This window comes from Propioniciclava soli, assembly GCF_014858005.1.
Classification (GTDB): domain Bacteria; phylum Actinomycetota; class Actinomycetes; order Propionibacteriales; family Propionibacteriaceae; genus Propioniciclava; species Propioniciclava soli.
The window spans coordinates 57,150-113,998 of record NZ_JACYOT010000016.1 but is presented as its reverse complement, the minus strand read 5'-3'; the positions used below and the strand labels follow the sequence as shown (position 1 = coordinate 113,998).

At 72.6% G+C, this 56,849-nt stretch carries 56 protein-coding genes (2 of these 56 cut by a window edge); 42 read left to right on the top strand and 14 right to left on the bottom strand.

The annotated features are described in order from the left end of the window. On the bottom strand, positions 1–23 hold the 5' portion of the coding sequence (locus IFY26_RS14750) for an HAD-IIA family hydrolase (RefSeq protein ID WP_232549760.1). 769 nt of this gene lie to the left of the window's left edge; the window shows 23 of its 792 coding nt (coding positions 1–23); the start codon lies at positions 21–23; its stop codon lies off the left edge, out of view. A gap of 109 nt (positions 24–132) precedes the next feature. Here IFY26_RS14750 and dapB point away from each other — a divergent pair, with 109 nt between their 5' ends. Then, positions 133–867: a 4-hydroxy-tetrahydrodipicolinate reductase gene (dapB, locus tag IFY26_RS14745; protein ID WP_232549759.1), complete on the top strand. Its 735-nt coding sequence runs from the start codon at positions 133–135 to the stop codon at positions 865–867. After that, on the top strand, positions 864–1,562 hold the full coding sequence (locus IFY26_RS14740) for an LmeA family phospholipid-binding protein (protein WP_232549758.1): 699 nt from the start codon (positions 864–866) through the stop codon (positions 1,560–1,562). Before dapB ends, IFY26_RS14740 begins: the two co-directional genes overlap by 4 nt. 48 nt (positions 1,563–1,610) lie before the next feature. On the opposite strand, the gene IFY26_RS14735 is transcribed toward IFY26_RS14740, so the two are convergent. Further along, positions 1,611–2,645: a glutathione S-transferase family protein gene (locus IFY26_RS14735; protein WP_232549757.1), complete on the bottom strand. Its 1,035-nt coding sequence runs from the start codon at positions 2,643–2,645 to the stop codon at positions 1,611–1,613. Between the two features lie 95 nt (positions 2,646–2,740). Continuing rightward, positions 2,741–3,691, bottom strand: coding sequence for a sugar-binding transcriptional regulator (locus tag IFY26_RS14730; protein ID WP_232549756.1), 951 nt, complete (start codon positions 3,689–3,691; stop codon positions 2,741–2,743). 114 nt (positions 3,692–3,805) lie between these two features. On the opposite strand from IFY26_RS14730, the gene IFY26_RS14725 reads away from it, so the two are divergent. From IFY26_RS14725 to glpK, 3 genes are all read left to right on the top strand, one after another. After that, the gene (locus IFY26_RS14725) at positions 3,806–5,530 is read left to right on the top strand and encodes a glycerol-3-phosphate dehydrogenase/oxidase (RefSeq protein ID WP_232549755.1); all 1,725 of its coding nucleotides are present in this window, start codon (positions 3,806–3,808) and stop codon (positions 5,528–5,530) included. Between the two features lie 107 nt (positions 5,531–5,637). After that, positions 5,638–6,405, top strand: a complete 768-nt coding sequence (locus IFY26_RS14720; protein WP_332836201.1) for an MIP/aquaporin family protein — start codon at positions 5,638–5,640, stop codon at positions 6,403–6,405. A gap of 123 nt (positions 6,406–6,528) precedes the next feature. Then, on the top strand, positions 6,529–8,043 hold the full coding sequence (gene glpK, locus IFY26_RS14715; protein WP_232549754.1) for a glycerol kinase GlpK: 1,515 nt from the start codon (positions 6,529–6,531) through the stop codon (positions 8,041–8,043). Positions 8,044–8,335: 292 nt separating this feature from the next. Here glpK and IFY26_RS14710 read toward each other — a convergent pair whose 3' ends face one another. After that, positions 8,336–8,890, bottom strand: coding sequence for a GNAT family N-acetyltransferase (locus IFY26_RS14710; protein ID WP_232549753.1), 555 nt, complete (start codon positions 8,888–8,890; stop codon positions 8,336–8,338). A gap of 95 nt (positions 8,891–8,985) precedes the next feature. Then, positions 8,986–9,606: a cytidylate kinase family protein gene (locus IFY26_RS14705; protein WP_232549752.1), complete on the bottom strand. Its 621-nt coding sequence runs from the start codon at positions 9,604–9,606 to the stop codon at positions 8,986–8,988. 95 nt (positions 9,607–9,701) lie between these two features. Here IFY26_RS14705 and IFY26_RS14700 point away from each other — a divergent pair, with 95 nt between their 5' ends. From IFY26_RS14700 to IFY26_RS14690, 3 genes are all read left to right on the top strand, one after another. Next, on the top strand, positions 9,702–11,384 hold the full coding sequence (locus IFY26_RS14700) for a ribonuclease J (RefSeq protein ID WP_232549751.1): 1,683 nt from the start codon (positions 9,702–9,704) through the stop codon (positions 11,382–11,384). 114 nt (positions 11,385–11,498) lie between these two features. Then, positions 11,499–11,684 (top strand): 50S ribosomal protein L28, encoded by a 186-nt coding sequence (gene rpmB / locus IFY26_RS14695; protein WP_232549750.1) that lies wholly within the window; start codon positions 11,499–11,501, stop codon positions 11,682–11,684. 96 nt (positions 11,685–11,780) lie between these two features. Beyond that, positions 11,781–13,985 carry an ATP-dependent DNA helicase RecG gene (locus IFY26_RS14690; protein WP_232549749.1) on the top strand — a complete coding sequence of 735 codons (2,205 nt, stop codon included), beginning with the start codon at positions 11,781–11,783 and terminating at the stop codon, positions 13,983–13,985. Positions 13,986–14,026: 41 nt separating this feature from the next. Here IFY26_RS14690 and IFY26_RS14685 read toward each other — a convergent pair whose 3' ends face one another. Together IFY26_RS14685 and IFY26_RS14680 are read right to left on the bottom strand one after the other, a co-directional pair. Beyond that, positions 14,027–14,560, bottom strand: coding sequence for a helix-turn-helix transcriptional regulator (locus IFY26_RS14685; protein WP_232549748.1), 534 nt, complete (start codon positions 14,558–14,560; stop codon positions 14,027–14,029). A 164-nt stretch (positions 14,561–14,724) separates the two neighbouring features. Then, positions 14,725–15,162, bottom strand: a complete 438-nt coding sequence (locus IFY26_RS14680) for a pyridoxamine 5'-phosphate oxidase family protein (RefSeq protein ID WP_232549747.1) — start codon at positions 15,160–15,162, stop codon at positions 14,725–14,727. A gap of 176 nt (positions 15,163–15,338) precedes the next feature. On the opposite strand from IFY26_RS14680, the gene IFY26_RS14675 reads away from it, so the two are divergent. The 12 genes from IFY26_RS14675 to ffh all read left to right on the top strand — a co-directional run bounded on the left by IFY26_RS14675 (position 15,339) and on the right by ffh (position 26,914). After that, positions 15,339–15,932: an RsmD family RNA methyltransferase gene (locus IFY26_RS14675; RefSeq protein ID WP_232549746.1), complete on the top strand. Its 594-nt coding sequence runs from the start codon at positions 15,339–15,341 to the stop codon at positions 15,930–15,932. Next, positions 15,929–16,402, top strand: a complete 474-nt coding sequence (gene coaD, locus IFY26_RS14670; RefSeq protein ID WP_232549745.1) for a pantetheine-phosphate adenylyltransferase — start codon at positions 15,929–15,931, stop codon at positions 16,400–16,402. The genes IFY26_RS14675 and coaD overlap by 4 nt, the downstream gene beginning before the upstream one ends. Positions 16,403–16,522: 120 nt before the next feature. Then, complete coding sequence (locus tag IFY26_RS14665; protein ID WP_232549744.1) at positions 16,523–17,068, top strand: YceD family protein; 546 nt, start codon at positions 16,523–16,525, stop codon at positions 17,066–17,068. A gap of 33 nt (positions 17,069–17,101) precedes the next feature. Further along, on the top strand, positions 17,102–17,293 hold the full coding sequence (gene rpmF / locus IFY26_RS14660) for a 50S ribosomal protein L32 (protein ID WP_232549743.1): 192 nt from the start codon (positions 17,102–17,104) through the stop codon (positions 17,291–17,293). Next, positions 17,290–18,006 carry a ribonuclease III gene (gene rnc / locus IFY26_RS14655; RefSeq protein ID WP_232549742.1) on the top strand — a complete coding sequence of 239 codons (717 nt, stop codon included), beginning with the start codon at positions 17,290–17,292 and terminating at the stop codon, positions 18,004–18,006. Before rpmF ends, rnc begins: the two co-directional genes overlap by 4 nt. Positions 18,007–18,024: 18 nt before the next feature. Next, complete coding sequence (gene mutM / locus IFY26_RS14650; RefSeq protein ID WP_232549741.1) at positions 18,025–18,882, top strand: bifunctional DNA-formamidopyrimidine glycosylase/DNA-(apurinic or apyrimidinic site) lyase; 858 nt, start codon at positions 18,025–18,027, stop codon at positions 18,880–18,882. Then, entirely contained in the window at positions 18,879–19,445 is a 567-nt protein-coding gene (locus IFY26_RS14645) for a GtrA family protein (RefSeq protein ID WP_232549740.1), read from the top strand. Before mutM ends, IFY26_RS14645 begins: the two co-directional genes overlap by 4 nt. Before the next feature lie 32 nt (positions 19,446–19,477). After that, positions 19,478–23,068 carry a chromosome segregation protein SMC gene (gene smc / locus IFY26_RS14640; protein ID WP_232549739.1) on the top strand — a complete coding sequence of 1,197 codons (3,591 nt, stop codon included), beginning with the start codon at positions 19,478–19,480 and terminating at the stop codon, positions 23,066–23,068. Positions 23,069–23,149: 81 nt separating this feature from the next. Beyond that, on the top strand, positions 23,150–23,551 hold the full coding sequence (locus IFY26_RS14635; protein WP_232549738.1) for a hypothetical protein: 402 nt from the start codon (positions 23,150–23,152) through the stop codon (positions 23,549–23,551). A gap of 30 nt (positions 23,552–23,581) precedes the next feature. Next, a complete protein-coding gene (gene ftsY / locus IFY26_RS14630; protein ID WP_416046582.1) occupies positions 23,582–24,733 on the top strand; it encodes a signal recognition particle-docking protein FtsY in 1,152 nt (383 codons plus the stop codon). Positions 24,734–24,743: 10 nt separating this feature from the next. Next, positions 24,744–25,295 (top strand): GNAT family N-acetyltransferase, encoded by a 552-nt coding sequence (locus tag IFY26_RS14625; RefSeq protein WP_232549737.1) that lies wholly within the window; start codon positions 24,744–24,746, stop codon positions 25,293–25,295. 41 nt (positions 25,296–25,336) lie between these two features. After that, on the top strand, positions 25,337–26,914 hold the full coding sequence (gene ffh, locus IFY26_RS14620) for a signal recognition particle protein (protein WP_232549736.1): 1,578 nt from the start codon (positions 25,337–25,339) through the stop codon (positions 26,912–26,914). Between the two features lie 8 nt (positions 26,915–26,922). On the opposite strand, the gene IFY26_RS14615 is transcribed toward ffh, so the two are convergent. Continuing rightward, a complete protein-coding gene (locus tag IFY26_RS14615; protein ID WP_232549735.1) occupies positions 26,923–27,447 on the bottom strand; it encodes a gamma carbonic anhydrase family protein in 525 nt (174 codons plus the stop codon). 280 nt (positions 27,448–27,727) lie between these two features. Between IFY26_RS14615 and rpsP the strand changes: the two genes are divergently transcribed. From rpsP to IFY26_RS14550, 13 genes are all read left to right on the top strand, one after another. Then, positions 27,728–28,192, top strand: a complete 465-nt coding sequence (rpsP, locus tag IFY26_RS14610) for a 30S ribosomal protein S16 (RefSeq protein WP_232549734.1) — start codon at positions 27,728–27,730, stop codon at positions 28,190–28,192. 2 nt (positions 28,193–28,194) lie between these two features. Continuing rightward, the gene (locus tag IFY26_RS14605; RefSeq protein WP_232549733.1) at positions 28,195–28,446 is read left to right on the top strand and encodes an RNA-binding protein; all 252 of its coding nucleotides are present in this window, start codon (positions 28,195–28,197) and stop codon (positions 28,444–28,446) included. Positions 28,447–28,509: 63 nt separating this feature from the next. After that, a complete protein-coding gene (gene rimM, locus IFY26_RS14600; RefSeq protein WP_232549732.1) occupies positions 28,510–29,040 on the top strand; it encodes a ribosome maturation factor RimM in 531 nt (176 codons plus the stop codon). A 2-nt stretch (positions 29,041–29,042) separates the two neighbouring features. After that, the gene (trmD, locus tag IFY26_RS14595; protein WP_232549731.1) at positions 29,043–29,780 is read left to right on the top strand and encodes a tRNA (guanosine(37)-N1)-methyltransferase TrmD; all 738 of its coding nucleotides are present in this window, start codon (positions 29,043–29,045) and stop codon (positions 29,778–29,780) included. Positions 29,781–29,879: 99 nt separating this feature from the next. After that, complete coding sequence (locus IFY26_RS14590; protein WP_232549730.1) at positions 29,880–30,581, top strand: succinate dehydrogenase cytochrome b subunit; 702 nt, start codon at positions 29,880–29,882, stop codon at positions 30,579–30,581. Continuing rightward, positions 30,581–32,605, top strand: coding sequence for a fumarate reductase/succinate dehydrogenase flavoprotein subunit (locus tag IFY26_RS14585; protein WP_232549729.1), 2,025 nt, complete (start codon positions 30,581–30,583; stop codon positions 32,603–32,605). The genes IFY26_RS14590 and IFY26_RS14585 overlap by 1 nt, the downstream gene beginning before the upstream one ends. Continuing rightward, complete coding sequence (locus IFY26_RS14580; RefSeq protein WP_232549728.1) at positions 32,602–33,363, top strand: succinate dehydrogenase/fumarate reductase iron-sulfur subunit; 762 nt, start codon at positions 32,602–32,604, stop codon at positions 33,361–33,363. The genes IFY26_RS14585 and IFY26_RS14580 overlap by 4 nt, the downstream gene beginning before the upstream one ends. 210 nt (positions 33,364–33,573) lie before the next feature. Then, a complete protein-coding gene (gene rplS, locus IFY26_RS14575) occupies positions 33,574–33,924 on the top strand; it encodes a 50S ribosomal protein L19 (RefSeq protein WP_232549727.1) in 351 nt (116 codons plus the stop codon). Positions 33,925–33,948: 24 nt separating this feature from the next. Further along, a complete protein-coding gene (gene lepB / locus IFY26_RS14570; RefSeq protein ID WP_232549726.1) occupies positions 33,949–34,725 on the top strand; it encodes a signal peptidase I in 777 nt (258 codons plus the stop codon). A gap of 4 nt (positions 34,726–34,729) precedes the next feature. After that, positions 34,730–35,368, top strand: a complete 639-nt coding sequence (locus tag IFY26_RS14565) for a ribonuclease HII (RefSeq protein ID WP_232549725.1) — start codon at positions 34,730–34,732, stop codon at positions 35,366–35,368. Continuing rightward, entirely contained in the window at positions 35,365–35,676 is a 312-nt protein-coding gene (locus tag IFY26_RS14560; protein ID WP_182815893.1) for a DUF2469 domain-containing protein, read from the top strand. Before IFY26_RS14565 ends, IFY26_RS14560 begins: the two co-directional genes overlap by 4 nt. Before the next feature lie 5 nt (positions 35,677–35,681). After that, the gene (locus tag IFY26_RS14555; protein ID WP_232549724.1) at positions 35,682–36,839 is read left to right on the top strand and encodes a type III PLP-dependent enzyme domain-containing protein; all 1,158 of its coding nucleotides are present in this window, start codon (positions 35,682–35,684) and stop codon (positions 36,837–36,839) included. Beyond that, positions 36,836–38,125, top strand: coding sequence for a D-arabinono-1,4-lactone oxidase (locus IFY26_RS14550; protein WP_232549723.1), 1,290 nt, complete (start codon positions 36,836–36,838; stop codon positions 38,123–38,125). Before IFY26_RS14555 ends, IFY26_RS14550 begins: the two co-directional genes overlap by 4 nt. 24 nt (positions 38,126–38,149) lie before the next feature. Here the strand turns inward: IFY26_RS14550 and IFY26_RS14545 are convergent, their stop codons facing one another. Next, a complete protein-coding gene (locus IFY26_RS14545) occupies positions 38,150–40,615 on the bottom strand; it encodes a LuxR C-terminal-related transcriptional regulator (RefSeq protein WP_232549722.1) in 2,466 nt (821 codons plus the stop codon). 138 nt (positions 40,616–40,753) lie between these two features. Further along, the gene (locus tag IFY26_RS14540; RefSeq protein WP_232549721.1) at positions 40,754–41,779 is read right to left on the bottom strand and encodes a hypothetical protein; all 1,026 of its coding nucleotides are present in this window, start codon (positions 41,777–41,779) and stop codon (positions 40,754–40,756) included. A gap of 88 nt (positions 41,780–41,867) precedes the next feature. Here IFY26_RS14540 and IFY26_RS18275 point away from each other — a divergent pair, with 88 nt between their 5' ends. From IFY26_RS18275 to IFY26_RS14525, 3 genes are read left to right on the top strand one after another with little or no spacing between them, the layout of a single operon-like run. Further along, positions 41,868–42,233 carry a YraN family protein gene (locus tag IFY26_RS18275; protein ID WP_232549720.1) on the top strand — a complete coding sequence of 122 codons (366 nt, stop codon included), beginning with the start codon at positions 41,868–41,870 and terminating at the stop codon, positions 42,231–42,233. Further along, positions 42,230–43,771: a YifB family Mg chelatase-like AAA ATPase gene (locus IFY26_RS14530; RefSeq protein WP_463366325.1), complete on the top strand. Its 1,542-nt coding sequence runs from the start codon at positions 42,230–42,232 to the stop codon at positions 43,769–43,771. Before IFY26_RS18275 ends, IFY26_RS14530 begins: the two co-directional genes overlap by 4 nt. Further along, positions 43,764–44,957: a DNA-processing protein DprA gene (locus tag IFY26_RS14525; RefSeq protein ID WP_232549719.1), complete on the top strand. Its 1,194-nt coding sequence runs from the start codon at positions 43,764–43,766 to the stop codon at positions 44,955–44,957. Before IFY26_RS14530 ends, IFY26_RS14525 begins: the two co-directional genes overlap by 8 nt. Here the strand turns inward: IFY26_RS14525 and IFY26_RS14520 are convergent. Then, complete coding sequence (locus IFY26_RS14520; RefSeq protein WP_232549718.1) at positions 44,914–45,672, bottom strand: sulfite exporter TauE/SafE family protein; 759 nt, start codon at positions 45,670–45,672, stop codon at positions 44,914–44,916. The two genes, IFY26_RS14525 and IFY26_RS14520, sit on opposite strands and share 44 nt — an antisense overlap. 209 nt (positions 45,673–45,881) lie before the next feature. Here IFY26_RS14520 and IFY26_RS14515 point away from each other — a divergent pair, with 209 nt between their 5' ends. Then, the gene (locus IFY26_RS14515; RefSeq protein WP_232549717.1) at positions 45,882–47,381 is read left to right on the top strand and encodes a peptidoglycan DD-metalloendopeptidase family protein; all 1,500 of its coding nucleotides are present in this window, start codon (positions 45,882–45,884) and stop codon (positions 47,379–47,381) included. Between the two features lie 88 nt (positions 47,382–47,469). Continuing rightward, positions 47,470–48,867: a glycoside hydrolase family 30 protein gene (locus IFY26_RS14510; protein ID WP_232549716.1), complete on the top strand. Its 1,398-nt coding sequence runs from the start codon at positions 47,470–47,472 to the stop codon at positions 48,865–48,867. Here the strand turns inward: IFY26_RS14510 and IFY26_RS14505 are convergent. Genes IFY26_RS14505 through IFY26_RS14495 form a run of 3 tightly spaced genes read right to left on the bottom strand, consistent with a single transcriptional unit; the run spans position 48,851 to position 52,226 of the window. Further along, positions 48,851–50,407 (bottom strand): AtzH-like domain-containing protein, encoded by a 1,557-nt coding sequence (locus tag IFY26_RS14505; RefSeq protein ID WP_232549715.1) that lies wholly within the window; start codon positions 50,405–50,407, stop codon positions 48,851–48,853. The two genes, IFY26_RS14510 and IFY26_RS14505, sit on opposite strands and share 17 nt — an antisense overlap. Further along, positions 50,404–51,480, bottom strand: a complete 1,077-nt coding sequence (locus IFY26_RS14500; RefSeq protein WP_232549714.1) for an acetamidase/formamidase family protein — start codon at positions 51,478–51,480, stop codon at positions 50,404–50,406. Before IFY26_RS14500 ends, IFY26_RS14505 begins: the two co-directional genes overlap by 4 nt. After that, positions 51,477–52,226, bottom strand: a complete 750-nt coding sequence (locus IFY26_RS14495) for a FadR/GntR family transcriptional regulator (protein WP_232549713.1) — start codon at positions 52,224–52,226, stop codon at positions 51,477–51,479. The genes IFY26_RS14500 and IFY26_RS14495 overlap by 4 nt, the downstream gene beginning before the upstream one ends. Positions 52,227–52,441: 215 nt before the next feature. Between IFY26_RS14495 and IFY26_RS14490 the strand changes: the two genes are divergently transcribed. The 4 genes in view from IFY26_RS14490 to IFY26_RS14475 are tightly spaced (at most 3 nt apart) and all read left to right on the top strand, a layout consistent with a single transcriptional unit that may run on beyond the window. Further along, entirely contained in the window at positions 52,442–53,656 is a 1,215-nt protein-coding gene (locus IFY26_RS14490) for a pyridoxal-phosphate-dependent aminotransferase family protein (protein WP_232549712.1), read from the top strand. Beyond that, positions 53,653–54,972 carry a Zn-dependent hydrolase gene (locus tag IFY26_RS14485; RefSeq protein WP_232549711.1) on the top strand — a complete coding sequence of 440 codons (1,320 nt, stop codon included), beginning with the start codon at positions 53,653–53,655 and terminating at the stop codon, positions 54,970–54,972. Before IFY26_RS14490 ends, IFY26_RS14485 begins: the two co-directional genes overlap by 4 nt. A 3-nt stretch (positions 54,973–54,975) precedes the next feature. Then, a complete protein-coding gene (allB, locus tag IFY26_RS14480; RefSeq protein WP_232549710.1) occupies positions 54,976–56,364 on the top strand; it encodes an allantoinase AllB in 1,389 nt (462 codons plus the stop codon). Further along, a protein-coding gene (locus IFY26_RS14475) for a GntR family transcriptional regulator (protein WP_232549709.1) crosses the window boundary here: on the top strand, positions 56,361–56,849 show its 5' portion. Its footprint extends 213 nt past the window's final position; the window shows 489 of its 702 coding nt (coding positions 1–489); it begins with the start codon at positions 56,361–56,363; the stop codon falls past the right edge of the window. The genes allB and IFY26_RS14475 overlap by 4 nt, the downstream gene beginning before the upstream one ends.

Here is a 56,849-nt window from a genome sequence, read left to right as displayed (position 1 = left end):
GCGAGGTTCTTCGGATCGCGCATGCGTCCATCTTCGCCCATCGGTGTGAACGGAGGGCGAACGACGCCCGGACGCCACCCGCGCGGCCGACCCGCGGGTGGGCAGGGCGTCCGGGCGCTTAGGATGGCCGACATGTTGGTCGCCGTGTTCGGAGCGAAGGGGCGCATGGGCGCCGAGGTGTGCCGGGCCGTGAGCGAGGCCGACGGCCTGGAACTGGTCGCCGCCCTCGACGCGGGGGAGGATCGGACGCCGGCGGCGTCCGCCGACGTGGTGGTCGACTTCACCGTGCCGGACGCCGTGATGGAGAATCTCGCCTGGTGTGCGGAGCACGGCATCCACGCGGTCGTCGGCACCACGGGCTTCACCCCCGAGCGGCTGGACGCCGTCCGGGACCTGTTCGTCGGCTCGGGGGCGAACGTCATCGTCGCGGCCAACTTCTCCATCGGCGCGTTGCTGATGATGCACTGGGCCCAGGAGGCGGCCCGGCACTACGAGTCGGTCGAGATCATCGAGCTGCACCACCCCGACAAGGTGGACGCCCCCTCAGGGACGGCCGCCACCACCGCCCGCCGGATCGCGGCGGCCCGGGCGGACGCGGGGCTGGGCCCGGTACCGGACGCCACCACCCAGGACGCGGGGGCGCGTGGCGCGGACGTCGACGGCATCCGGGTGCACGGCGTCCGCCTGCGGGGCCTGTTCGCCAACCAGCAGGTGATCTTCGGCAACGAGGGTGAGGGGCTCACCATCACCCACAACAGCTACACGCGGGCGTCCTACATGCCGGGTGTGCTGGCCGCGGTGCGTGCGGTGGCGAGCCGACCCGGCCTCACCGTCGGCATCGAGGGCATCCTGGGGATCGGCTCGTGAAGGCGCTCGCGTGGATCGTGGGCTCCGTGCTGGTGCTCGGCGCGCTCCTCGTCGGGGCGGTGTACGTGTTCGACGCGCCGATCCGCGAACGCATCGAGGCCGAGGCGCTCAGGGAGGTGGAAGGGGCCCTGGCGGTCGAGGGCGGGGACGTCAGCGTCGAGGGGTTCCCCATCGCGTGGTACGCGGTGCGCCAGGAGTTCCCGGCGATGGAGCTCACCGCCGAGTCCGTTCCGTTCGAGCTGGCCACCGGCCCGGTCGTCGCCCACGACCTGACGGCCCGCCTCACCGACGTGGCCCTGGCCCCCGACGCCGTGCGGGCCGCCGGGCTGACCGGCACGACGCGGCTCGACTATTCCGACCTCAGCGCGCTGGCGGGTGTCGAGGTGACCCACGCCGACGGCGACCGCATTCGCTCGAGCGGCTCGTTCCGGGTTCTCGGCATGAACCTCACCGGGACGGTGACGGCCGTCCCGGTCGTGGACGCCGCCACGCAGACGGTGCGCCTGGAGGCACCGGAGGTGGACGTGGCCGGCGTCCGGATCCCCGACCAGGCCGTCGCCGCGCTCGTCGACACGGTGTGGCAGCCGGTCTCCCTCGACCTGCCCCACGCCATCGACGTGACGGCCATCACCGCGACGCAGGAAGGCCTGCTCGTGGATCTCACCGGCACCGACGTGACGTTGCCGAACGGCTAGCGCGGTGGGGTGGCGGGGGCGGGCTGGCCCGCCACCCGCCGGTCCCGCTCAGATGGCCGGGTGCGGCGAACGCTCCTGCGGACGCACCGGCGCGGGGGGCGTCCCGTCCCCGAACGGCCGCCCGCCCAGGCTCTCGCGCCCGTGCGGGGTGAGCCACGCGGCGGCGTCCGGGCCCTTCGGCACGATCTGGAGCGGGTTCAGATCGGTGTGCACCACGTAGTAGTGCTGCTTGATCTGCTCGAAGTCGATCGTGTCGCCGAACCCGGGGGTCTGGAACAGGTCCCTGGCGTAGGCCCACAGCACGGGCATCTCGCTGAGCTTGCTGCGGTTGCACTTGAAGTGGCCGTGGTAGACGGCGTCGAAGCGCACCAGCGTCGTGAACAGCCGCACGTCGGCCTCGGTGATGGTGTCGCCCATCAGGAAGCGCCGGTCGGCGAGCCGCTCCTCCAGCCAGTCCAGGGCGGCGAACAGCCGGTCGTAGGCGGCGTCGTAGGCCTCCTGGCTGCCGGCGAAGCCGCAGCGGTACACGCCGTTGTTCACCTCGGTGTAGATGCGCTGCATGACCTCGTCCATCTCGGCCCGCAGCGCTTCGGGGTAGAGATCCGGGGCGCCGTCGCGGTGGAACTCGGCCCACTCGCTGGAGAAGTCGAGCGTCATCTGGGCGTAGTCGTTGGTGACGACCTCGCCGGTCGCGACCTCGACCAACGCGGGCACCGTGATGCCGCGCGTGTACTCGGGGAAGCGCGCGAGGTAGGCGTCCTTGAGCCGGTGGATGCCGAGGACGGGGTCGACGCCGCCCTCGTCGAGATCGAAGGTCCAGCTCTCGGCGTCGTGCACGGGCCCGGGCATGCCGACGGAGAGGACGTCCTCCAGGCCCAGCAGGCGCCGCACGATGAGGGTGCGGTTGGCCCAGGGGCAGGCCCGGGCGGCGACGAGCCGGTAGCGGCCGGCCTCGACCGGGCGGTCGCCCTCGCCGGGCTCGCGGCAGACGCGGGTGGTGATGTACTGGGTGTCGCGCTCGAACGCCTTGCCCTTGCTCGAGTACTGGCCCCCCGTGGTGTGCTCCTGCGGTGAGTTGTTCATGCTTCAACCATATCGGTCGGTTCGTCACGGCGCGTGGGTTGCCATCGGGTGCACTCCCTTGTCGCCCGGCCGGGCCGCGGCCGCGGCGTCCGGCGTCACATTCGCCGCACCACGGCCCGGGCGGTGAGGTCGTCGATGACGAGGTCGGTCGCGACGCCGGCGTGCAGGGCGCCGAGCACGGCCGGGGCCCGTTGCGGGTCGGCGACCACGCAGATGCGGCGCGGCACCCGGCGCAGTTCGGCGGGGGTGAGCCCGGTGGCGCGTTGGTTGGCCTCGATGTCGGAGTACGTCCCGTCCTCGCGCAGCAGCACGGTGCAGATGTCGCCCACCACGCCGTGGCGCAGCAGCGACTCGCGTTCGGCGCGGTCGAGGTACCCCGCGGCGTACACGTGGGAGGGGATGCTCCCGGTCAGCGAGCCCACGCCGAAAACGGCCACGTCGAGCTCGGCCAGCAGGGAGAGCACGTGCTGCACGGACCGCTCCCGCCACATCGCCTTCTTCGTTGCTGCGTAGTCGAAGAAGGCGGGCACGGGGAAGAGCGTCACCTGGCTGTCGAAGGCGTCGCCGATGGATTGCAGGATCTCACCGACGTACGGCAGGCCCGACGAGGTCGGGGTCGCGCCACCGTTCATCTGCACCACCGAGGTGCCCGAGAGCGCCCGGCGCGGGAGGTGGTGGGTGAGCGCGGCCACGGTGACGCCCCACGCGACGCCGATGAGCTGGTTGTCATCGACCACCTCGGCGAGCAGCCGCGCGGCACGCTGGGCCACCTCGTCGATGCGGGCGACCACCGGGCTGGTGCCGCGCACGGTCACCAGGTGCACCGTCACCCCGAAGGCGTCCCCCAGCTCGCGCGCGATCGGGGAGCGCGATCCCACGGCGTCCGCGATGCTGATGCGCACCAGGCCGGACGCGCGCGCGTCCGCCAGCAGCCGCGACACGGTCGAGCGGGAGACACCGAGCTCGCGGGCGATGCCGTCCATCGTCTCACCGCGCACGTAGTAGCCGGTGGCGGCGAGGTACATCTGGTCGTCACGGGCGTTCACGTCACCACCCTCCTCCTGCACGTATGTGCAGAAGCGTGACACATCCGTGCAGGTCGGGCAAGGATGGGCGCGTTGTCGTAGCCATGGCACGTTGCTCACCGAGGAGAAGACCGCATGACCATCCCCACCCTGAATCCCGACCAGCGCGAGCGCGACCTCGAGGCCCTCGCCTCCGAAACCCTCGACATCCTCGTCATCGGCGGGGGCGTCACCGGCGCCGGGTCGGCGCTGGACGCCGCCACGCGCGGCCTGAAGGTGGGGATCGTCGAGGCCCAGGACTGGGCGTCCGGCACGTCCAGCCGCTCCAGCCGACTCATCCACGGTGGGCTGCGTTACCTCTACAACCTCGACTTCGCGCTGGTGGCCGAGGCCCTCGCCGAGCGCGGGCGGCTGCTCACCACGCTGGCCCCGCACCTCGTCAAGGCCCAGCCGTTCCTCTGGCCGCTGAAGCAGCGCGTGATCGAGCGCGCGTACTCCGCGGTCGGCGTCGGGCTCTATGACGTGCTCGCCGTGGCCGGTGCCGGTGGACGCAAGACCGTGCCCGTCCAGAAGCACCTGAGCAAGGCCGGCGCCAAGGAGCACTTCGCCGACGTCCGCGACGACGCCCTGATCGGCGCCATCGAGTTCTACGACGCGCGGGTGGACGACGCGCGGTTCGTCGTCAATCTCGTCCGCAGTGCGGTGCGCCACGGCGCGCGTGCCGTCTCGCGCACCCAGGTGGTCGGGCTGCTGCAGGACGCCTCGGGCCGCGTCACCGGAGCCCGGGTGGTCGACCTCGAGTCGGGCCGGGAGTTCGAGATCGCCGCGCGCGCGGTGATCAACGCCACCGGGGTGTGGACCGAGACGACCCAGGCCTACGCCAAGACCGACAAGGGCCTGAAGGTGCTCGCCAGCAAGGGCATCCACATCGTCGTGCCGCGGGAGCGGATCAAGGCGCGGTCCGGCATGTTCCTGCGCACGGAGAAGTCCGTGCTCTTCATCATCCCGTGGCGGCGCTACTGGGTGATCGGCACCACCGACACCGCCTGGCACGAGCAGCTCAAGCACCCCGTGCCCACCTCGGCGGACATCGACTACGTGCTCGACCACGCCAACGCCGTGCTGAGCGCCAACCTGACGCGCGAGGACATCATCGGCACCTATGCCGGCCTGCGGCCGCTGCTGCAGCCGGTGGGTTCCGACGAGGCCAAGTCGGCCAAGGTGTCGCGCGAGCACACCACCCTTGAGGCCGCCCCCGGGCTCGTCGTGATCGCCGGCGGCAAGTACACCACCTACCGGGTCATGGCCGCGGACGCCGTCGACCTGGCCCTCGGCGCGCGGGCCAAGCAGCTGCCGTCGATCACCAAGGAGGTGCCGCTGCTCGGCGCGGACGGCTACCGCGCGTTCGCGCGCCGTGCCGATGCGATCGCCGAGCAGTACGGTTGGGACGCCGACCTGGTCGCCGACCTGCTTGACCGCTACGGTTCGGAACTGCCCGCGCTCCTCGCGCTCGTGGACGAGGACCCGTCGCTGGGCCGGCCGCTGGGGGCGTCCCCGTGGTACCTGCGTGCCGACGTCGCGTTCGCGTGCCGCTACGAGGGCGCGCTGCACCTCGAGGACATCCTGATCCAGCGGATCCGGCTGAACTCCACGACGCCCGACCGCGGGGCGTCCGCGGTGGACGAGGTGGCCGAGGTCGCCGCGCCGATCCTCGGGTGGGACGACGAGCGTGTCGAGACGGAGAAGTCCAACTACCGGGAGCGGGCAGCGGCGGAGGTCGCAGCGCAGTCCGAATCCACGGACGCCGAGGCATCCGCCCGGCGTGTCGAGGCCGAGGACGTGGTTCCTTCGGCATTGTGAGGCCATCGGACGCCTGCGGCGTCCGGTGTTCACCCCCACTGAGAAGGCGCCCCCGGGACCGGGGGCACGGAACAAGGCACCACGGTGGTGCCGGAAAGTGAGAGCTCGTGCTCGGAACCATCTTCCTCTCCGAGACCGTGGGGACGGCGATGCTGCTCCTGCTCGGTGGCGGCGTGGTGGCCAACAACATCCTGCCCCGCAACAAGGGTGCGGGGACCGGCTTCCTCCACGTCAACTTCGGCTGGGGCCTCGCGGTGTTCGCGGGCGTCCTCGTCTCCTACGCCTCGGGCGGGCACATCAACCCTGCGGTGACGCTCGGCATCCTGGCCTCGGGCGCGACGCAGTACGTCGAGGGCGTCCCCGTCGACGCGGTGTCGACGCTGACCTACATCTCGGCACAGATGCTCGGCGCGTTCATCGGCGCCGTGCTGTGCTGGCTGGCGTACAAGAAGCAGTTCGACGACGAGGCCCCGGCGGGTGCCAAGCTGGGTGTGTTCGCGACCGGCCCGGAGATCCGCAACCCGTTGTGGAACCTCGTGACCGAGGCCATCGCGACGTTCGTGCTGGTGTTCGTGGTGCTGTCCGCCAGCGCCGGCCGCTTCTTCGGTGCCACCCCGGTCGTCAACCTCGGTTGGCTCGGTGCCCTGGGCGTCGCGCTGCTGGTGGTCGGCATCGGCATCTCCCTCGGTGGGCCCACCGGCTACGCCATCAACCCGGCCCGCGACCTCGGCCCGCGCATCGCGCACGCCGTCCTGCCGATCCCGAACAAGGGTGGCTCGGACTGGAGCTACGCCTGGATCCCGGTCGTCGGCCCGATCATCGGCGGCGTGCTCGCCGGTGTGCTCGCCCGGGTGTTGCTGCCGATGGGCCTGTGACCCCTGACCTGCTGCACGACCCTGCGGGCCGGACGCCGCGGCGTCCGGCACGCACCTCTCACGCTGAGTCAACCGACTGAGCCAACCCTTTGAGCCAACACACGATGAGGTGGAAGGAACACCATGGCTGACAAGTACGTTCTCGCAATCGACCAGGGCACCACGAGCTCGCGGGCCATCGTCTTCGACCACGGCGGCCAGATCGTCGCCACCGGTCAGAAGGAGCACGAGCAGATCTTCCCGCGCGCCGGCTGGGTGGAGCACGACCCGAAGGAGATCTGGAACAACATTCGCGAGGTGGTCGCCGAGGCGCTGGCCAAGGCGTCGCTGAACAAGGACGACCTCGTGGCCGTCGGCGTCACGAACCAGCGCGAGACGGCGATGGTGTGGGACAAGAACACCGGGGAGCCGGTGTACAACGCGATCGTCTGGCAGGACACGCGCACCGACAAGATCTGCAAGGAACTCGGTGGCGGCGACGACGACAAGTACAAGGCCAAGGTCGGCCTGCCGCTGGCGACCTACTTCGCCGGGCCGAAGGTGATGTGGATCCTGCAGAACGTCGACGGGGCCCGCGAGAAGGCCGAGGCGGGCGATCTGCTGATGGGCACGATGGACTCCTGGGTGCTGTGGAACCTGACCGGTGGCACGGACGGGGGCGTGCACGTCACCGATGTCACCAATGCCTCGCGCACCATGCTGATGGACCTCGACACGCTGGACTGGGACGCCGGGATCGCGGCGGACATGGGCATCCCGATGTCGATGCTGCCCCAGATCCGCTCGTCGTCGGAGGAGTACGGCCGCGGGCGCGCGCGCGGGTTGCTGGGGGACGTGCCGATCGCCGGCATCCTGGGCGACCAGCAGGCCGCGACGTTCGGGCAGGCCTGCTTCGAGGTCGGCATGGCGAAGAACACCTACGGCACCGGCAACTTCATGCTCATGAACACCGGCGAGGAGAAGGTGCCGAGCAAGAACGGCCTCCTCACCACCGTGTGCTACAAGATCGGCGACAACAAGCCGATCTACGCGCTCGAGGGGTCGATCGCCGTCACCGGATCGCTGGTGCAGTGGCTGCGCGACAACCTCAAGATGTTCAGCTCCGCGCCGGAGATCGAGGAGTTGGCCGCCACGGTGGACGACAACGGCGGCGCGTACTTCGTGCCGGCGTTCTCGGGCCTGTTCGCGCCGTACTGGAAGTCGGACGCCCGGGGCGCGATCGTCGGTCTGACGCGCTACGTGAACCGGGGTCACATCGCCCGCGCCGTGCTGGAGGCGACGGCCTTCCAGACGCGTGAGGTGCTGGACGCCATGGAGGCCGACTCCGGCGTGGAGCTCGCCGAGCTCAAGGTGGACGGCGGCATGACGGCCAACGAGACGCTCATGCAGTTCCAGGCCGACCAGCTCGGTGTGGAGGTCGTCCGGCCCGTCGTGGCCGAGACCACCGCGTTGGGTGCCGCCTACGCGGCGGGCATCGCGGTGGGCTTCTGGAACGGCGAGCAGGACGTCATCGACAACTGGGCGGAGGACAAGCGCTGGAAGCCGACCATGGACGAGGGCGAGCGAGACCGCCTGTACCGCAACTGGAAGAAGGCAGTTACGCGGACGTTCGACTGGGTCGACGACGACGTGAACTGACGCCCGCCCACCTGAGGCCCGCCGACACGCACACTCAGGTCTCAAACTCCGGTTCCGGAGCTGGAGTTTGAGCACCAAAGTGGAGTGTGGGCGGGCCTCGTGGCGTCCGGGTGCTGTGCCGTGGCAGTGCGGACGCCGCTGGCGTCGCTCGCCGGTGGGTCGCTCCGTCCGGGCGCCGGCGGTCGGAGCTCGAGGGGGCGACGACTCACACTCCACTTTGGGTCTCAAACTCCAGCACCGGAACCGGAGTTTGAGACCTAAGTGAGCGTGTCGGCGCGCCTCCGGGGCGGCGTCAGGAGTCGGAGAGGGCGGTGTGCATCCGAATCATCTTCACTGTGGCCGCCTCATCGGACGTGCCGAGCGACTGGTGGGCGCCGTCGGCTCCCCAGCCCGCCGACTCCAGGAAGCGGCGCAGCGGATCGTCGGTGGAGCGCACCCACCACGTCGCCCTCGCGAACCCATCGGCCCGCAGGGTGTCGGCCACGGCGTTCAGCAGCCGCGACCCGTGCCCCTGCCGCTGCGCCGGCGGGTCGATGATGAACTCGGCCACCAGGGCGTCGCTGCCCGGATGCGCGTCCTCGTCGTCGGACGGGCCCAGCGCCGCGAAACCCACCGGCCGACCCTCCGCGATCGCCACCAGCACCCGCATGCTCGCCAGCGGCGGGCGTGTGATCGCGGCGGCCCACGACTGGGCCATCGTCTCCAGATCGACCGACCCCAGAATGTGCGCGGCCACGTCGGGCGGCATCAGCTGCTGCCAGCTCCGCCGCTGGATGGCGGCCAGGCGCTCGGCCTCCCTCGGCAGCGCGAGACGGCAGGAGTCGGCGGTGCGGGGCGCGTCGGTCACGGCGACATCCTAGCCAGCGCCGATCCAGCGCCGATCCAGCCCCCAGCCCCCAGCCCCCAGCCGGCAGCCGGCAGCCGGCACCCCGGCGCCGCACCTCAGCCCAGCTTGGCCTTCGCCGCGGCCGCGATGACGCCCACCGTGACCTCCGTCGGCCACAGGGCGCCATTCACCACCAGGTCGTAGTACTCGTTGGCGCGCGGGTCAAACCGGTACAGCTTGCGCGACAGCCCGGCACGGAAGTCGTCCTCGATCCGCTGCCGCTTCGCCGCCCGCTCCGGTGTGATGCCGGCCACCCGCGCCGCCAGCGCCACCCGCGCCGCCACGGGCCCGTCCAACTTCACGTGCAGCGTGTTCGGGCGGTGCCGCAGCACGAACTGCCCGTTGCGCCCCAGGATCACCCCGCCCCGCGCGGCGAGCGCCTCCACCTCGGCGGCGGACTCCACCGCCATCCGCGCGTAGCTGCTCTCCACCTCGAGGGACGCCGCCGCAGCGGCCCCGCTGGGGGCGTAGCTCGCGGGCGCGAAGTCGCGGACGAACCGCGCCAACGGCCCCTGGTGCTCGCGCTCCTCAACCGCCACCTCGATGCTCTCCGACGAGTACGCCTGCGCGTGCAGCGCCAGTCCGAGCCGCTCGGCGAGTGCGGACGCCACGGCGTCCATGTTCGAGCCGTAGCGCTCCCAGAGGGTGATGACGAGTGCTCCGTGGCCGGTGTCCATGCCGTCCTCCGATGGCTGCAGGGTGACCCCATCCTAGGACCCGTCGCGGTGGGGCGCAGCGATCCGGGCCGTCCCGCACCCTCTAGAGTGGTCGGGTGCGAGAAGCCCTGAAGACGCCCCCGAAGCTGCGCCCCGACACCCTGCGGATCATCCCCCTGGGGGGTCTCGGCGACGTCGGACGCAACATGGCGTCGTTCGAGATCAACGGCGAGATCCTGCTGGTGGACTGCGGCGTGCTGTTCCCCGACGAGAACCACCCGGGTGTCGATCTCATCCTGCCGGCACTCCACCTGCTGGACGACCGTCTCGACGACGTCGTCGGCCTCGTGCTCACCCACGGCCACGAGGACCACATCGGAGCCGTTCCGTTCCTGCTGCGGCGGCGCCCCGACATCCCCGTCTACGGCAGCAAGCTCACCCTGGCGCTGGTGCGCGAGAAGCTCAAGGAACACCGCATCCGGGGCTTCGACCTCCGTGAGATGGCGGCAGGCTCCACCACGTCCGCCGGTGGGTTCGATCTCGAGTTCCTCGCGGTCAACCACTCCATCCCGGACGCCCTCGCCGTCCACATCGCCACGGCCGCGGGCACCGTCCTGCACACCGGCGACTTCAAGATGGACCAGCTGCCCCTCGACAAACGCCTCACCGACCTGCGCGGCTTCGCCCGCGTCGGCGAGAAGGGTCTCGACCTGTTCATGGTCGACTCCACGAACGCCGAGACGCCCGGCTTCACCACGCTGGAGAAGGACATCCAGCCCGCCATGGAGCGGGTGTTCTCCCATGCGAGCGGACGCCTCATCGTCGCCTGCTTCGCCAGCCACGTGCACCGCGTGCAGCAGGTGATGGACGAGGCCGTCCGCCACGGCCGCAAGGTCTGCTACGTGGGCCGCTCGATGGTGCGCAACATGACGATCGCCGCGCAGCTCGGCTACCTCAACGTGCCGGGCAACACCCTCATCGCGCTGGACGACCTCGAGAAGTACCCCGACGACAAGGTCGTCATCATCTCGACGGGCTCCCAGGGCGAGCCGCTCAGCGCCCTGGCCCGGATCGCCAACCACGAGCACCCGGTCATCACCGCGGGGGAGGGCGACGTGGTGCTGCTCGCCAGCTCCCTGATCCCGGGCAACGAGAACTCCGTCTACCGGGTCATCAACGGGCTGGTGAAGAACGGCGTGAAGGTCGTCCACAAGGGCAACGCGCTGGTCCACGTCTCCGGGCACGCCAGCGCGGGCGAGCTGCTGTACTGCTACAACCTGGTCCAGCCCCGCAACGTCATGCCGGTGCACGGCGAGGTGCGCCACCTGGTGGCCAACGGCGAGCTCGCCATCGCGACCGGCGTCCCGCGCGAGAACACCGTCATCGTCGAGGACGGCGCCGTGGTCGACCTGCGCGACGGCAAGGCCCGCGTGGTCGGACGCCTCGAGTCCGGCTACGTGTTCGTGGACGGCACCACGGTGGACGCGGTGGGCGACTCCCAGCTCGACGACCGGCGCATCCTGGGCGAGGAGGGTTTCATCTCCGCGATCGCCGTGGTGAACCTGCACTCGGGCGAGCTGGTCGAGGGGCCGATCGTGACGGCCCGCGGCTTCGTGGACGGGGAGGGTCTCTTCGACGAGATCTCCGCCGAGATCGCCCGCGCCCTGCGCGACGCGCTCACCGAGGGGGCCGACGACACCCACCAGCTCCAGCAGCTGATGCGCCGCCGGCTGGGGCGCTGGGTGAGCCGGGCGTACCGCGCCCGGCCGATGATCGTCCCCGTGGTGTTGTCGACCTGACCCGACGTCCGCGATTTCGCCTCGCCGAGGCCCTCGGCTATCATGGTCAGGTTCCGTTTTCCCGTCGGGTTCGAGGCGCGCCCTGCGCCACCCGCAATTGCAAGGAGATCAGCCATGGCCGCCGTGTGCGACGTCTGCGCCAAGAAGCCGACCTTCGGCCACAATGTGCCTTGGTCGAAGAAGAAGACCAACCGCCGTTGGAACCCGAACATCCAGAGCGTGCGCGCCGTGGTCAACGGGGGCACCAAGCGGATGAACGTGTGCACCTCGTGCATCAAGGCCGGCAAGGTCGCGCGCTGACCTCAGCGCACCTGCCGCCCGCACGCACCAAGGACCCGCTCCGGCGGGTCCTTTTGCATGCCCGACCTGTCGGAGCCGCCGTTTAGGATCGGGGGCGTGGAACCACTCAACGGCTGGCGCACCGCCGCGTTCGCGGAGTTGAACGCGGCCGCGGACTCGGTGTTGGGAGCGAAGACCGCGAAGGAATTCGCCGCGCTGCGGGTCGAGACGGTCGGTGACCTCCTGCGCCACCTGCCGCGTCACTACCTCAGCGGCACCGAGCTCACCGACCTGGCCACCCTTGAGGAGGGCGAGCACGTCGCCGTCATGGCCAAGGTGGCGTCCACCGACATCAAACGCAACCAGTCCGCCCCCACGGGCCGGCGGCGCAGCAGCGCCCGCCTCGAGGTCGTCCTCACCGACGGCAAGGGGCGCCTCCGGGTCACGTTCTTCGGCAATGACCACGTCGTGGGGTGGTGGCAGGCGCAGCTGAGGATGGGCGTCCGCGGCATCTTCGTCGGCAAGGTCGGCAGCTTCCAGAACCAACCGCAGATGACGCATCCCGCCTTCGTCATGCTGGATGCCGCGGGCAAGGTCGTGGGCCACTCGGAGGAGAAGGAGCGCATCGCCGAGCTCTCCCGCTCCGGCATCGTCGGTCTCTACCCGGCCACCGGGAAGCTGCCGACCTGGAAGATCGCCGAGTGCGTCCGGTTCGCGCTGGCCACCCTCGGCCAGACGGAGGATCCGTGGCCCGCCTGGGTCCTCGATCGCTCCGGCGTGTGTGGGCACGCGGACGCCTTCGCCTTCGTCCACCGCCCCGGTTCGCTCGGCGAGGTCGAGACCGGACGCCGCCGCCTGCTGTTCGACGAGGCGTTCGCCACCCAGCTCACCATGGCCTACCGCCGCGCGGACAATGCCCGGCAGTCCGCGGGCCCCCGCGTGCGGCGTCCCGACGGCCTGCTGGACGCCTTCGACGCCCGCCTGCCGTTTCGGCTCACCGACGGGCAGGCCGAGGTCGGTGAGGAGATCTTTGCCGACCTGGCCCGCCACCAGCCCATGCAGCGGCTGCTGCAGGGTGAGGTGGGCTCGGGCAAGACACTGGTGGCGCTCCGGGCGATGCTGGCCGTGGTCGACACCGGGGGGCAGGCCGTCCTGATCGCTCCCACCGAGGTGCTCGCCCAGCAACACCACGCCACGATCACAGGGCTGCTGGGGGAGCTGGGGCGGGGCCGCGTGCTCGGTGCCCCGGACGCCGCCACGGACGTGGTGCTGCTCACGGGCTCGACCCCCTCGGCGCAGCGGCGGGCGACGCTGTTGAAGATCGCGTCCGGTGAGGCCGGTCTGGTGATCGGCACGCACGCGCTGCTGGCCGACCAGATCTCGTTCGCCGACCTGGGGCTCGTGGTCGTGGACGAACAGCACCGCTTCGGCGTGGAGCAACGGGCGCGTCTGACCGACCGCTCCGCCTCCAAGCCACACGTGCTGGTGCTGACCGCCACGCCCATTCCCCGATCGGTCGCCATGACGGTGTTCGGCGACCTGTCCGTGTCCACGCTGACGGAGATCCCCGGAGGCCGGGCCGAGGTCACCACCACCGTCGTCAACGGCCTCACGCGACCGACGTGGGTGGAGCGGGCGTGGGAGCGGGTCGACGAGGAGGTCGCCCAGGGGCGCCAGGTGTTCGTCGTGGCGCCGCGGATCGGCGCGGACGGCAGCCCCGGCGGCGTCCTGTGGTTGACCGAGCGGCTGGCCCTCGGCCCGCTGGAGCGCCGGCGCCTCGCCGTGCTGCACGGCCAGATGGCCGCCGACGCCAAGGAGGCGACCATGGCGGCCTTCGTCGCCGGCGAGGTGGACGTGCTCGTCTCGACCACGATCATCGAGGTCGGCGTCGACGTGCCCAACGCGTCGATGATGGTGATCTGGGACGCCGACCGGTTCGGCATCAGCCAGCTCCACCAGCTCCGGGGGCGGATCGGGCGCGGCGAGCATCCCGGGGTGTGCCTGTTGATCAGCAACGCCGATCCGCAGTCGGACGCCTGGGTGCGCCTGTCCGCCGTCGCAGGCACCCGGGACGGTTTCGCCCTCGCCGAGCTGGATCTGGCGCAACGCCGCGAGGGCGACGTGCTCGGTGCCCACCAGTCCGGTGGACGCTCCACCCTGCGGCTCCTGCGGGTGCTCGACCACGCCGACCTCATCGACGCCGCCCGCGGGGTGGCCGACGAGGCGGTCGTCCGCGACCCCGAGTGCGCCACGCCCGGGTTCGCCGATGCCGTCGCGCAGACGAACCTCCTGGCCGGCGGGGAGTGGATCGAGCGGGCCTGACCCGGCAATCGTCAGCCCTCGGGCGTCACGTCCGTGCGGGCTCAGGTCCACGGTGGCGGCTGGGTGTGCGGGATCACCCAGCTGCTGCGCGGCGCCGTCGCTCCGGGGCTGGCCGCCATGAACTCCCGCAGCCGTGCGCGGTTGGCCGCGGCCCGCGCGGCGCGCTGCTCGACCAGATCCGTCAGCGCGGGGTGGTCGTCGGGCCGGATCCCGGTGCGCCTGCGGCGCTCGTCGCGCCCGCGGCGGTGCGGAGCACGGATCCAGGGCTCCCCACTGAACGCGTCGCGATCATCGATCAGGTCGAGGTGGGCCGGGCGCAGCCGACCGGCCCGGTCGCGCGGGGCTTCCCACGTCAGGGGTCGCGTCGCTCGCTCCACGGGCGCCGTGAGCGTCACGGTGATGTCCGCCAGTGCCAGCAGCCGGCGGTATTGCGAGATGGTCGGTTCGGTTTGCCCCGTTTCCCACCGTGCGATGGTGGCCTGGCCAACCCCGAGCGCCTGGGCGAGACCACGTTGGCTCAGGTCGGCCTCGCGCCGGACGCGCCGAATGGTGGCGGGAACGTCGTCGGTGTCCATGTGGGCAGTCTGCCGCTCGGGTCCGACAGTTTTTTGCGACGGCCACCCAGCACTTTCCTGGCCGGGTCTGTGCGCCCACAGCACTGTCGAAGTGATCCGTTGTTGGATCAGTTCGACAGTCTCCCCGGTGGAGTGGCCCGGGGAGCGGGGGGAGGGGCGGGCCGTCAGCCGAGGGGGTGGAAATCCTCCGGAGCGTCTCCGAAGGTGAAGCGGCGACCGCTGATCTGGGTCACGTCCAGCCGGACGTAGTGCGACTTGACCGTGCCGACCCACGAGCGCAGGGGTAGTTCTTCGGCCTGTGCGAGGGCCTGGGCGCCCTCCATCTCGGCCAGGGGGCCCCGGGCGATCACGCTGGTGCCTGTGGAGTCGTCGAAGCGGTCGACCTCCAGAGCGCCCACCCCACCGAGCGTGGCGGCCAGCAGCTTGCTGCCCTCGGCGGTGCGGAAGACCAGGGAGCGGCCGTCCACGGCGAAGTTCACCGGGAAGATCTCGGGCTCGCCACCCAGGCTCACGGCGAGGCGCCCCACGGCGTGCGTCCGCAACTCGTCCCACGCTGCGTCGTCGTCGAGGAAGGTGACCGGGTTCGCGTCAGGCGGGCTCATGGGAACCATCGTGCCGCCCCCGGGGGCAGCCCGCACGGCGTTGCGGAGAAGAGTTGTGGAGATGAGGGGTACGGAGATGAGGGGTGCGGAGATGAGGGGTGCGGAGAGGGCAGCTGCTGACACCGGGGGACGTGAGGAGCACGTGGGGAGGGGGACGGGCGACTACCCTGACGGAAATGAGCCGGATCATCGCCGGCCGGGCCGGCGGGCGCAAGCTCGCCACCCCGGCCCACGCCCGTACTCGCCCGACGTCGGACCGGGTGCGTGAGTCGGCCTTCAACCTGATCGCCGACTGGGCGGGCACGACCGGGGAGCCGGCGGAGACGATGCTGGACCGCTTCAGCTTCCTCGACCTCTACGCCGGGACGGCGGGGGTGGCGCTGGAGGCCGCCTCGCGCGGGGCCGCTCCCGTGACCGCGGTCGAGCGCGACCGCGCCACGGCGCACCTCGCTCGGGGGAACGTGCGCACCACGGGTCTGGACGTGACCGTGGTGGCCGCCTCGGTCGACACGCATCTGGCCGGCGACGGCGCCGGCCAGGGGAGCCCCTTCGACATCGTGTGGTTCGACCCGCCCTACGACGTGGCGAATGCCACGCTGACCGCCCAGGTGGAGCGCGTGGTGGAGGCGTGGCTCGCCGAGGACGGGCTCGTCGTGGCCGAGCGGGCCACCCGGGACGCCCCCTTCGCGTGGCCGGACGTCCTTGGGCGTCGCTGGCATCGGCGCTACGGTGAGACGACCCTGTACTTCGCAACCAAGGAGGACGCGTGAGGGCGATCTGCCCCGGCTCGTTCGACCCGGCCACGCTCGGCCACCTCGACATCATCACGCGCGCGGCAGCGCTCTTCGACGACGTCGTCGTCGCAGTCGGGCGCAACAGCGCCAAGAACTACCTGTTCGACCCCGACGAGCGCGTCGCGATCCTCGCCGAGGCCACCGGCGGCCTCGCCAACGTCACCGTGAAGCCGATCTCGGGGCTGCTCGTCGACTTCTGCGCCGACGAGGGGGTGGACGTCATCGTGAAGGGGCTGCGATTCGCCAGCGACTTCGAGTTCGAACTCCAGATGTCGCAGATGAACCACGCCATGACGGGCATCGAGACGATCTGCCTGCCCACCTCCTCGGCGGTTGCCCACATCAGCTCCACGATGGTCCGCGAGATCGCGCGGCTCGGCGGCGACGTGGGTCAGTTCGTGCCCGAGGGCGTCCATCGACGCATCCGGGCCAAGGTGGCGGGCTGACGCGTCGAGGCCCGCGTGGGGTCGCCCAGGGGCGCAGGTCTGGTTGGACGGCGACGGGCGGGGCAGGTAAGGTTGACCCTCGGTGATGACGTTGTCGTGCCCAGGTGAAGGAGTTCTCTCATGGCTCGCTCCATCGATCCGCGTTCCGCGCTCGTGTTCGACATTCACGAATTCGGGCACCACGCGGGGTCGGTCAAGGAGATTGCGCACGAGGTTCCGGCGCCAGAAGGCATCGGCAACGACGTGATCGCAGTACCGACCTCGGCACCCATCGACCTCGACCTGACGCTCGAGGGAGTGGGGGACGGGGTCCTGGCCACCGGAACCGCCGGCGTCCAGCTGCGCGGGGAGTGCGCTCGGTGCCTGACGACGATCGACGCTTCGGCCGAGGTCGACCTGCAGGAACTGTTTCTCTTCCCGGGCGTGGACCCCGACGATGCCGAGGCCAGCCGCGTCGAGGCCGAGATGATCGACCTCGAACCGCTGCTGCGGGACGCGGTGGTGCTGGAACTGCCGTTCATCCCGCTGTGTCGGCCCGATTGCGCCGGGTTGTGCTCCGTCTGCGGAGTCAACCTGAACGACAATCCCGACCACGGCCACGAGGAGTCCGTCGATCCGCGATGGGCGAGCCTGGCCGGCTGGGGTGACGACGAGAAGGACGAATGAGGGGCTCCGGCCCCACGAACCGAGGAGTTTGACGTGGCTGTTCCCAAGCGGAAGATGTCTCGCAGCAACACGCGTGCCCGTCGCGCGCAGTGGAAGACGCAGGCGCCCGCGCTGGTGACCTGCGCCAACGCCGCCTGCCGTGCGAAGCACCTGCCCCACACCGCCTGCCCGAGCTGTGGGCAGTACGGGCCGCGCAGCGCGCGTCGGCAGGTCGTCGAGTCGTGACCTCCGCGGCGCCGAGCCGCGTGTTGGAGACGTTCAGCGAGCTGGGGATCGATCTCGATCCCCAGCTCTTCCGGCTTGCCATGACGCACCGTTCCTGGGCCTACGAGAACGGCGGCACGCCCCACAACGAGCGTCTGGAGTTCCTGGGCGACGCCGTGCTGGGCATCGTCGTCACCGAGCACCTCTACCGGCTGTACCCCGACGACGCCGAGGGCGTCTTGGCGAAGAAGCGATCGGCCGTGGTCAACACCTACGCGCTGGCCGATGTCGCCCGCAGCATGGGGCTGGGCGCGCACCTGCTGCTCGGCAAGGGCGAGAGCTCGACGGGCGGGGGCGACAAGGACTCGATCCTCGCCGATGCGACCGAGGCCCTCATCGCCGCGGTGTTCCTCTCCGGGGGCCGCGACGCCGCCGACTCCTTCGTCCACCACATCATGGATCCGCTGGTGGCCAAGGCCACGGCGACCGGGGTCACGATGGACTGGAAGACCGCGCTGCAGGAACTGTGCGCGGCGCACGGCCTCCCGGTTCCCCGCTATTCCCACACCTCCACCGGCCCCGACCACGACAAGCGGTTCGAGGCGGTCGCGATCGTCGGCGACTCGAACTTCCCCGCGTCCGTGGCACGCTCGAAGAAGATGGCCGAGCAGGGCGCGGCCGAGCAGGCGCACGCGGCGCTGACGGCCGCCTTCGCCGTCACCGAGACCGTCTGAGCCCGGTGGCGAGCCCCCGTGCCTGAGCTGCCGGAGGTCGAGACCGTCCGGGCGGGTCTCGAACCCGTGGTGACCGGACGCCGCATCGAGGCGGTCCGGGTGCTGCACCCCCGCCCGGTCCGGCGGCACCTCGCCGGTGCGGACGCCTTCGCCGCCACCCTGGTGGGGCGCACGTTCGCCGTGCCGCGCCGTCGCGGCAAGTACCTGTGGCTGCCGCTGACCGACGGCGACGCCGTCCTGGCGCACCTCGGCATGAGCGGCCAGTTCCGGGTGGACGCCCCCGGCGCCCCCTTGCAGAAGCACGCGCGCGTGGTGGTCGACCTGGGCGGGAGCGAGCTGCGCTTCGTCGACCAGCGCATGTTCGGTGGCCTCTCGCTGGCCACAGACGGGGCGGAGCTGCCCCGCGAGATCGCCCACATCGCCCGCGACCTCTTCGATCCTGAGCTGGATCTCGACGCCGTGGTGGAGCGGGTCGCAGGCAAGCGCAGCGCCATCAAACGGGTGCTGCTCGACCAGACGGTGGTCAGCGGCATCGGCAACATCTACGCCGACGAGGCGCTGTGGCGGGCCGGCGTCCACGGCGAGACCCCGGCCGAGACGCTCGGGGCGGCGTCCGTGCGCCGCGTGCTGGAGGTCGCCCGCGCGGTCATGACCGAGGCCCTGGCCCAGGGGGGCAGCTCGTTCGACGCGCTGTACGTCCATGTCAACGGCGAGTCGGGATACTTCGACCGGTCGTTGGACGTGTACGGCCGCACCGGTCAGCCGTGTCGCCGGTGTGGCACGCCCATCGTGCGGGAGGCGTTCACCAACCGCAGTTCCCACAGGTGCCCCACATGCCAGCCACAGCGGGGCGGGGATAGGATCTCGTGTTCGTGAGCACCTGGCAGAGCCTCAACACCCGCTGGGGCAACAGCGCGCGCGAGTTCGTGAAGTTCGGGCTCGTGGGCGCGTCCGGCGTCGCGGTCAACCTGCTGGTGGTGGCGCTCTGCCACAACATCGGCGTCCACGTGTTCGGGGTGGCCGACACCGATGCCTTCATCCCGGTTCCGGGCACCGATCGGGCGCTGCGCTACTACATCGTGTACGCCGGCATCGCGTTCCTGGTGGCCAACCTCGTCAACTTCCTGGCGAACCGCGCCTGGACGTTTCGGCACCAGGGCGCGCGCGCCCCGTTCCTGACCGAGCTCCTCCCGTTCCTCACGGTGGGGGCGGCGGCCCAGCTCGTGGGTTTCGTCATCCTGTTCGCCCTCCGCAACGAGAACTCCCCGCTCTACCTCAGTGCCGGCTTCTTCACCGACGACGGCCCGTGGTGGACCAAGCGCCTCTACTGGGCCCAGCTCATCCAGATCGTGCTCGTCATGCCGATCAACTTCGTGGTCAACAAGCTGTGGACGTTCCGCGTCGTCCGCCGCCGCCACCACGCCCGGCTCGGCCGCTGAGCGTGCGGCCCTGCGCCCCGTAAGGTGACCGTGTGTACCTGAAGGCCCTGACGCTGCGCGGATTCAAGTCGTTCGCCTCGGCGACGACGCTGCAGTTCGAGCCCGGCATCACGTGCGTCGTGGGCCCCAACGGCTCCGGGAAGTCCAACGTCGTGGACGCCCTCAGCTGGGTGATGGGGGAGCAGGGGGTCAAGACGCTGCGCGGCGGCAAGATGGAGGACGTCATCTTCGCCGGCACGTCCGGACGCGCACCGCTCGGCCGCGCGGAGGTCAGCCTCACCATCGACAACAGCGACGGCGCCCTGCCGATCGAGTACACCGAGGTGACGATCAGCCGCACGATGTTCCGCTCCGGCGGCTCGGAGTACGCCATCAACGGCGCGTCGGCCCGGTTGCTCGACGTGCAGGAACTCCTCAGCGACTCCGGGATCGGCCGCGAGATGCACGTCATCGTCGGCCAGGGGCAGCTCGACACGATCCTGCAGGCCACCCCCGAGGTGCGGCGCGGCTTCATCGAGGAGGCGGCCGGCGTCCTGAAGCACCGCAAGCGCAAGGAGAAGGCGCTCCGCAAGCTGGACGCCACGCAGGCCAACCTCGACCGGCTCTCCGACCTCATCGCCGAGATCCGCCGCCAGCTCAAGCCGCTGGGCCGGCAGGCCGAGGTGGCCCGCAAGGCCGTCGTCATCGCCGCGGAGCTGCGCGACGCCAGGGCGCGCCTGCTGGCCGACGACTACGTCATGGCGAGCCTCGCCCTGGAGTCCGACCTGGCGGCCGAGGCCGAGATCCGCACCCGCCGCACCAACGTCGAGGCCGCGCTGGAGGCGGCCCGGGCCGCCGAGGCGGAGGCCGAGGACGCCGTCCGCGCGGCCGTGCCGTCGCTGAACCGCGCGCAGGAGACCTGGTACGCCTTGGCGGGCCTGCGGGAGCGGGCGGCGTCCATGGCCGCGATCGCCGCCGAACGCGTCCGCAACGCGTCGAACGTCACGGTGGAGGACCGGCGGGGCCGTGACCCCGGAGCCATCGAGGCCGAGGCCGCCCAGATTCGCGAGGCCGAGGCCGATCTTGCGGGTGTCGTCGCCGAGCGGGCCGACGCGCTCCGGGCCGCGACGCAGGAGCGCGAACGGCTGGAGGCGGCTCACGCGGCCGCGGAGAAGCAGTACGCCGCCCAGCTGCGCGCCATCGCGGACCGTCGCGAAGGGCTCGCGCGGCTGGCGGGGGAGGTGAAGTCGCTGACGTCGCGCGCCGAATCCGCCCAGGCCGAGGCCGGGCGCCTGCGCGCCGCCGCCGAGGAGGCCCGCGGACGCGCCGAGCAGGCGCGCCGCCGCTTCACCCAGCTCGAGACCGAACTGGGCGGGGTCACCGAGGGCGAGGCGGGCCTCGACGAGGCCTACGCACGCGCCGAGGCCGCGCGGACGGAGGCCGCGGACGCGGTCGAGCGGCTGCGCACTGAGGAGCAACAGGCCGGCGCCGAGCGGGGCGCGCTGACGGCCCGGCTCGAGGGCCTGCGGGTGGGCCTGGACCGCAAGGACGGTTCCGGCGCCCTGCTCGCGGCCCAGGGCACGCTGGCCGGCGTCCTGGGTTCGGTCGCGGCGCTCGTGAGCGTCGAGCCCGGGTATGAGAGCGCGGTGGCGGCCGCGCTGGGCAACGCCGCCGAAGCGGTCGCCGTCGCCGATCCGGACGCCGCGGTGGCTGCCTTCGCCCATCTCAAGGCCGAGGACCTCGGCCGCGCCGGCCTGCTGCTCGGTGCGGGCACGGACGCCGCCGCGCCCGCCGGTGCGGAGGCGGACGCCGCGCGGTCCGCGTGGCCGGGCCTGCCGGGCGGGGCTCGTTATGCCGTCGACGTCGTGGACGCCGAGCCGGCGCTGCGGCCAGCCCTGACCCGGCTGCTGCGCAAGGTCGCGGTGGTGGACGACCTGGCCGCCGCGCGGGCCTTGGTGGGCGGCCTGCCCGACGTGGGCGCCGTGACGCGCGAGGGCGACCTGCTCAGCGCCTGGTACGCCGCGGGCGGCTCGGCGAGCCAGCCGAGTCTCATCGAGGTGCAGGCGGCGGTGGATGAGGCGTCCGCCCGCCTGGAACAGGTGCAGGCCGATGTCGAGCGGCTGACGTTCGCACGCTCCCGGGCCGCGACGGCGCTGGACGAGGCGACGGCGGCGAGCGAGGCGGCGTTGGCGCGCCTCCACGAGTCCGACGCGCAGTACTCGGCGCTCGCGGAGGAACTGGGACGCCTCAACCAGACCGCCCGGGCCGCCCTGGCCGAGGCCGAGCGGCAGGACGCGGCGGTCCTGCGGGCCGAGACCACGCAGGCCTCCCACGCCGACGCCCTCGCCGAGCTCACCGACCGGCTGGAACGGGCCCAGGAGACCACCGAGGTCGACCACGCGGATCCGACCGAGCGGGACGAGCTCGCGCGCGAGACGGCCCGGGCCCGCCAGGTCGAGATGGACGCCCGGCTCGGGCTGCGCACCGAGGAGGAACGCGCCCGGGCGCTCGCGGGCCGCGCCGACGCGCTGACGCGGGCGGCGCACGCCGAGCGCCAGGCCCGGGAGCGGGCCCGGGTGCGCCGCGACCAGCTGCGCGCCGAGGCCGAGGTGGCGCGCGCGGCGTCCGCGGCCGTGGAGCACCTCCAGGGTGTGATCGCCGCGTCGGCCGAGGCGGCCGGACGTGAGCGCCGCGCGGCTGACGAACGCCGCATCGAGGCCGACCGCCGGGTGGTGGACGCCCGGCAGCGCAGCCGCGACCTCGGGCGGGAGTTCGAGCAGCTCATCGACACCGCCCACCGTGACGAGCTGGCGCGCGCCGAGCAGCGGATGCGCGTGGAATCGCTCGCGGAGAAGGCGCTGGCCGAGCTGGGCCTGGAGGCCGCGGTGCTGGCCGACGAGTACGGGCCGGACCAGCCGATCCCCGTGCTCACCCACCCCGACGGGCGCGCGATCGGCGAGGACGAAGAGCACCCCGAGCCCCGCCCCTTCGTCCGCGAGGAGCAGGAGAAGCGGCTGCGCGTCGCCCAACGCAACCTCGACGTGCTGGGCCGGGTCAACCCGCTGGCGCTGGAGGAGTTCGAGGCGATGAGCGAGCGCCACGCCTTCCTCGCCGAGCAGCTCGACGACCTCCGCCGCACGCGGGCCGACCTGCTCGGCATCATCGAGGAGGTGGACGCCCGCGTCGAGCAGGTGTTCGCCGAGGCGTACGCCGACGTCGAGGCCGCCTTCGAGCACAGCTTCTCCCGGTTGTTCCCGGGCGGCGAGGGTCGCCTGGTGCTGACCGAGCCGGGCTCGTGGCTCACCACGGGTGTCGACGTGGAGGCGCGCCCGGCCGGCAAGAAGGTCAAGCGGCTCTCGCTGCTCTCGGGCGGGGAGCGCTCGCTGGTGGCGGTCGCGTTCCTCGTCGCGCTGTTCAAGGCGCGCCCCTCGCCCTTCTACATCCTCGACGAGGTGGAGGCGGCGCTGGACGACGTGAATCTCGGCCGGTTGCTGGGGATCTATGAGGAGTTGCGCGAGAACAGCCAGATGCTCGTGATCACCCACCAGAAGCGCACGATGGAGATCGCGGACGCCCTGTACGGCGTCACCATGCGCGAGGACGGCGTGTCCACCGTGATCAGTCAACGCCTGCGCCAGACCTGACCGCGCCGTCCGGGCTGTGGGGTGCGGACGCGGACGTGGGGCATACTGGTGGGGTCCCCAACCCGAGGTGGAGTCGTTCCCATGCCTGCCGTGATCTTCACGATGCTCGTCATCCTCGGCATCGCCGCCGTCGTGATCGCCGTGGTGGTGATGGGGATGGAGGGCACGGGGCGCGCGAAGCACCCGGAGCTCGCCGACGCGATGGCGCGCACCGCCCGGCACCTGAACGGCGAGGGTGAGCCGCCGCGCGGGCTGCGCGTGCTGTTCGACGAGGCGGGTGACGTGCGCACCGCGGCCTCGACGCGATCGGCGTCGTCCGCCGGCTCGGCACCGACAGTCAGCCCGGTGGAGCCCGACGAGCCGGAGGCCGCGACCGTCCCCCAGCACGAGGTGCGGGCGTGGCTCGAGGACGCGCCGGGCGACGACGACCCGTTCGGCCTCGCCGGCGCCCCGGCGATCGGGCCCGGGCAGCGCGCCGATTAGCATGAGCACGTGAATCCCTTCTTCGACCAGATCTGGGCCGACCCGACCTTCTGGGTCATCCTCGGCGTCCTGGCCGTCGCCCTGGTGGGCATCGGTGTCGGCCTCACGCTGCGGTCCCGTGGTTTGCGCGAGCTCGAACGCGCCGAGCGCGAACGGGCGATCACGGACGCGGCCGTGCGGCCGGCCGAGCCCCCGGTGTACGACGGCGAGCTGGTCGCCGAACCGGAGGCTCCGGTGGGGCCGACGGTCGACGCCCCGGAGGCGGCGAGCACACGGATGGCGCGGCTGCGGCGGCGGCTGGCGTCCTCGAACAACGCCCTGGCGCGCGCTCTCGGGGACCTGCTGAGTTCCAGCCGCCTGGACGCCGACGTCTGGGACGACTTCGAGGCCACCCTCATCGGCTCCGACCTCGGCGTGGGGCCCACCACCGAGCTGGTCGACAACCTGCGCCGCGAGCTGGCGATCGACGGGGTCGACGACCCCGCCAGGGCGGGCCGCGTGCTGCACTCCGAGCTGGTGAAGCTTGTCGACCCGAGCCTGGACCGCACGCTCAACGACACCGGAGCCGACGGGCTGCCCGCCGTCGTGCTGGTCGTGGGCGTCAACGGCACCGGCAAGACCACCACCGTCGGCAAGCTCGCCCGCGTGCTCGTCGCCGAGGGCAAGACCGTGCTGCTGGGCGCGGCCGACACCTTCCGGGCGGCGGCCGCCGACCAACTGCAGACCTGGGGCGACCGCGTCGGCGTCGACACGATCCGCGGCGCCGAGGGCGCCGACCCCGCGTCCGTGGCGTTCGAGGCCGTTAACGCCGGCGTCGAACGCGGCGTGGACGTGGTGCTCATCGACACGGCCGGCCGCCTGCACAACAAGGCCAACCTCATGGACGAGCTGGGCAAGATCCGCCGCGTGATCAGCCGCCGTGCCCCGGTGACCGAGTGCCTGCTGCTGCTCGACGCCACGACGGGCCAGAACGGGCTCGTGCAGGCGCGCGTGTTCAACGACGTGACCGACGTCACGGGCATCGTGCTCTCCAAGCTCGACGGTTCGGCCAAGGGCGGCATCGTGGTGCAGGTGCAGCGCGAGCTGGGGGTGCCGGTGAAGTTCATCGGGCTCGGCGAGGGCGTGGACGACCTCGCACCGTTCACCGCGGAGGGTTTCGTCGACGGATTGCTGGGGCAGTGACGTGGCCGAGGTGCTGATTCGCGACGCCACGGCCGACGACGTGGCCGAGATCAACCGCATCTACAACCACGAGGTGGCGGTCAGCACGGCGAGTTGGGACGCGGAGCCCGAGCCGCTCGCGCAGCGGCAGGAGTGGTTCGCGGCCCGGCAACGCGCGGGTCACGCCGTGCTGGTGGCCGACCGGGACGGCCAGATCCTCGGCTACGGCTCCTACGGCCCGTTCCGGGCGAAGTCCGGGTACGCCCTCACCATGGAGCACTCGGTGTACGTGGACGCCGCCGCGCGTCGGCTCGGAATCGGCGCGATGCTGCTCGGGTCGATCATCGACCGGGCCCGGGGCGCCGGCGTCCACGTGCTCGTCGGTGGGCTGAGCAGCGACAACGAGGTGTCGCTGCGCCTGCACGAGGCCTTCGGGTTCGTTGTCGTGGGGCGCCTGCCGCAGGCCGGGGTGAAGTTCGGCCGCTGGCTCGACCTGGTGCTGGTGCAGCTCACCCTGGGCGACGCACCGGCCCCGCCCCCGACCGGAGCGGCCGCCGACGGGCGGGGCGCGGACTACCGGTAGGCTGGCCGGGTCCGTTTCCGCGCCCTGACCCGAAGGCACGCATGTTCGACACCCTGCAAGACCGGCTCCAGGCGACCTTCCGCAACCTGCGCGGCAAGGGACGCCTCAGCGACGCCGACATCGACGCCACCGTGCGCGAGATCCGTCTCGCGCTGCTGGAGGCCGACGTCAACCTCGCCGTCGTCAAGGAGTTCACCGCCGCGGTGCGGGACCAGGCGCGGGGGGCCGAACTCAGCCAGGCGCTGAACCCGGCCCAGCAGATCATCAAGATCGTCAACGCCCAGCTCGTCGAGGTGCTGGGTGGGCAGGCGCGTCAGCTGCGCTTCGCCAAGACGCCGCCGACCGTCATCATGCTCGCCGGCCTGCAGGGCTCGGGCAAGACGACGCTGGCCGGCAAGCTCAGCCTCTGGCTGCGGCAGCGCGGCCACACCCCCATGCTGGTGGCGGCCGACCTGCAGCGCCCCAACGCGGTGAACCAGCTCCAGATCGTGGGGCAGCGCGCCGGCGTCCCGGTGTTCGCCCCCGAGCCCGGCAACGGCGTCGGCGATCCGGTGGCCGTCGCGCGGGCGGCCATGGACGAGGCGCGGCGCAAGCTGTACGACACGGTCATCGTCGACACCGCCGGACGCCTCGGCGTCGACGCCGAGCTGATGGCCCAGGCCGCGGACATCCGCGACGCCGTCCACCCCGACGAGATCCTCTTCGTGGTCGACGCCATGATCGGTCAGGACGCCGTCAACACCGCCAACGCCTTCGCCGAGGGTGTCGGCTTCGACGGCGTGGTGCTGTCCAAGCTGGACGGTGACGCGCGGGGCGGCGCGGCCCTGTCGATCGCCAAGGTCACCGGCAAGCCCATCATGTTCGCCTCCAACGGCGAGGCTCTCACGGACTTCGACCTGTTCCACCCCGACCGGATGGCGAGCCGCATCCTCGACCTGGGCGACCTCCTCACGCTCATCGAGCAGGCCGAGCGCACGTTCGACGTCGAGCAGAGCCGCCAGGCGGCCGACAAGCTCATGGCCGGCGGCGACTTCGGCCTGGACGACTTCCTGCAGCAGATGCAGGCCGTCCGCAAGATGGGCCCGATGAGCAAGATCCTCGGCATGATGCCCGGGATGGGCCAGATGAAAGATGTCATCGAGAACATCGACGAGCGCGAGATCGATCACATCGAGGCCATCATCTATTCGATGACCCCGGCCGAGCGCGCGAACCCCGACATCCTCAACGGCTCGCGCCGGGCCCGGATCGCCCAGGGCTCCGGCATGCAGGTCTCCGACGTGAACGGGCTGGTCAACCGCTTCAAGGAGACCCGCAAGATGATGCAACAGATGGGTCGCGGCGGTGGCATCCCCGGGATGCCGGGGATGCCCGGCATGGCTGGTCTGCCGGGGGCGCGCCGTGGGGGCAAGCAGGCGGCCCAGCCGAAGAAGAAGAACAAGAAGGGCGTCTCCGGGAACCCCGCGAAGCGTTCCGGCGTCGAGCAGCAGCCAGCGGCCACCCCGGCGGGCTCCGCGTTCGGCGCGCCCCAGGGCCCCGACACGACGGCCCAGCAGATGGCCGACTTCCAGCTGCCGCCCGAGCTGGCCAAGATGTTCAACCAGCAGAACAAGGGCTGAGTCGGGGGTCAGTCCTCGAGGAGCCGGCCCCCCGCCGCATACTGGCGGGCGCGGTCGACGTAGACGGCCGCGTTGCGGGCGACCCGGGCGACCTCGTCGGGCTCCAGGGACCGGCGGACCTTGCCCGGGACGCCCACCACGAGGGAGCGGGGCGGGATCGTGGTGCCCTCCGAGATCAGGGCGCCAGCCGCGACCAGGGTGTCCGAGCCGATGACGGCGCCGTTCATCACGGTGGCGCCCATCCCGATGAGCACCCGGTCGCCGATCGTGCAGCCGTGGATGACCGCGGCGTGGCCGATCGAGACGTCGTCGCCGATGCGGGCGGGGAAGCCGGGGTCGGCATGGACGACCGCGTTGTCCTGCAGGTTGCTGCGCTCGCCCAGGCTCACGGCGTCGCCGTCCGCGCGGATCACCGCCCCGAACCACACACTGGCCCCGGCGCCCACCGTGGCGTTCCCCACCAGGGTGGCGGTGGGGGCGATGAAGGCGTCCGGGGCCGTCACCGGTCGCTGCCCGTCGATCTCGTACCGCATGGTGGCGAGCCTAGCCGCCGGGGGCCCCGGCGGGCGTCGACCCGAGTGGGTGATGGGGCGGGGCGGTGGGGGCGTGGTGGTGGGGCGGGTGGCGGCCGGGTTGGCCCGAAGGCGGGCCGGTCTGGCACAATGAACGGTGCGCTGTGTTCGCGGTGCCCTCTCACGCCGTGAACACGTCCACTCCGAGTCCACCCGCGCCGGCGTCCCACACCGGATGGGCGGCTCACCCGATCCGTCCCCGCACGTGCGGGGGCATGTTCCAACAGGAGAAACCACACCCGTGGCCACCAAGATTCGTCTCAAGCGGATGGGCAAGATCCGCACCCCGATGTACCGCATCGTCGTCATGGACGGTCGCACCAAGCGTGACGGCCGGGCGATCGAGGAGATCGGCATCTACCAGCCGAAGAACGACCCGTCGATCATCGAGGTCAACTCCGAGCGGGCCCTGTACTGGCTGGGCGTCGGTGCGCAGCCGTCCGACACCGTCCGCGAGATCCTCAAGCTCTCCGGCGATTGGCAGAAGTTCTCCGGCGAGGACGCCCCGTCCGGCATCACGCCGCAGCCGGAGAAGTCCGACAAGCTGGCCGCCTTCAACGCCGCGCTCGCCGAGGCCGACGACGAGCCCGCCGCCGGTGCGATCACGGGTCGCCGGGCCAAGGGCGCCGACGCGCCGGCCGAGGAGTCTGCTGCGGAGGGTGAGACCGCCGAGGCCGACGCCGCCGAGTCGACCGACGAGGCCTGATCGTGCTGCCCGACGCGCTGGAGCACCTCGTCCGGGGCCTCGTGACCAATCCGGACGACGTCACCGTGTCCGACCTCGAACGGCGTCGCGTGCGCACCCTCGAGGTGCGGGTGAACCCCGAGGACATCGGCAAGGTGATCGGACGCCAGGGCCGCACGGCGAGCGCGCTGCGCACCGTCATCACGGCCCTGGCCGGCCGCGAGCAGGTGCGGGTCGACTTCATCGACGTCGACCGGCGGTCGCGCCGCAACTGAACCACCACGGATCCCCGGGCCGCGCGGCCCGGGGATCCGTCTTTTCCACGGCAGGAGGCCGAGATGGCGAGCGAGATCGACGTGCTGGTCGGCACCGTGGGGCGCGCCCACGGATTGCGCGGTGAGGTCAGCGTCCACGTCCGCACCGACGAGCCCGAGCGCCGCTTCGTACCCGGTGCGCGGCTGCGGGTCACCCCACCGCAGGGGCGCGCGTCCGAGCGCACCGTGCGGGAGGCCCGCTGGCACTCCGGCACGCTGCTGCTGGCGTTCGAGGGGGTGGGGGACCGGACGGCGGCCGAGGCGCTGCGCGGGGCGGAACTGTGGGTCGACGTGCCGGCCGACGAGGCGCCCATGGACGCCGACGAGTTCTACGACCGGCAGCTGGTCGGCCTCGTGGTGCGCGACCACACCGGGGCCGAGGCGGGTCGCGTCCGGGAAGTGCTGCACCTGCCGGCCCACGACACCCTGGTGGTCGACACCCCCACCGGGCAGCGGCTCGTGCCGTTCGTGGGCGCGCTGGTGCCCGTCGTCGACCTCGCGGCCGGGTTCGTCCAGGTGGCGGACGTCGGCGGCCTGCTCACCGAACAGGAGTGAGCGTGCAGGCCGACATCGTCACGATCTTCCCCGACTACTTCGCGCCGCTGGACCTGTCGCTCATCGGCAAGGCGCGGGCGGCGGGCCTGGTGGACTGGCGCGTCCACGACCTGCGGGCCTGGACGCACGACCGCCACCGCACGGTGGACGACACCCCCTACGGCGGGGGCGCCGGCATGGTGATGAAGCCCGAGCCCTGGGGCGAGGCGTTCGACGCCGTGCTGGGGCGGGCCGACGCCCCGCCGACGCTCGTCGTCCCGACCCCGAGCGGCGAACCGTTCCGGCAGGCCACCGCCCACGAGTTCGCCGCGCTGCCCCACCTGCTGTTCGCCTGCGGCCGCTACGAGGGCATCGACGCCCGCGTGGTCGAGCACGCGCGCACCCGGATGCCCGTGCGCGAGGTGTCGCTGGGCGACTACGTGCTCAACGGGGGAGAGGTCGCTGTCCTCGCGATCCTGGAGGCCGTCGTGCGGCTGCTGCCCGGCGTCGTGGGCAACCCGGCGAGCCTGGTGGAGGAGTCCCACAGTGTCGCCGGGGCCGGCTGGCTGGAGTACCCGGTGTACACCAAGCCGCTGAGCTGGCGGGGGCTCGACGTGCCGCCGGTGCTCCTGTCCGGCCACCACGGTCAGGTGGCCGCCTGGCGGGCCGAGCAGTCGCTGGAACGCACGCGGGCACGACGTCCGGATCTGCTCCCCGACACCCCGCCCGCGGCCGAAATAGGGGACGCCGAACTGGCGTAAATGCCGCAGTGGGGGCCCGAATCGACCCACGTCGGGGCGATCTCGCGAAATCGCGTGGGAAGACACGACAAGGCAGGAGTGTTTGTCTAGGGTTGACCCGTGGCTACGACAACTTTGACTCCCCACCAGCGGGCTGTCAGATCGACCGTCGCCCTGAAGGTGCTCATGGCACTGACGGGTCTGATCATGGTCGTCTTCCTGCTGGCGCACATGTACGGCAACCTGAAGGTGTTCCTCGGCGCGGATGCCTTCGACCACTACGCACACTGGCTGAAGGGGGAGATCCTCTACCCGCTGGTGCCGGAGGGGTGGTTCATCTGGATCTTCCGCTTCGTCATGCTCGCGGCCATCGCGGGTCACGTGTACGCGGCCGCGGTGCTGAGCGCGCGCAACGTGAGCTCGCGCTCCAGCAAGTACGCCCACGGGCACAACCACCAGCAGACGTATGCGGCCCGCACCATGCAGTGGGGCGGCGTCATCCTGCTGATCGGCCTGATCTTCCACCTGCTGCAGTTCACCGCCCAACTCGTGACGACGGGCTTCGCGTCCGGCTCCGAGCCGTACCACATGGTGATCGCGACCTTCTCCCAGTGGTGGCTGGTGCTCGCCTACGCCGTCTGGGTGTTCGTCGTGTGCCTGCATGTGCGCCACGGCGTGTGGAGCGCGTTGACGACGCTCGGCGCCAACACCTCCCCCTCGGCCCGCGCCTTCCTCAACGGGCTCGCGTGGGTGATCGCGGTGGTGTTGTTCGTGGGCTTCATGATCATGCCGGTGGCGGTTCTCTTCGGATGGGTGCAGTGATGGCGACGGCAGTGAACGAGACGACGCAGAACCCGGGTGCGGGGGCCTACTTCGAGGTCGGCGCCGACATCGGTGACACCAAGGCCCCTGACGGCCCGATCGACCGCAAGTGGAGCCAGCGCAAGTTCGGCGCGGCCCTGGTCAACCCGGCCAACCGCCGCAAGCTGAGCGTGATCGTGGTCGGCACCGGCTTGGCGGGCGGCGCCGCGGCGGCGACGCTGGGCGAGGCCGGCTACAACGTGCTGAACTTCTGCTACCAGGACAGCCCGCGCCGCGCCCACTCCATCGCAGCGCAGGGCGGCATCAATGCGGCGAAGAACTACCGCAACGACAACGACTCGACGTACCGGCTGTTCTACGACACGGTGAAGGGCGGCGACTACCGCGCCCGGGAGAACAACGTGTACCGGCTGGCCGAGGTCAGCGCGAACATCATCGACCAGTGCGTCGCCCAAGGCGTCCCGTTCGCCCGCGAGTACGGCGGCCTGCTCGACAACCGCAGCTTCGGCGGCGTGCAGGTGCAGCGCACCTTCTATGCGCGCGGCCAGACGGGCCAGCAGTTGCTGATCGGTGCCTACCAGAGCCTGGAGCGCCAGGTCGCGGCGGGCACGGTGCAGATGTTCGCCCGCCACGAGATGCTCGAGCTGATCCTCGTCGACGGCCGCGCCCGCGGCATCGTGACCCGCAACATGGTCACCGGCGCCATCGAGGCGCACACGGCGGACGCCGTCGTGCTCGCCACCGGCGGCTACGGCAACGTGTTCTTCCTCTCGACCAATGCGATGGGCTGCAACGTGACCGCCTGCTGGCGGGCCCACCGCAAGGGCGCCTACTTCGGCAACCCCTGCTACACGCAGATCCACCCCACCTGCATCCCCGTGCACGGCGACACGCAGTCGAAGCTGACGCTCATGAGCGAGTCGTTGCGCAACGACGGCCGGATCTGGGTGCCGAAGAACGCCGAGGACTGCGACAAGGATCCGCGCGAGATCGCCGAGGAGGACCGCGACTACTACCTGGAGCGGATCTACCCGGCCTTCGGCAACCTGGTGCCCCGCGACATCGCGTCGCGGCAGGCCAAGAACCGGTGTGACGAGGGCCGCGGTGTCGGCCCGGCCGTGGAGGAGGTCGACCACGAGACCGGCGAGACCCGCCGCGTCCGCCGCGGTGTCTACCTCGACTTCGCGTCCGCGATCGAGCGCATGGGCCGCCAGACGGTGGAGAACAAGTACGGCAACCTGTTCGACATGTACGCCCAGATCACGGGCGAGAACCCGTACGAGACGCCGATGCGCATCTACCCGGCCGTGCACTACACGATGGGCGGGCTGTGGGTCGACTACGACCTGATGAGCAACATCACCGGCCTGTACGTCACCGGTGAGGCGAACTTCTCCGACCACGGCGCCAACCGCCTGGGCGCGTCCGCGCTCATGCAGGGCCTCGCCGACGGCTACTTCGTGCTGCCGAACACCATCAACGACTACCTGTCGAAGGGGCCGTTCGAGAAGGTGGGGGCCGACCACCCGGCGGTGGTCGAGGCGCTGCGGGAGACGACCTCGCGCGTGGAGCGCCTGCTCGCGATCAACGGCAGCCGCACGGTGGACAGCTTCCACAAGGAGCTCGGCACCATCATGTGGGAGTACTGCGGCATGGAGCGGAGCGAGGAGGGCCTGACGTTCGCGATCGCGCGCATCCGGGAGCTCCGCGAGGAGTTCTGGCGCGACGTGAAGGTGACGGGGCTGAACGAGGACTTCAACCAGACCCTCGAGCGCGCCGGCCGCGTGGCCGACTTCCTGGAGATGGGCGAGCTGATGTGCGTGGACGCCCTCCACCGCCGGGAGTCCTGCGGCGGACACTTCCGCGCCGAGTCCCAGACCGAGGACGGGGAGGCGCTGCGCCACGACGACGAGTTCCTGTACGTCGCGGCGTGGGAGTTCACCGGCGTGGGCAACAAGCCGGTGCTGCACAAGGAAGCGCTCGTGTACGACAACGTCGAGCTGAAGCAGAGGAGCTACAAGTGATCATCAACCTGCGAGTCTGGCGGCAGGCCAGCGCCAGCGCGGAGGGGAAGATGGTCTCCTACCGCGTCGAGGGCGTGTCGGAGGACATGAGCTTCCTCGAGATGCTCGACCTGCTGAACGAGGACCTGACGCTCAAGGGCGAGGAGCCCATCGCGTTCGACCACGACTGCCGCGAGGGCATCTGCGGCATGTGCGGCGTCGTGATCAACGGCTCCGCGCACGGCCGCGCGTCCTCGCCGGTGCCGACCACGACCTGCCAGTTGCACATGCGGTCGTTCGCCGACGGGGCGACGATCGACGTGGAGCCGTGGCGGGCGGGGGCGTTCCCGGTGATCAAGGACCTGGTGGTCGACCGGACGGCGTTCGACCGGATCATCCAGGCCGGGGGCTTCATCTCGGTCAACGCGGGCGCGGCGCCGGAGGCCCACTCCGTGCCGGCTCCGAAGATCGAGGCCGACCGTGCCTTCGACGCCGCCACGTGCATCGGCTGCGGCGCCTGCGTCGCGGCGTGCCCGAACGGGTCGTCGATGCTGTTCACCTCGGCGAAGATCACGCACCTGGCGATGCTGCCCCAGGGGCAGCCGGAGCGCTACTCCCGCGTCAAGGCGATGGTCGCGACGCAGGACGAGCTCGGCTTCGGAGGGTGCACCAACATCGGCGAGTGCGCGGCGGTCTGCCCCAAGCAGATCCCGCTCGACACGATCAGCCAGCTGAACCGCGACCTCATCAAGGCGCTGTTCCGCAAGGACGGCAAGTAGCAGGTACGCCTGTTGCTCTGGCTCTGACCCGGCCGGCCCCGCACGTGCTGCGGGGCCGGCCGGGTCGCGTCCGAGGGTCGATTTCGCCGGCTCGGACGGGTGTGGCAAACTTGGTCAGGTTGTGCTGCGCCCCTGCCGCGGGGGGACAGGTGCAGCGCCCACGAACACTGTCGACTACCAGGTGACCTGCGGCACCGGCGAGGACCTCCCATGAACCAGATCATCTCCGAGCTCGCAGCCGAGCAGCTGCGCAGCGACATCCCCGACTTCCGTCCCGGCGACTCCGTGCGCGTGCACGTCCGCGTCGTCGAGGGCACCCGCTCCCGCATCCAGGTGTTCGCCGGCGTGGTCATCGCTCGCAACGGGCGCGGCGTGGGCGAGGCCTTCACCGTCCGCAAGGTGTCCTTCGGCACCGGCGTGGAGCGCACCTTCCCGCTGCACTCCCCGATCATCGAGAAGATCGAGGTCGAGCGCCGCGGCGACGTCCGCCGCGCGAAGCTGTACTACCTGCGCGGGCTGCGCGGCAAGGCGGCCAAGATCAAGGAGAAGCGCGACAACTGAGTGCGCGCGCACAGGAACAGGGCCGTGGAGTCGGACGAGCAGGACCGCGCACCCCAACCCCAGCGGGCAGCTGCCGGGGCGTGGAGCTTCCTCAAAGAGGTGCTCATCGTGGTGGTCGGGGCGCTCATCGCCTCCACGGTCCTGCGTCTGTTCCTGCTCCAGGTGTTCCTCATCCCGAGCCGGTCGATGGAGACCACCCTCGACGTCGGCGACCGCGTCGCCGTGCTCAAGCTGGGCGGCTTCGAGCGCGGTGACGTCGTCGTGTTCCGCGACGACCTCGAATGGCTGGGCAACCCCGACCGGTACACCCGCCCGTGGTGGCAGGAGGCGTTGACGTTCGTGGGGCTCGTGCCCGACGAGGCCACGAACCACCTCGTGAAGCGGGTCATCGGCCTGGCGGGCGACCACGTCGTCTGCTGCGACACGGGCGGCCGCATCACGGTGAACGGCGCGGCGCTGGACGAGACGTCCTACCTGTACACGGATCCCTCCGGGGTGCAGGACGGCGCCTCGACCTACCCGTTCGACGTGGTCGTTCCCGTCGGACGCGTGTTCGTCCTCGGTGACCACCGCACCAACTCGGCCGACTCGCGCTGCCACCTCGACGAGGCGGTGGGCGGCATCGCCGGGCTCGGGGCGTTCCCCCTGACCGAATCCGTCGTCGGGCGGGCGACGGCCACCATTTTCCCGTTCGACCGCTGGCGCGGCTTCGCGACGCCCGCCACCTTCGCGGCCATCGGCGACGCCCCCCAGCCGGCGCCGCTGGAGCCGACGGTCACCGGGGAACTGCCCCCCTGCTGACGCCGTGGCCTTCGTCGTGCGCCGCGATGCCGGCCTCTACGGGTACGAACGGGCCCTCGGCCGGGCCGGGTTCGCCCGCGTGGCCGGGGCCGACGAGGCCGGGCGCGGTGCCTGTGCCGGCCCGCTGGTGGCGGCGGCGGTCGTCCTGCCGCCCCGGCCCCTCGAGGGCCTCAACGACTCCAAGAAGCTGACGGCCCGCGCCCGGGAGCGGCTGTATGCGGCCATCACGAGCGCGGCGCTGGCCTGGTCGGTGGTGCGGGTGGAGCCCGCCGAGTGCGACCACCTCGGCATGCACGTCGCGAACCTGGAGGCGCTGCGCCGAGCGGTCGCGCTGCTCGAGGTGCGGCCCGACTTCGTCCTGACCGACGGGTTCGGGGTGGACGGGCTCGGCACCCCGTCGTTGGCGATGTGGAAGGGCGACGCCGTGGCCGCCAGCGTCGCCGCGGCGTCCGTGGTGGCCAAGGTGACGCGCGACGCCATCATGACCGCCTACGCCGGCGATCACCCCACCTACGCGTTCGACGTGCACAAGGGGTACTGCACCCCGTTGCACCAGTCCGAGCTCGACGCGCAGGGCCCGTGCGCGATCCATCGCATGAAGTGGGACAACGTGCGCCGAGCCACTAGGCTGGAGCGACCATGAGCACCGAGGATCTCGAGCAGTACGAATCCGAGCTGGAGCTGCAGCTCTACCGCGAGTACAAGGACGTGGTGGGCATCTTCACCTACGCGGTGGAGACCGAGCGCCGCTTCTACCTGTGCAACGCCGTCGACCTGAAGGTGCGCACCGAGGGTGGCGACGTGTACTACGAGGTCTCGATGGGCGACGCCTGGGTGTGGGACATGTACCGGCCTGCCCGCTTCGTGAAGTCGGCGAAGGTGCTGACCTTCCGCGACGTGTCGATCGAGGAGATCGCGCACTCCGAGCTCCAGGTTCCCGACAACCTCTGACGGCCATGGTCCGTGCCGGGGCGACGCCGCCCGACCTGCCGCTGCTCGTCCCGGGCGCGCCCGCGGCCGTCGTCGATCTCGCGGCGTTCGACGCCAACGCCGACGACTTGGTGCGCCGGGCCGGCGGGAGGCCCATCCGCGTGGCGTCGAAATCGCTGCGCTGCCGGGCCCTGCTGGAGCGGACGCTGGCCCGCCCCGGTTTCGCCGGGGTGATGGCGTACTCGCTGGCCGAGGCGATCTGGCTGGTGCGCACCGGCACGAGCGACGACGTCTTCGTCGCCTACCCCAGCGCCGACCTCGCCGCCCTGCGCACGGTGGCCGCCGACGCAGCCCTGCGCCGCGCGATCACGTTGGCCGTGGACGCGACCGAGCAGCTGGAGCTGTGGGCCGGCGCGCTCGGGTCGGGCGCGGGGGTGCGCGTCGCGGTGGACGTGGATGCCGGCCTGCGGCTGGGGCCGCTGCGGATCGGTGCCCGCCGTTCGCCGGTGTGGACGCCGTCCCACGCCGCCGCGGTCGCGCGCCACGCGGTGGCGCGCGGGTTCGTTGTGGTCGGCGCTCTGTTCTACGACGCGCAGGTGGCGGGGGTGGCGGACGCCTCGGCTGCGGTCCGCTGGGTGAAGCGCCGCTCGCTGGCCCAGCTGGCGCGGCGCCGCACGGGGATCGTGGCGGCGCTGCGCGAGGTCGCCCCGTTGGAGTTCGTCAACGTCGGCGGCACGGGAAGTCTCGACCGGTTCGGTGCCGACCCGGTGATCACGGAGGTGGCGGCCGGTTCGGGGTTGTACGGCCCGGCCCTGTTCGACGGCTACGACGGGTTCGCACCCCGGGCGGCCCTGTGGTTCGCGACCCCCGTGGTGCGGCGTCCGGGGCGGGGGTTGGTGACGGTGTTCGCCGGCGGCTACGCGGCCTCGGGCGCCGCGGGCCCCGACCGGCTGCCGCGTCCGGCGTCCGGGCTGCGGCTGCTGGGGTTGGAGGGGGCCGGGGAGGTGCAGACCCCCGTGCGGGGCCGCCGGGCGCGCCGCTTGCGCGTGGGCGACCCCGTCTGGTTTCGACCGGCCAAGGCCGGGGAGGTGCTCGAGCGCTTCGACGCGGTGCACCTCGCGGACGCGGGCCGCGTCGTCGACGTGGTGCCCACGTACCGGGGCGAGGGGAGGAACTTCGGATGAGGTGGAGCAATTGGGCCGACACGTCGTCGGTCTGCGGCATCGAGGTGGCCGAGCCGGCCGCCACCGCGGAGGTCTCGGCGTTCCTGCGCGAGGCGTCCGAACACGGACGCCGGGTGCGACCGATCGGTGCGGGTCACTCGTTCAGCGCGGTGGCGCGCCCGGTGGATCTCGCGGTGGACCTGCGGCGCCTGTGCGGCGTCCGGGTGATCGCCGACGGCGGGGGACGGGTCCGGGTGGGTGCCGGGATCGTCCTGGGTGACCTGAACGCGGCGCTCGCGGCGCAGGGGCTGGCGCTGCCGAACCTCGGCGACATCGACCGGCAGCGCCTGGCCGGCGCCCTGGCCACCGGCACGCACGGCACCGGGGGGCGGCTGCACGGGCTGGCGTCCGCGGTGACGGGGCTCACGGTGGTGACGCCCGACGGGCAGATCCACGCCACCGCCCCGGGGGATGGGCTGTTCGAGGCGGCGCGGATCAGCCTGGGGGCGCTGGGTGTGGTCACCGAGGTGGAGCTCGCGACGGTGCCGGCGTTCCGGTTGCGGGCCGAGGAGGGGCCCGAACCGCTGGACGCCGTGCTCGCCGACGTCGACGCCTTCGTCGCCTCGGCCGACCACGCGGAGTTCTTCTGGTTCCCGCACACGCGCATCGCCTCGACGCGCCGGAACCACCGCGTGGACGACGGCGGGGGCCGTCCCCTGCCGCGGTGGCAGAGCCACCTGAGTGACCACCTGCTGGGCAACCGTGCCTACGAGCTGGTCAACCGGGTGGGGGCGGCTCGTCCCGGGTGGGTGCCGGCGCTCAACCGGCTCAGCGCCGCAACCCTGGGCCGGCGCACCTACACCGACGCCTCGGCGCAGGTGTTCTGCTCCGAGCGGTCGGTGCGCTTCGCCGAGAGCGAGTACGCCCTGCCGCGGGCTGCGGTCGTCCCGGCGCTGCGCGACCTGCGCGCCTGGTTCGACCGGACGCGCGCCGCCGTGACCTTTCCCCTGGAGGTCCGGTTCCTGGCCGCCGACGACGTGTGGCTGTCCGGCGCGCAGGGGCGCGACACGGCGTATGTGGCGTGCCACCAACACGTGCGCGGCGGCTTCGCCGACGTGTTCGCGGCGTTCGAGACGATCATGGCGGCGTACGACGGGCGTCCGCACTGGGGCAAGCTGCACACGGTGGACGCGGCGCGGCTCGCGGAGCTGCACCCGCACTTCGAGGACTTCCTTGCCGTGCGTGAGCGCTGCGATCCTGCCCGGGTGCTGACCAACCCTCACCTGGAGCGCATCCTCGGGCCCTGACCCCTGCCCGGATGGGGCGCCGGCTCAGAGCAGGCCGAGGGCGCGGCCCACCTCGACGGCGCTGTGCCGGTCGTGGACGCCGAGGCGGCGGTAGAGCTCCTTCGCGGTCGAACGGACGGTCTCGGTGCCGAGGAAGAGCTCCTGGGCCACCTGGGCCATGGTGGCGTCGGTGGCCAGCGCGCGCAGGACGTCGAGCTGGCGTCGGGTGAGCTTCACGTCCGGGAGGACCGGGGGGGCGGCGTCCGCAGCCAGGCCTGGCAGCGCGCGCACCGCGGGGGAGGCGAGCCGGGCGGTGACCAGGGCGCGGACCCGGTCGGGGAAGAGGGCGACGGTGCCGACCTGCTCGTCCCACGGTTCGGCGGCCAGCGCCACCTCGCTCTCCGCCCGGCGGCCGTCCGCCAGCAGCGCCTCGAGCCGGGCGCCGAGGGCCAGCAGCCGCCAGTGGGGGGCCAGGTCGGCCAGCGCGAGCACCTCGTGCGCCATCTTCTCGGCGGCGGCGGGGTGGCCGCCCGCCAGCGCGAGGTGGGCGCGGACGGCCATGCCGAGGGCCGGCGGCAGCGGTGCGCGTTCCAGCACCTGCTGGGCCCGCCCGGGCTGACCGGCCCGGGCGTGCAGCAACACCAATGCGGCGCGCAGCCCCCACCACGCCCAGGCTGGGCTCTCGGTCCACGCCGCACGGCCGAGCATGGCGTGCAGCCACTCGGCGGCCGCCGCCGGCCCGTGCCGCAGCAGGACGCCGCGCGCGCGGGCGAGGGCGTCCTCGGGCGCGAAGTCCCGCTCGGTGTCGACGAACTCCAGCGGCGCGTCGGCCGGGATGGACCCGCGGTCGAGGGCGACGAGCCGGGCCGCGAGATCCGCGAGCTCGGCGGTGGTCTCGTCGGGAGGATCGGCGTGGGTGTGGTGGGCGTAGCTCTCCAGGCGGACGGTCGCCACGGCGGGGGAGCCGACGACGGCGCTGGTGAACGCCGCGTGCGCGAGGACGCTGGGGCGCAGCAACGGGAACCAGGCGGCGCGGGTGCCGAGGGCGTGCATGAGCCGGGTCGCGAGCCGGACCAGCGACAGCGCCACCTGCAGGTCGCCGATGCGCACCGCGGCCTCGCTGGCCGCCAACGACAACGAGATGAGGGATGCCGCCTCGTCGGCGCGGGCCCGGACGCCGGCACTCTCCACCTGGTGGCACAGGTCGGTGAGGAAGGTGTGCACGGTGGCGAGATCGGCGGACGCATCCGCCTGCGTCCAGGGCCGTCCGGGCGCGATGACCCGCGTGATCTGCTCGCGCACCGCCTGGCTCGGCCCACCACGCTGGGGTGCTTCCGCCAGGTGGAGGCGGCCGAGGTCGAGCCAGCCATTGAGCACGCCCGGTGCGGACGGCCGGGGTTCCTGCGGATCCACGAACCGCCGGCCGGCCGCGAGGTGCGTCAGGCGCTCCGGCACGGGCGAGGGCCAGGCCGAGGCACACCGCCGACGTTGGGCAGGGGTGAGGTGCACGAGGAGGTGGGCCGCGGTGCCGAGGACGTGGTCCAGCGCGGCCCAGGCACCCAGCCGGGTGAACAGCCGGACCGCCTCCAACGCCGGGACGGGAGCGGCCAGGGCGGCGGCGACGACGGCCTTCCGGCCGGGCGCGGCGCGGCGGGGACCGGCCTGCAACGCGGCGGCGAGAGCACCGGGCAGCGCAGGGTCGTGCCCGTCGACGCGCGTCACCAGCGAACAGGAGCGGGTCCGACGGACCGCGGCGAGCGGCACCGGTGCCGCTGCCAACCGGGACGCGAGCAGAGCGACGCTCTCTTCGTGCAGCCGGCCGCACCACACGTGCAGCCCGAGCAGCGGATCGGCCGCGACGGCCGCGGCGCTGCGGTCGGCCCACGCCCGGGCGAGACGGGTCATGGTGGCGGTGGCCCGGTCGCGGAAGGCAGGGTCTTGGGGGGCGGTGTGGCTGAGGGTGGCGTCGCGGGGCTCGGGGTCGGTCGGCTTCGGGCCGGCCCGAGTCCACGGACCCACGAGGGCGGGGACGCCCCCGGTGGCGGCGAGCAGCGCGTGGGCCTCGTCCGTGGTGGGGGTACAGGGCAGGGCGGAGAGGACCTCGGCGGTCGTCAGGGTGAGGTCGCGATGGTCGAGCACCAGGTCGAACGCGGCGAGCTGCGCCTCGGTGGGTGTGGCGTCGCCGGCGCAGACCACCGCCCACACCGAGGCCGGAGGATCCGAGGTGGCCACGCGGCGGACCTCCTCCGCCGCCACGGGTGCCGCCGCGGGGTCGTCCACGAGCACCAGCACCGGGCTGGCGCCGGCCAGGGCTCCGGGCAGGTGGGCCGCGTCCCCCGGCAGGTGCAGGCGGACCGGTGGGCGTCCGGTCGCGTGGGCGAGCGCGGCCGCCGTCAGCGCGGCCGGCCAGTACTCGGCCGGCGCGTGGACTGCCGTGGCGATGGCGTGATGGAAGCGAGGCGCCAGACGTGGGGCCGCCGCCCTCGGCAGGGGGGACGGATCGAGGGTCATTCGGGTTCTCCTCGCCGCATCGCTGGCGCCACGCCGGGCGAGGCCGGGCCCGCGTGGGTCAACTGCGGGTGACGGCCGAGGGCGTGGCTCGTCTGGTTCTCCGGTCAGTATTCCACGGCGGGGCGTGCCCGGGGCGGCTCACACGGGCCGGTTCGCCCCGAGGCCGGGTTGGTGGCTTCGCGGCGTGCGCGCCACCTGCTCGGCGCGTAGGCGCGGAAGAATCACGTCGGCGAACAGCGGGTTGAACAGGTCGGGTCGGTAGGACAGGTTGTCGTGGGTGGCCCCGGGAACCCGGATGAGCTCCATGCCGGGCAACACCTCCCGCCAGTCCGCGTAGGCGCCCTCGGTGTCGACCATCACGTCGTCGGCCGGGTCGCCGGTGGTGAGGTAGACGGAGTAGGGCATGCGGGGCGGCTCCTCCAGCGCCGAGGCGCGCGTCAGGCTGCAGAGCTGGTTGACGATGACCCGGCCCCGGTAGGAGGTGCCCGAGCGGTAGGCCTGCGCCACGTCACGCGTGCTGTTCACGTGCCCCTGGGAATTCTGGTTCAGCACCTCGAGCAGGCCGAGGGTGACGCGTCCGGGGGCGACCAGCCAGCACGACTGGTCCAGCAGTGCCTGCACCGTCCGGCCGCCGCGCACGCGGGTGCGCTTGCCAGGGCCGGGGCCGGTGTTGACGACGAAGCCGACCACACGGACGTCGGGGTGACGCTGCTCCAGGGACGCGACGACCTCCAGCCCGCGCACGTCGCCCATCGAGGACGCCACGAGGCCCAGGTACACCGGGGTTTGGCCGTCACCCGGGGGCGCGAGGATGTCGTGGAGGGCGTCCGCGGCTTCGTCGGGGTCGAACACACTGGCGTACTCGAGGGCCAGCACCCGGCCGTACCGGCCGACCGACGGGGCCAGGGCCAGGGCCTGGCGGCCACTGATGTCCAGGCCCAGGCCGTTGAGGAAGACGACGGCGAAGCGCGGGTCGTACGTCGCGGCGTCGCGGACGCCGGGGCTGGCCTCCACCACGGTCGTGCGCCGTTCCGGGCTCGTCGCAGCGGTGACGGCCGCGTCCACCGCCAGGGCGCCCACGACGAGGGTGACGACGAGCGTCAGCGTGAGGGCGCCGATTGCCGCCGGGCTGCGACGCGGGCGTGTCTTGTCGGGGCGGGCCACGTCCACAACCCTAAGCGGGGAGGCGGGAGTTTTCCACAAGGTCCTGTCCGGTGACCGGATCGGGGTCCGGCGGCCGAATGTGGAGGGCGTGACGGACGAACGAATGACGGTGGGGCGCCGCGGTGAGGATCTGGTGGCCGCCCATCTGGAACGGCGCGGCTGGTGCGTGCTGGCCCGCAACTGGCGCTGCGCCGAGGGAGAGATCGACCTCGTGGCGACCGACCCGGCCGGCGTGGCCGTGGTGTGTGAGGTGAAGACGCGCCGGGGTCTCGGCTACGGCAGCCCGCTGGAGGCGGTGACATGGGCCAAGGCGCGGCGGCTCCGGCGGCTCGCCGCGGCGTGGGCGCGGGCGCAGGGCGTCGGCCTGGGCGGTCTCCGGGTCGACGCCTTCGGCGTGCTGGTGCACCCCGACGGCACCGCGTCGATCCAGCATGTCAGCGGGGTGGACGGGTGAAGCTCGGGCTGGCGTTGTCGGTGGGGCTCGTGGGGTTGGAGGCGACGCTCGTGGAGGTGGAGGTCGCCCTGGGCAACGGGCTGCCGCGCACGGTGATCGTCGGGCTGCCGGACGCGGCGCTGAACGAGGCGCGCGACCGGTGTCGGGCGGCGATGGCCCACCTCGGTGTGCCGTGGCCGGCGCAGCTCGTCACGGTCAACCTCTCCCCGGCGACGCTGCCGAAGTCGGGCAGCCACTACGACCTCGCCATCGCGGCGGGCGTTTTGTGCGCGGCGGGGGAGGTGCCGCCCGAGCGCCTCGCCGGGTGCGTCGTGCTCGGAGAGCTGGCGCTCGACGGTCGGGTGCGTCCGGTGCGCGGCGTGTTGCCGTCGGTGCTGGCCGCACAGCGGGCGGGGTGTCACCACGCGGTGGTGCCGGCGGCGCAGGCGGCCGAGGCGCGGCTGGTCGAGGGGCTGGAGGTGGTGGGTGTCGAGACGCTCGCCGAGCTCGTCGCGGTGCTGCGGGGGGCGCCGCCCCCACCCAGGCTTCCCGAGGTGGCGGACCCGGCCGATCCGGCGCCCGCGCTCGACCTGGCGGACGTCGCCGGCCAACTCGAGGCGCGCTGGGCGGTCGAGGTCGCGGCGGCCGGGGGGCACCACCTGCACCTGCACGGGCCGCCCGGGGTGGGCAAGACGCTGCTGGCCGAGCGGTTGCCGGGGCTGTTGCCCGAGCTCGGGCCGGTCGAGTCGCTGGAGGTCTCCGCGCTGCGGTCGGTGTGCGGGCTGGGCCTGGAGCACGGCTTGGTGCGGCGCGCCCCGTTCGCGGCGCCCCATCACACGGCGACCGTGGCGGCCCTGGTGGGCGGCGGCTCGCGCATCGCCTCGCCCGGCGCGGTGTCGCTGGCCCATCACGGAATCCTGTTCCTGGATGAGGCCCCTGAGTTCAGCTCGGCGGCGCTGGAGGCCCTGCGGACACCGCTGGAGTCGGGCCAGGTCGTGCTCATCCGCTCCCAGGCGCAGACGACCTACCCGGCGCGTTTCCAGCTGGTGCTCGCCGCCAACCCCTGCCCGTGCGGCAACCGGGAGACGAGCGGCATGGAGTGCACCTGTTCGTCGACGGCGGTGCGGCGCTACCGCGACCGGCTGTCCGGGCCGATCCTCGACCGGGTCGACATCACCTGTCACCTGCGGCCGATGACGCAGTCCTACCTGCGCGCCTCCCGGGGCACGGCGGAGGACACGGCGACCGTCGCGGCGCGCGTCCTCGGCGCCCGCGAGCGGCAGCGGGCCCGGTTGGCGGGGCTGCCGTGGACGACGAACGCTGCGGTCCCCGGGCCCTGGCTGCGCCGTGAGTTGCCGTTGCCGGAGGGGGTGGAGCTGGTCGACCAGGCGGTCGCCCGGGGGCGGCTCAGCGCCCGGGGCGTCGACAAGGTGATGCGGATCGCCTGGACCGTCGCCGATCTCGCGGGTGCGGACCGTCCGGCCCGCGCCCATCTGCTCACCGCGTTGGCCATGCGCAGCGGTGGGCCCGACCTGGAGAAGGTGAGTGGTTGTGCTTGACGAAGACGACGAGCGGGGCGCCCGGATGCGGCTGGCCTGCGTGGTGGAGCCGGGGGACCCGGCGATCGGACCGCTGCTCCGCGAGTTCGGGGCGCCGGCGGTGTGGGAGCAGTTGCTGCGGCCGGGCCCGGACGGGGCGTGGCGGCGGCGGGCCGCGGCGCTCGACCTCCGCGGCGTGCACATGCTCATGCACCGGCACGGCCTGCGGTTCGTGGTTCCGGGCGACGACGAGTGGCCCGAGCAGCTGGCGCCGCTGGAGTACTGCGAGCCGGTCCAGGGATCCCGGGGCGTGCCGCTCGGCCTGTGGGTGTGCGGGCAGGGATCACTGGCGGAGCTCACGCGCTCGTCCGTGGCCCTGGTCGGGTCGCGGGCCTCGACCGCGTACGGGGAGCGGCTCGCGTGCGATCTGGCGGCCGACCTCGCCGCCGGGCGGCCCCACGGGACGCCGCTCACCGTGGTCTCCGGGGCCGCCTTCGGCATCGACGCCGCCGCCCACCGCGGCGCACTGGCCGAGGACGGGCCGACGGTCGCGGTGCTGGCCGGCGGGCTCGACACCCCCTACCCGAAGGCCCACGAGGCGCTGCTCGGCCGCATCGCCCACACCGGCGTGGTGGTGTCGGAGAACGCGCCCGGTGAGACGCCGTCGCGGCGCCGCTTCCTCTCCCGGAACCGCATCATCGCCGCCCTGTCGCTCGGGACCGTGATCGTCGAGGCGGCGCTGCGCAGCGGGGCGCGGAACACCGTGACCTGGGCCTCGGCCTGCGGTCGACCGGTGATGGCGGTGCCCGGACCGGTCGGGTCGGCGACCTCGGCCACGCCGCACCGGTTGATCCGGGGTGGGGAGGCCGTCCTGGTCGAACGGGTCGAGGACATCCGTGAGCAGGTGGGGCGCTTCGGCGAACTCGCGCCCGGACGTCCGCCCCAGGATCGGTTGTTCGACCACCTGGACGCCCCCGAGCGGGCCGTCTATGAGGCACTGCCTAGCCGGGGCGGGCGCGATGCCGGCGACGTCGCGCTCCGGTCCGGCCTGGCCCTGCCCGCGTGCCTGGCCGTGCTGGCCCACCTCGCGGAGCAGGACCTGGCCGAGAGGAGCGACCAGGGCGGGTGGCGGATCGGGCGGGTGCAGGATCGGCCGGTGCGCCTCAGCGCAGCAGCAACAGACCCGCCGACAGTGCCGATGCGATGAGGGTGACGACCTCGAACTGGCGCTGGGAGACGCGCCGGATCACCGCGATGCCGAGGGCGCAGCCGAGCAGGACGGCCGGCACCAGCAGCAGGTCCAGCAGCAGGTGGGCCGGTGTGAACAGCCCCAGGGCCGCGGTCAGCGGCACCTTGGCCAGGTTGATCAGGGCGAAGAACCAGGCGTTGGTGCCGATGAAGCGCACCTTGTCGATGCGGGCGGCCAGGAAGTACAGGGCCATGACGGGCCCCGCGGCGTTGGCGGTCATGGTGGTGAAACCGGCGGCGACGCCGGTGCCGATCGTCCGTGCGGGGTGGGGCTCGCCGACCTCCGTCTCGGGCGCGGCGGGACGCCGCCGCTGCCACAGCTGGAGCAGCACCATCGCCAGCAGCAGCAGCCCGATCGTGCGTCGCATGACGCCGTCGCTCACGAAGGCCATGAACAGGGCGCCCAGCAGCAGCCCCGGCAGGACGCTCGGCACCAGGCGCAGCAGGAGGCGCCACGAGACGGTGCGATACCGGAGGATCGCCACGGCGTCGCCGACCAGCAGCAGCACCAGGACGGCGGCGGTCGACTCGCGCGCCGGCATCGCCAGGGCGAAGATCGCGACCGAGATGCCGGCGATGCCTCCGAACGACGTCTTGGAGAAGCCGATCACCACGGCCGCCGCGGCCATCGCCGCCAGCATCGGCCACCCGTACCCCAGCACCTCGGCGATCACCGGGCCACCCTAGCCCGGCTAGGCACGACGGCGGGGGCGGCTGGCCTCGGCCGCGCGGTGGCGGTGCGCGCTGTTAAACCGAAATTCTGGGACGGATGCTGAGTGGTTTCCGGCGTTCCAGTACGGCACACTGAGAAAACCCCAAGAGTTCTCAGCGGTCGGGGCGGCAGGGATGCCGGCCGGGGCCGCACCACGAGCGAGGAGGACGGGTGTCCCCGAGAACGATCCACAGGGCCGTGGTGGTGGCCGCGCTGGCGCTGGTGGCGCCCCTGCTGGGCCCGGGCGGGCTCGCCCTGGCCACGACGCCGGTGCCGGCCGGGACGCCGACGGCCACGGCGATCCCCGAGGCAGCGAGCACTCCCACACCGCCGAGCACGCCGACGCAGGAGCCCACGCCGCCGAGCACTCCGACGCCGGAGCCCACGCCGAGCACTCCGACGCCGGAGCCCACGCTGCCTGCCGACGGCCTCACGGCCGCGGCGGACGCCGGGCCCGCCGCCGTGGCCGCCGCGGCGTCGGATCTCGGCGAGGCCCGCACCGGGCCCGCGACGCAGCCGGTGCGGTGTGAGGCAGGTGTGTGCGGCGCCGGGTTCGTCCGCCTGCAGGTCGCGTGGTCGCAGGATGCGGGCGTCGTGCTGCATCGCTCGACGGCACCGGTGAGCACCGCGCGTCCGCTGGCGGACGTGCGTGCCGGTGATGCCTTCCTCACCGAGATCGAGTGGCTGCACGCCGTGGGGGTCGCGAACGGCTGGCCGGACGGCACGTACCGCCCGTTGGAGGAGGTGAGCCGTGGCGCCGTCGCGGCCTTCCTCTACCGCCTCGCCGGGGCGCCGTCGTACACGGCCCCGGGCACGCCCACCTTCGCCGACGTCCCGCGCCACCACCCCTTCTTCCACGAGATCGAGTGGTTGGCCGACCGCCGCATCACGAGCGGCTGGGTGGAGAACCACCAGCGCTGGTTCCGCCCGGACGCGAGCGTGCAGCGCGAGGCGATGGCGGCGTTCCTCCACCGCCTCTCCGGCTCGCCGGGGGGCGGTGCCAGCGAGGCGTTCAGCGACGTCGTGGCGAGCAACCCGTTCCGCGCCGAGATCGCCTGGTTGGCGTCCACCGGGGTGTCGACGGGCCACCCCGACGGCACGTTCCGTCCCTACGACCCGGTGCGTCGCGACGCAATGGCCGCCTTCCTGTTCCGGCTGCAGGGGCTGGCGGGCCTCGGCCTGCCCGCCTCGCAGGGGCAGCTGGCGCCGATCCCGCAACCGCCGCCGCCCCCGCCCCCACCGCCGGCCCCCGCCCACCGGATGCAGCAGCCGGCCGGCACCAACGGCTCCCCGACGAGCCCGTTCGGCATGCGGCTGCACCCCATCACCAAGAAGTGGACTCTCCACAACGGCGTCGACCTCGGCAACACCACCGGCCAGCCCGTGGTGGCCGCCGCCGACGGTCAGGTGTACCTCCGGAGCTGGACGTCCGGGGGCGGGAACTCCCTCTACCTGCGCCACGGCCAGTTCGGTGACGTGACGACGCGCTACCTGCACCTCAACAGCTATGCCGTCGCGAACGGCCAGTGGGTGGCCCGCGGGCAACTGATCGGGTACATGGGTGCCACCGGGTCGGTCACCAAACCCCACCTGCACTTCTGCGTCACGGTCAACGGCGGGTTCGTCAACCCCGAGGACTGGATCGGGCCGATCAGCGGCTACCACCGCTGAGCCCCGTCCTGGCTTCGGGGGCACGCGGCCCGGCCCCGGGTCCTAGGCTGGGGACGCGGGGCCCGCAGCCCGCAAGGAGGGTGCGACGATGGGTGAGACAGCAGCGACCGGGGGTGGCCGCGCCATCCGGTGGGTGACCACCACGCAGGACGACGCGTGGGTGGAGCAGGATCCGGTGGGCTTCGGCCCGGTGACGGGAATGCCGAACGTGTTCCTCGACCCGGAGCACCCCCAGCAGCGGATCGACGGCATCGGCGGGTGCTTCAACGAGCTCGGGTGGGACGCCTTGGCGCTGCTGCCCGATGACGACCGGGAGGCCATCCTCGCGGACTTCTTCGCCCCCGGTGCCGGGCTCAATCTGAGCCTGTGCCGCATGCCGGTCGGCGCCAACGACTTCTCCCGCGACTGGTACTCCTACGACGAGGTGGACGGCGACTTCGCCCTGGAGCACTTCAGCATCGACCACGACCGGGAGACCCTGGTGCCGTTCATCCGGGCGGCCCAGCGGCACCAGCCCGAGCTGCGGTTGTGGGCGTCGCCCTGGAGCCCGCCGGTGTGGATGAAGCGCAACGGCCACTACGCGTGCGCCCAGCCCAGCCCGTTCCAGAACGCCGAGAACGGCCTGCGGCCCGAGCAGGTGGCCCTCGAGGGCACCGACACCTTCCGGCTCGAGCCCCCCTACCTGGACGCCTACGCCCGCTACTTCGGCGCCTTCATCGACGCCTACGCCGCCGAGGGCATCGCGATCGAGATGGTGATGCCGCAGAACGAGTTCAACTCCCCGCAGGTGTTCCCCAGCTGCACGTGGACGCCGCCGGGGCTGGCCGCGTTCGTGGCCGAGCTGGGCCCGCAGATGGCGCGCCGCGGCGTCCGCGTGTTTCTCGGCACCCAGGAGCGGCCTCACGACGAGCAGGTCGAGCAGGTGCTGGCCGATCCGGACGCCGGGGCCCACATCGCCGGGGTCGGGTTCCAGTGGGCGGGCAAGGGGTCGATCGGCCCCGTCCACCACGCCCACCCCGAGCTGGAGCTCTACCAGACCGAGCAGGAGTGCGGGGACGGGCGCAACGACTGGCGCTTCTGCCGCCACGCCTGGTCGTTGATGAAGCACTTCTTCGGCCACGGCGTCACGTCGTACGCCTATTGGAACCTGGCGCTCCTCGAGGGTGGTGTCAGCCGGTGGGGCTGGGCGCAGAACTCGCTCGTGGTCGTTGATCCGGACGCGCGGACGGCGCGCTTCACCCACGAGTACCACCTGCTCAAGCACGTGGCGCACTTCCTGCAGCCCGATGCCGTGCGCATCCCGACGTTCAGCTGGACCGGGCACGAGAACCAGCTCGCCTTCCAGAACCCGGACGGCTCGATCGTCGTGGTGGTGGCCAACGAGATGGCCGAGCCGATGACGATGTCGTTCCTCCTGGCCGGGGAACTCTTCACCCCGACGCTGCCGGCGGACTCGTTCTCGACCTTCGTCATCCCGGCGGGCTGACCCCCACCGGCAGCGTGGCGGCCTCCGCGAGGAGTGCCAGGTCGCTCGCCCGTGGGCCGATGAACGACACTCCGACCGGCCCGGTGGGGGTGGTCAGCAGGGGAGCGGAGATGGCGGGCCGCCCCGTGATGCCCGCGATGCACGTGAGGCCGAAGGTCGCGGCACGGTGCGCGTCCACCTGCTCCGGGGTGGCCCAGCGTCGCGGCGCGGCGGACGCCGCCGAGGGCACCACCAGCGTCGCGTCGCCGAGCGTCGCGTCCAGGGTGGTGCGCCAACGGGCCAGCGTGGCGCGCGCCGCCCGGTCCTCGGCCACGGTGACGGACGCCGCCGCCGCGAACCGCTGGCCGGCCGCTCCGAGCACCGCCCCGGGGTGGGAGGTGAGCCAGCGGCCGTGCGCCTGCCACGCCTGCCATGCCTGGTGGACGCGGAACGCCTCGGCGGCCTCGGCGAGGTCGGGCAGCTCGATGATGCCGAGGCCCGCGGCGTCCGCCCAGGCCTCGAAGGCGGCCCGGGCCGATGCAGCCACCCCGGGCAGCGTGGCGGGGCGGACACGCTCCCCGCACGTCTGCGTGCCGGCCGAATCACCGAGCAGCACGGCTGCGGCGCGGCGCAGCAGGTCCGGCTCTCGGGTGAGAAGCCCGACGGTGTCGAAATCGGGGGCCAGCGGCAGCAGGCCGCCGGTGGGCACCCCACCGTGGGTGGGCCGCCACCCCCACAGGCCCTGGTAGGACGCCGGCACCCGCACCGAGCCGGCCGTGTCGGTGGCCAGGCCGATCGTCGCGGCCCCGAGGCTCACCGCCACCGCGCTGCCGCTCGACGAACCGCCCGGCAGGGCCCCGGGGACGGCCGGGTTGACCGGCGTGCCGTGGTGGGGGTTGTCGCCGGCGAGGCTGTAGGCGAACTGGTCGGTGCGCGCGATGCCCCGGATCAATGCCCCGGCCTGGCGCAGCAGCGCCACCGCCACGCTGTCGGACGCCGCCGGCTCCTGCTCGGCGAGCCAGGCCGGGACGCCCGCCCCGACCCGGTGGCCGGCCACGGCGAACAGGTCCTTCACCGCGACGCTCTCACCGGTGAGCGGGCCCGCCCCGGTCGGGAACGCCAGCGGATCGCCCACCACGCGCCACACCGAGGCGTCGAAGGTGACCGGCGGCGGAGCCACGTGGGCGACGTCGATGCGCCAGGCCCCGTCCGCCCCACGCCGCCAGGCCTGGGTCTGCAGCCCGTGGCCGCCGCGCGTGGGCTCGGTCACGGCCACGACGACCGCCGTCTCGCCGGTGCCCACCACACGCACCGCAGCCAGGGTGCGGGCCGGCGCGCCGCCGCGCACCGCACGGAACGCCCCGATCGCGGCATGGCCCACCAGCAGCCCCTCGGGGTCGCCGCGCAGCGTGCCGGGGGCGTCGGCGAACAGGTCGTCCAGAACGGCCAGGTCGTCGGCCATCAGCGCGTCCTCGTAGGCGCAGAATGCCTCGAGCAGCCCGGCCGGGGCGTCGGGGTTGTCGGCCCGCCAGCGGGCGGCTTCCACGCGGGCGGGGTTCATGCGAAGTCGGCCTTCCGGATGCGAGCGTGGACGCCCTTCACCAGGTCCACGACCTGCGAGATGTTGAAATCGGTGGCGGCCGAGAGGTAGGCGTAGGCGAGGTGACGGTCCATGCCGTGGCGGGCCTGCAGCAACCCCAACGCGGCGCGCACGCAGTTCTGCGTCGCGACGTCCAGGTCGGGGTCCAGCCCGGTCGGCACCAGATACTCCGCGGTCTCCGCCAGCGGCCCGAGCAGCTCGCCGAAGCGGGCCGCGGCGTCCCCGGCCGGCACCACGTCGAACCGCAGGGTGGCCCGCAGGGAGGCCTCCAACGCGGTGAGGCACACCTCGCCGTCCCCCTGGGCGAAGTGGGGGTCGCCGACGTGGGCGAGCCCTCCCGGCACCTGGACCGGCAGGTACAGCGTCGCGCCCTCCACCAGCAGGGCGATGTCGAGGTTGCCGCCGTGGGGACCGGGCGGCACCGAGTGCAGGCGCTCCCCGGGGGTCGCCACGCCCATGATCCCGAGGAACGGCGCGAGCGGGAACCGGACGCGGCCCGCGTCCGCTGCGCCGGACAGCGGCAGCTCGCCGTGCGCCCCGGAGGCGTCCTCGACCACGGGGGTGAACACGCTCACCGTGCCCGGTTGCTCGGGCAGTTCCCCCGCCAGGGAACCGCGGCCGTGCCGGTTGCTGATCACGCCGTAGTCGACGCGGCGGTCGAGCCGTTCCACGGTCAGGGCCAGCAGGTCGCCCGGACGGGCCCCCGTCACGGCGATCGGCCCCGTGACGACGTGCGGGCCGTCCACACCCGGGTCGTGGGGATGGGTGGAGGCCGCCAGCTCGGACGCCTCGGGCAGCACCAGTTCGGCCGGCACGCCGTGGCGCCCGAAGAAGGCGCGGGGGTCGCGGCCCTGGTCCTCCAACAGCCCCTCGTGGCTCACCGTGTCGATGGTCACCGACTCCCCGGGGCGCACCGTCAGCAGCGGGGCGTCCGCATCGGAGGGCAGGCGTCCCCAGAACAGCTCCTCGGCGCGGGCGGGCAGGTAGTGGTCGCCGGGGATGTCCCCGGCGTCGCGCAGCAGGATCCGGCTCACGCGGCACCCCCGCCCGCACCGGCGGACGCCTCGGCCGCCAGGAGCGCGTCCAACCCCGCCAGCACGTCCGCCACCTCGCCGAGGTGGGTGAGCATCGCCTGCTTCGCGCCGGCGGCGTCATGGGCGGCGACGCACGCGTAGAGCCGGTGGTGGCCCTCGATCGAGTTGCGCCGCCCGCTGCGCGACACGTGGGACCGCAGGCGCACGTCGTGCACCAGGTGGTTCATGGCCTCGCACACGCTCGCGAGCAGGGGGTTGCCGGTCGCGGCGGCGAGCTGCTCGTGGAAGCGGATGTCGAGTTCCAGCGCCTCGGACGCCGTCAGGCCGGCGTGGCTCTCGAGCAGGGTCTGCTCCAGCAGTGCCAGGTCGAGGTCGGTCGCGCGGCGGGCAGCGAGCTCGGCCACGGCGGGCTCGACGGTGCGGCGCAGCTCCACCACGTGGGCGATCTCGGCCGCGCTCGCCCCCTGCGTGGCGACGAACTGGACGCCGAGCGCGTCGGGCGGCGGCGCGAGCACGGTCGTGCCCCGGCCCGGACGCCGCTCGACCAGTCCGCGCCCCTCGAGCGCGTGCATCGCCTCGCGCAGCGTGGCGCGCGAGATGCCGAACGTGGTGCAGAGCTCCCGTTCGGGCGGCAGGCGGTCGCCGGGGGACAGATCGGTGGCGATGTGGCGCTCGAGCCGCGCGGCGACGTCACCGCTGATCGAGCGTGGCCGGGGGAGCACGGCCGTGGCGTCCGGTGCCTGCATGGGGGTGTCCTCCCGAGGTGTGTTCCGACTGGTGGGCGGCGGGACCGCCGACACGGGTCATTGGTATGTTGGTCAGACCAATGGTGTCACCCTAACCCACCCGGACCCCCGGGCGGTGCCGGTGTCCACCGTCGTCCCGAACGCCACCCCCCACGCTGGCACGAAGACCCAGCCGGCCGTCCCCCCGCCCGCACGCCGACCCGAAGGACCTCCCGGTGACCGCAGAACCCATCCATCCCCCGCACCGCCTCCTCATGGGTCCGGGCCCGATCACCGCGGATCCGCGGGTGCTGCGCGCGATGTCGGCGGCGTTGGTGGGCCAGTTCGACCCGTGGATGACCGACACGATGAACGAGACCCAGGAGCTGTACCGGCAGGTGTTCCGGACGCGGAACGACGCGACGGTGCTCGTGGACGGCACGTCGCGGGCGGGCATCGAGGCGGTGCTGGTCTCGCTGCTCTCCCCGGGCGACCGCGTCCTCGTGCCCGTGTTCGGACGCTTCGGCCACCTGCTCGCCGAGATCGCCCAGCGATGTGGCGCGGAGGTCCACACCATCGAGACGCCGTGGGGAACCGTCTTCACCCCCGAGCAGATCGAACAGGCGATCGTGGCGGTGCGGCCCACGTTGCTGGCGCTCGTGCAGGGCGACACCTCGACCACGATGAACCAACCTCTTGCCGATCTCGGCGGGATCTGCGCCGAACACGGCGTCCTGTTCTATGCCGACCTCACGGCCTCGGTGGGCGGCAACCCGTTCGCGATGGACGACTGGCGGCTCGATGCGGTCTCGGCGGGGTTGCAGAAGTGTCTCGGCGGCCCGTCGGGCAGCGCGCCGGTCAGCCTCTCGCCGGCGGCGCTCGCGGTGATCGACGGTCGGCGTCACGTCGAGGCCGGCATCCGCGAGGCCGGGGACGTGGCCACCGGTGAGCGCATCCGCTCCAACTACTTCGACCTCGGGATGATCCTCGACTACTGGGGGCCGCGCCGCCTCAACCACCACACCGAGGCCACGACGATGCTGTACGGCGCCCGCGAGTGCGCCCGGCTGCTGCTGCAGGAGGGGCTCGATGCCGCCGTCGATCGCCACGCGCTGCACGGTGCGGCGATGCTCGCCGGCGTGCGGGGCCTCGGCCTGACTCCGTTCGGCGACCTGGCGCACAAGATGCACAACGTCGTCGCCGTCGAGATCCCCGAGGGGGTGAACGGCGACGCCGTGCGCGCGGGCCTGCTGACCGACTACGGCATCGAGATCGGCACCTCGTTCGGGCCGCTGCACGGCCGGGTCTGGCGCATCGGCACCATGGGGTACAACGCCCGCCACGATGCGGTGCTCCTCACCCTCGCGGCCCTCGAACAGGCGCTCCGCGAGGCCGGTGCCTCGCCCACACCGGGCGCCGGCGTCGCGGCGGCCAAGGAGGTCTACGCGTGAGCCCCGTGCCCGCCGACGCCCGCCTGGCCTTCGATCGCTGTGAGGAACTCGGTGGCATCACGAGCGTGCCCGGCACGATCACCCGGTTGCACCTCAGCGCCGAGCACGCGTGGGCCAACGCGCTGGTCGCCCGATGGATGCGCTCGGCCGGCCTGCGCACCTGGGTGGACGCCGCCGGCAACCTCTGCGGCCGTCTGGAAGGACGCGAACCGGGGCTTCCGGCGGTCGTCCTCGGCTCCCACATCGACACGGTGCCGGACGCCGGCCGCTACGACGGCCCCCTCGGTGTGATGCTCGCCCTCGGCGTAGCCCGCCGCCTCCGCAACCGCATGGAGACCAGCCCCCACGCGCTTGAGGTGGTGGCCTTCAGCGACGAGGAGGGTGCGCGCTTCGGCTCGGCGCTCATGGGGAGCCGGGCCTTCGCGGGCACGTGGGACGACGCCTGGTTCGACCAGACCGACGAGGCGGGCATGACCCTGCGCCGCGCCTTCGCCGACTTCGGCCTCGACCCCCACCAGGTGGGCGCCGCCGCGCGCGAACCGAGCGACGTGGTGGCCTACCTCGAGGCCCACATCGAGCAGGGGCCGCTGCTGCAGGACGCCGGCCGCTCGCTCGGCGTCGTCACCTCCATCGCTGGCGCGCGCCGGTTCGCGCTGACCGTCACCGGCGAAGCCCGCCACGCCGGCGGGACGCCCTACGACCGGCGCCGCGACGCACTGGTGGGCGCCAGCTTCGCCGTGATCGCGGTGGAGGACATCGCGAAGCGGCGCGACGTGATCGCCACCGTCGGCCAGCTCCAGGCCCACCCCGGCGCAGTGAACGTGGTGCCGGGACGCGTCGAGTTCAGCCTCGACCTGCGGGCGGCGGACGACCCGGCCCGCGACGCCGCCTGGGAGGAGATGCTGGCCACCATCACGAGCGTGTGCGACGAGCGGGGCCTGCAGTTCCACTGGGTCGAGGAGCACCGGGCCCCGGCGGTGGTCTGCGCCCCGTGGCTGCAGGACGTGATCCGTGACGCGGTCGCCGGCGTCGAGCTGGCCGCCGGGGCCGAGGATCCGGCCCCCGCACCCGGCGCGGGAACCGCGGCGCGGGCGTCCGGGCCGGTACCGCCGGTCGAGGTGCCCGAGCTGTACAGCCGGGCGGGGCACGACGCGATGGCGGTCGCCCACCTCACCGAGGTGGGCATGCTGTTCATCCGCTGCCTCGACGGCATCTCCCACACTCCTTTCGAGTCGGTCACCGTGGACGACGTCGCCGACGCCCTGGACGCCTTCACCTCGGCCACCGCGGCCGTCCTCGCCACCGAACGGAGCTGAGCCGTGCGCAAGATCTTCCGTGCCGAGCAGACCCTCGTGGGGGGCCGGCTCGTGCCGGCCGATGTGGAGGTCGACACCGCGTCCGGTTCGATCACGGCGGTGCGCACCGGGGACGAGCGCGACGCCGCCCTGGCCCGCGACGCGCGGATGGACGCGGGCCACGACGCCTCGGGCGCGCTGGTCGTCAACGCACCGGACGGCACGCTGCTGTTGCCGGCCTGCGTCGACACCCACGTGCACGTCAACGAACCCGGCCGGACGTCGTGGGAGGGGTTCGCGTCCGCCACCGAGGCCGCCGCGTACGGGGGCATCGCGACCCTGGTCGACATGCCGCTCAACTCGATCCCGCCCACCGTCGACACCGATGCGCTGGCGGTCAAGCGCGCCGTGGCGGCCGGGCAGATCTTCACCGATGTCGGCATGTGGGGCGGTGCGGTGCCCGGCAACCTCGGCCGGCTGGAGGCGCTGTGGGACGACGGCGTCTACGGGTTCAAGTGCTTCCTGGTCGACTCCGGGGTGCCCGAGTTCGCCCCCCTGGCCCCGGACGCGTTCGACGCCGCGATGGCGGAGATCGCGGGCTTCGACGGGCTGATGATCGTGCACGCCGAAGATCCGGACGTGCTGGGCGCGGTGCCCCCGTGGTCGAGCCGCCACTACGCCGACTTTGTCGACAGCCGGCCCGACGAGGCCGAGGTGCGGGCCGTCCGCACCGTGATCGAGGCGGTGCGGCGCCACGGCACCCGCGCCCACATCCTGCACGTCAGCAGCGCCCGCGCGCTGGAGCCCATCGCGACCGCCAAGGCCGAAGGGCTGCCGCTCACGGCCGAGACGTGCCCGCACTACCTCGTGTTCGACGCGCAGGCGGTGCCGGACGGGGCGGCGGAGTTCAAGTGCTGCCCCCCGATCCGCGACCCCGGGAACCGCGAGGAACTGTGGGCGGGGCTCGTCGACGGGGTGCTTGACTGCGTGGTGTCCGATCACTCGCCCTCGACCCTGGAGGAGAAGACCCGCGGCGGGGGAGACCTGGCGCAGGCCTGGGGTGGGGTGTCGAGCGTGCAGGTGACGTTCCCCACCATGGTGGACGCCGCCGCGCAGCGTGGCCTCGGCATCGAGACGGTGAGCCGCTGGATGTCGGCCGGCCCGGCCCGGGTGGCCGGGTTGACGGGCAAGGGCGACCTCGCCGCCGGGATGGACGCCGACCTGATCTGGTACAGCCCGGGCCGCTCCATCGCCATCGACGGGAGCCGGCTCGCGCACCGCAACAAGCTCTCCGCGTACAGCGGCCGCGTGCTCTCGGGCAGCGTGTCGCGCACCGTGCGCGCCGGGCGGACGGTGTTCGACGGTCACGATCTCGCCGAGCCGGACGGCCGCATCCTGCGGCGGGGCCGGTGAGGGCACCCGGCCGGGCCTCCGCGCTGGTCGCGGCGCTCGAACCGCGGGGACGCAGGCAGGCCGACATCGTGGCGGAGCTGCGCCGCGTCCTCGTGGCCGGCCGCGCGGGCCCCGGGGCCCTGGTGCCCCTGGACCAGATCGCGCAGCGCTTCGAGGTGAGCCACATCCCCGTCCGCGAGGCCCTCAAGACGCTCCAGGCCGAGGGTCTGGTGGAACACACCCCGGGCAGCGGGTTCCGGGTGGCCCGGCTGGGGCTGCCCGACCTGCTCGAGCTCTACACCGTGCGGCGCGCGTTGGAGGCCGCGGCGCTCGGCCCGGCGTTGGAGCGGGCGGGGGAGGACGACAGGGCGACGGCCCGAGTCAGCCTCGCGCGGCAGTCCGCGGCGCTCGCGAGTGGTGACGTCGCGGCCTGGGACGCCGAGAGCCGGCAGTTCCACACGTTGCTCGTGGCGCCGTCGGGGATGCCGCGGTTGTGCCACATGATC

Coding starts and splice junctions, on each gene's coding strand:
- dapB (WP_232549759.1), top strand. CDS start 133: ATGTTGGTCGCCGTGTTCGGAGCGAAGGGGCGCATGGGCGCCGAGGTG.
- IFY26_RS14735 (WP_232549757.1), bottom strand. CDS start 2,645: ATGAACAACTCACCGCAGGAGCACACCACGGGGGGCCAGTACTCGAGC.
- IFY26_RS14725 (WP_232549755.1), top strand. CDS start 3,806: ATGACCATCCCCACCCTGAATCCCGACCAGCGCGAGCGCGACCTCGAG.
- glpK (WP_232549754.1), top strand. CDS start 6,529: ATGGCTGACAAGTACGTTCTCGCAATCGACCAGGGCACCACGAGCTCG.
- IFY26_RS14705 (WP_232549752.1), bottom strand. CDS start 9,606: ATGGACACCGGCCACGGAGCACTCGTCATCACCCTCTGGGAGCGCTAC.
- rpmB (WP_232549750.1), top strand. CDS start 11,499: ATGGCCGCCGTGTGCGACGTCTGCGCCAAGAAGCCGACCTTCGGCCAC.
- IFY26_RS14685 (WP_232549748.1), bottom strand. CDS start 14,560: ATGGACACCGACGACGTTCCCGCCACCATTCGGCGCGTCCGGCGCGAG.
- IFY26_RS14680 (WP_232549747.1), bottom strand. CDS start 15,162: ATGAGCCCGCCTGACGCGAACCCGGTCACCTTCCTCGACGACGACGCA.
- IFY26_RS14675 (WP_232549746.1), top strand. CDS start 15,339: ATGAGCCGGATCATCGCCGGCCGGGCCGGCGGGCGCAAGCTCGCCACC.
- IFY26_RS14665 (WP_232549744.1), top strand. CDS start 16,523: ATGGCTCGCTCCATCGATCCGCGTTCCGCGCTCGTGTTCGACATTCAC.
- IFY26_RS14635 (WP_232549738.1), top strand. CDS start 23,150: ATGCCTGCCGTGATCTTCACGATGCTCGTCATCCTCGGCATCGCCGCC.
- ffh (WP_232549736.1), top strand. CDS start 25,337: ATGTTCGACACCCTGCAAGACCGGCTCCAGGCGACCTTCCGCAACCTG.
- IFY26_RS14615 (WP_232549735.1), bottom strand. CDS start 27,447: ATGCGGTACGAGATCGACGGGCAGCGACCGGTGACGGCCCCGGACGCC.
- rimM (WP_232549732.1), top strand. CDS start 28,510: ATGGCGAGCGAGATCGACGTGCTGGTCGGCACCGTGGGGCGCGCCCAC.
- IFY26_RS14585 (WP_232549729.1), top strand. CDS start 30,581: ATGGCGACGGCAGTGAACGAGACGACGCAGAACCCGGGTGCGGGGGCC.
- rplS (WP_232549727.1), top strand. CDS start 33,574: ATGAACCAGATCATCTCCGAGCTCGCAGCCGAGCAGCTGCGCAGCGAC.
- IFY26_RS14560 (WP_182815893.1), top strand. CDS start 35,365: ATGAGCACCGAGGATCTCGAGCAGTACGAATCCGAGCTGGAGCTGCAG.
- IFY26_RS14555 (WP_232549724.1), top strand. CDS start 35,682: ATGGTCCGTGCCGGGGCGACGCCGCCCGACCTGCCGCTGCTCGTCCCG.
- IFY26_RS14550 (WP_232549723.1), top strand. CDS start 36,836: ATGAGGTGGAGCAATTGGGCCGACACGTCGTCGGTCTGCGGCATCGAG.
- IFY26_RS14545 (WP_232549722.1), bottom strand. CDS start 40,615: ATGACCCTCGATCCGTCCCCCCTGCCGAGGGCGGCGGCCCCACGTCTG.
- IFY26_RS14510 (WP_232549716.1), top strand. CDS start 47,470: ATGGGTGAGACAGCAGCGACCGGGGGTGGCCGCGCCATCCGGTGGGTG.
- IFY26_RS14505 (WP_232549715.1), bottom strand. CDS start 50,407: ATGAACCCCGCCCGCGTGGAAGCCGCCCGCTGGCGGGCCGACAACCCC.
- IFY26_RS14495 (WP_232549713.1), bottom strand. CDS start 52,226: ATGCAGGCACCGGACGCCACGGCCGTGCTCCCCCGGCCACGCTCGATC.